General features: G+C 63.2%; 60 protein-coding genes (2 of these 60 running past the window's edge). 34 read left to right on the top strand and 26 right to left on the bottom strand.

Annotated features, from left to right (window positions below; genetic code table 11):
• Positions 1-29: the 5' end (the start) of an MFS transporter gene (locus HOP53_RS14915; protein ID WP_234270764.1), read on the bottom strand. 1,561 nt of this gene lie to the left of the window's left edge; only the first 29 of its 1,590 coding nucleotides appear in the window; its start codon is at positions 27-29; its stop codon lies off the left edge, out of view.
• Between the two features lie 108 nt (positions 30-137).
• On the opposite strand from HOP53_RS14915, the gene HOP53_RS14910 reads away from it, so the two are divergent.
• The gene (locus tag HOP53_RS14910) at positions 138-929 is read left to right on the top strand and encodes a helix-turn-helix transcriptional regulator (RefSeq protein ID WP_234270763.1); all 792 of its coding nucleotides are present in this window, start codon (positions 138-140) and stop codon (positions 927-929) included.
• Here the strand turns inward: HOP53_RS14910 and HOP53_RS14905 are convergent.
• Positions 911-1,936 (bottom strand): NAD(P)-dependent oxidoreductase, encoded by a 1,026-nt coding sequence (locus HOP53_RS14905; RefSeq protein WP_234270762.1) that lies wholly within the window; start codon positions 1,934-1,936, stop codon positions 911-913. The genes HOP53_RS14910 and HOP53_RS14905 overlap by 19 nt on opposite strands.
• Positions 1,933-2,961, bottom strand: coding sequence for an NAD(P)-dependent oxidoreductase (locus tag HOP53_RS14900; RefSeq protein WP_234270761.1), 1,029 nt, complete (start codon positions 2,959-2,961; stop codon positions 1,933-1,935). The genes HOP53_RS14905 and HOP53_RS14900 overlap by 4 nt, the downstream gene beginning before the upstream one ends.
• Positions 2,962-3,089: 128 nt before the next feature.
• On the opposite strand from HOP53_RS14900, the gene HOP53_RS14895 reads away from it, so the two are divergent.
• A complete protein-coding gene (locus HOP53_RS14895; RefSeq protein ID WP_234270760.1) occupies positions 3,090-3,671 on the top strand; it encodes a TetR/AcrR family transcriptional regulator in 582 nt (193 codons plus the stop codon).
• On the opposite strand, the gene HOP53_RS14890 is transcribed toward HOP53_RS14895, so the two are convergent.
• Entirely contained in the window at positions 3,666-4,574 is a 909-nt protein-coding gene (locus HOP53_RS14890; protein ID WP_010629806.1) for a LysR family transcriptional regulator, read from the bottom strand. The genes HOP53_RS14895 and HOP53_RS14890 overlap by 6 nt on opposite strands.
• Positions 4,575-4,718: 144 nt before the next feature.
• Between HOP53_RS14890 and HOP53_RS14885 the strand changes: the two genes are divergently transcribed.
• From HOP53_RS14885 to HOP53_RS14875, 3 genes are all read left to right on the top strand, one after another.
• Positions 4,719-5,852 carry a 4-oxalomesaconate tautomerase gene (locus tag HOP53_RS14885; protein WP_234270759.1) on the top strand — a complete coding sequence of 378 codons (1,134 nt, stop codon included), beginning with the start codon at positions 4,719-4,721 and terminating at the stop codon, positions 5,850-5,852.
• A 178-nt stretch (positions 5,853-6,030) separates the two neighbouring features.
• Entirely contained in the window at positions 6,031-7,026 is a 996-nt protein-coding gene (locus tag HOP53_RS14880) for a type 2 periplasmic-binding domain-containing protein (RefSeq protein WP_234270758.1), read from the top strand.
• Between the two features lie 85 nt (positions 7,027-7,111).
• Complete coding sequence (locus HOP53_RS14875; RefSeq protein WP_234270757.1) at positions 7,112-9,076, top strand: tripartite tricarboxylate transporter permease; 1,965 nt, start codon at positions 7,112-7,114, stop codon at positions 9,074-9,076.
• 78 nt (positions 9,077-9,154) lie between these two features.
• Here the strand turns inward: HOP53_RS14875 and HOP53_RS14870 are convergent, their stop codons facing one another.
• Complete coding sequence (locus tag HOP53_RS14870) at positions 9,155-9,550, bottom strand: VOC family protein (protein ID WP_234270756.1); 396 nt, start codon at positions 9,548-9,550, stop codon at positions 9,155-9,157.
• A 26-nt stretch (positions 9,551-9,576) separates the two neighbouring features.
• Positions 9,577-10,746, bottom strand: a complete 1,170-nt coding sequence (locus HOP53_RS14865; RefSeq protein WP_234270755.1) for an MFS transporter — start codon at positions 10,744-10,746, stop codon at positions 9,577-9,579.
• 67 nt (positions 10,747-10,813) lie between these two features.
• On the opposite strand from HOP53_RS14865, the gene HOP53_RS14860 reads away from it, so the two are divergent.
• Complete coding sequence (locus HOP53_RS14860; protein WP_234270754.1) at positions 10,814-11,356, top strand: Lrp/AsnC family transcriptional regulator; 543 nt, start codon at positions 10,814-10,816, stop codon at positions 11,354-11,356.
• 7 nt (positions 11,357-11,363) lie between these two features.
• Here the strand turns inward: HOP53_RS14860 and ada are convergent, their stop codons facing one another.
• Positions 11,364-12,473, bottom strand: coding sequence for a bifunctional DNA-binding transcriptional regulator/O6-methylguanine-DNA methyltransferase Ada (gene ada / locus HOP53_RS14855; RefSeq protein ID WP_234270753.1), 1,110 nt, complete (start codon positions 12,471-12,473; stop codon positions 11,364-11,366).
• A gap of 239 nt (positions 12,474-12,712) precedes the next feature.
• Between ada and HOP53_RS14850 the strand changes: the two genes are divergently transcribed.
• From HOP53_RS14850 to HOP53_RS14840, 3 genes are all read left to right on the top strand, one after another.
• Positions 12,713-13,483: an SDR family oxidoreductase gene (locus HOP53_RS14850; protein WP_234270752.1), complete on the top strand. Its 771-nt coding sequence runs from the start codon at positions 12,713-12,715 to the stop codon at positions 13,481-13,483.
• Positions 13,484-13,650: 167 nt separating this feature from the next.
• A complete protein-coding gene (locus HOP53_RS14845) occupies positions 13,651-14,067 on the top strand; it encodes a VOC family protein (RefSeq protein ID WP_103968634.1) in 417 nt (138 codons plus the stop codon).
• A 52-nt stretch (positions 14,068-14,119) separates the two neighbouring features.
• A complete protein-coding gene (locus HOP53_RS14840) occupies positions 14,120-14,482 on the top strand; it encodes an antibiotic biosynthesis monooxygenase family protein (protein WP_234270751.1) in 363 nt (120 codons plus the stop codon).
• Positions 14,483-14,565: 83 nt separating this feature from the next.
• Here the strand turns inward: HOP53_RS14840 and HOP53_RS14835 are convergent, their stop codons facing one another.
• Complete coding sequence (locus HOP53_RS14835; RefSeq protein ID WP_234270750.1) at positions 14,566-15,273, bottom strand: glutathione S-transferase family protein; 708 nt, start codon at positions 15,271-15,273, stop codon at positions 14,566-14,568.
• A 140-nt stretch (positions 15,274-15,413) separates the two neighbouring features.
• Between HOP53_RS14835 and HOP53_RS14830 the strand changes: the two genes are divergently transcribed.
• Both HOP53_RS14830 and HOP53_RS14825 read left to right on the top strand, forming a co-directional pair.
• Positions 15,414-16,388 carry a helix-turn-helix transcriptional regulator gene (locus HOP53_RS14830; RefSeq protein ID WP_234270749.1) on the top strand — a complete coding sequence of 325 codons (975 nt, stop codon included), beginning with the start codon at positions 15,414-15,416 and terminating at the stop codon, positions 16,386-16,388.
• 68 nt (positions 16,389-16,456) lie between these two features.
• Complete coding sequence (locus HOP53_RS14825; RefSeq protein WP_234270748.1) at positions 16,457-16,894, top strand: VOC family protein; 438 nt, start codon at positions 16,457-16,459, stop codon at positions 16,892-16,894.
• Here HOP53_RS14825 and HOP53_RS14820 read toward each other — a convergent pair.
• A complete protein-coding gene (locus HOP53_RS14820; RefSeq protein ID WP_234270747.1) occupies positions 16,891-17,796 on the bottom strand; it encodes a LysR family transcriptional regulator in 906 nt (301 codons plus the stop codon). The genes HOP53_RS14825 and HOP53_RS14820 overlap by 4 nt on opposite strands.
• Before the next feature lie 142 nt (positions 17,797-17,938).
• Here HOP53_RS14820 and HOP53_RS14815 point away from each other — a divergent pair, with 142 nt between their 5' ends.
• From HOP53_RS14815 to sigJ, 4 genes are all read left to right on the top strand, one after another.
• Positions 17,939-18,484 (top strand): carboxymuconolactone decarboxylase family protein, encoded by a 546-nt coding sequence (locus HOP53_RS14815; RefSeq protein WP_234270746.1) that lies wholly within the window; start codon positions 17,939-17,941, stop codon positions 18,482-18,484.
• 57 nt (positions 18,485-18,541) lie between these two features.
• Positions 18,542-19,105, top strand: coding sequence for a pyridoxamine 5'-phosphate oxidase family protein (locus tag HOP53_RS14810; protein WP_234270745.1), 564 nt, complete (start codon positions 18,542-18,544; stop codon positions 19,103-19,105).
• Positions 19,106-19,180: 75 nt separating this feature from the next.
• On the top strand, positions 19,181-19,513 hold the full coding sequence (locus HOP53_RS14805) for a putative quinol monooxygenase (protein WP_234270744.1): 333 nt from the start codon (positions 19,181-19,183) through the stop codon (positions 19,511-19,513).
• The gene (sigJ, locus tag HOP53_RS14800) at positions 19,513-20,385 is read left to right on the top strand and encodes an RNA polymerase sigma factor SigJ (RefSeq protein WP_234270743.1); all 873 of its coding nucleotides are present in this window, start codon (positions 19,513-19,515) and stop codon (positions 20,383-20,385) included. Before HOP53_RS14805 ends, sigJ begins: the two co-directional genes overlap by 1 nt.
• Here sigJ and gcvA read toward each other — a convergent pair.
• Positions 20,380-21,300 (bottom strand): transcriptional regulator GcvA, encoded by a 921-nt coding sequence (gene gcvA, locus HOP53_RS14795; RefSeq protein ID WP_234270742.1) that lies wholly within the window; start codon positions 21,298-21,300, stop codon positions 20,380-20,382. The two genes, sigJ and gcvA, sit on opposite strands and share 6 nt — an antisense overlap.
• Positions 21,301-21,440: 140 nt before the next feature.
• Here gcvA and HOP53_RS14790 point away from each other — a divergent pair, with 140 nt between their 5' ends.
• Together HOP53_RS14790 and HOP53_RS14785 are read left to right on the top strand one after the other, a co-directional pair.
• Positions 21,441-22,160: an FMN-dependent NADH-azoreductase gene (locus HOP53_RS14790; protein WP_234270741.1), complete on the top strand. Its 720-nt coding sequence runs from the start codon at positions 21,441-21,443 to the stop codon at positions 22,158-22,160.
• A gap of 127 nt (positions 22,161-22,287) precedes the next feature.
• A complete protein-coding gene (locus HOP53_RS14785; RefSeq protein WP_234270740.1) occupies positions 22,288-22,734 on the top strand; it encodes a GNAT family N-acetyltransferase in 447 nt (148 codons plus the stop codon).
• A 22-nt stretch (positions 22,735-22,756) separates the two neighbouring features.
• On the opposite strand, the gene HOP53_RS14780 is transcribed toward HOP53_RS14785, so the two are convergent.
• A complete protein-coding gene (locus HOP53_RS14780) occupies positions 22,757-23,731 on the bottom strand; it encodes an SDR family oxidoreductase (protein WP_234270739.1) in 975 nt (324 codons plus the stop codon).
• Between the two features lie 325 nt (positions 23,732-24,056).
• Here HOP53_RS14780 and blaOXA point away from each other — a divergent pair, with 325 nt between their 5' ends.
• Together blaOXA and HOP53_RS14770 are read left to right on the top strand one after the other, a co-directional pair.
• Positions 24,057-24,848 carry a class D beta-lactamase gene (blaOXA, locus tag HOP53_RS14775; protein WP_234270738.1) on the top strand — a complete coding sequence of 264 codons (792 nt, stop codon included), beginning with the start codon at positions 24,057-24,059 and terminating at the stop codon, positions 24,846-24,848.
• Positions 24,849-24,938: 90 nt separating this feature from the next.
• A complete protein-coding gene (locus HOP53_RS14770; RefSeq protein WP_234270737.1) occupies positions 24,939-25,412 on the top strand; it encodes a RidA family protein in 474 nt (157 codons plus the stop codon).
• A gap of 89 nt (positions 25,413-25,501) precedes the next feature.
• Here HOP53_RS14770 and HOP53_RS14765 read toward each other — a convergent pair whose 3' ends face one another.
• The 6 genes from HOP53_RS14765 to HOP53_RS14740 all read right to left on the bottom strand — a co-directional run bounded on the left by HOP53_RS14765 (position 25,502) and on the right by HOP53_RS14740 (position 30,324).
• Positions 25,502-26,272 (bottom strand): metallophosphoesterase, encoded by a 771-nt coding sequence (locus tag HOP53_RS14765; protein ID WP_234270736.1) that lies wholly within the window; start codon positions 26,270-26,272, stop codon positions 25,502-25,504.
• Between the two features lie 4 nt (positions 26,273-26,276).
• The gene (arsH, locus tag HOP53_RS14760) at positions 26,277-27,026 is read right to left on the bottom strand and encodes an arsenical resistance protein ArsH (RefSeq protein WP_234270735.1); all 750 of its coding nucleotides are present in this window, start codon (positions 27,024-27,026) and stop codon (positions 26,277-26,279) included.
• Entirely contained in the window at positions 27,023-28,186 is a 1,164-nt protein-coding gene (locus HOP53_RS14755) for an MFS transporter (protein ID WP_234270734.1), read from the bottom strand. Before HOP53_RS14755 ends, arsH begins: the two co-directional genes overlap by 4 nt.
• 49 nt (positions 28,187-28,235) lie before the next feature.
• On the bottom strand, positions 28,236-28,655 hold the full coding sequence (locus HOP53_RS14750) for a PadR family transcriptional regulator (RefSeq protein ID WP_234270733.1): 420 nt from the start codon (positions 28,653-28,655) through the stop codon (positions 28,236-28,238).
• Between the two features lie 52 nt (positions 28,656-28,707).
• Entirely contained in the window at positions 28,708-29,607 is a 900-nt protein-coding gene (locus HOP53_RS14745; RefSeq protein ID WP_234270732.1) for an alpha/beta fold hydrolase, read from the bottom strand.
• A gap of 66 nt (positions 29,608-29,673) precedes the next feature.
• The gene (locus HOP53_RS14740; protein WP_234270731.1) at positions 29,674-30,324 is read right to left on the bottom strand and encodes a TetR/AcrR family transcriptional regulator C-terminal domain-containing protein; all 651 of its coding nucleotides are present in this window, start codon (positions 30,322-30,324) and stop codon (positions 29,674-29,676) included.
• A 197-nt stretch (positions 30,325-30,521) separates the two neighbouring features.
• Here HOP53_RS14740 and HOP53_RS14735 point away from each other — a divergent pair, with 197 nt between their 5' ends.
• Entirely contained in the window at positions 30,522-31,562 is a 1,041-nt protein-coding gene (locus HOP53_RS14735; protein WP_234270730.1) for an efflux RND transporter periplasmic adaptor subunit, read from the top strand.
• A gap of 9 nt (positions 31,563-31,571) precedes the next feature.
• Positions 31,572-34,652 carry an efflux RND transporter permease subunit gene (locus HOP53_RS14730; protein ID WP_234270729.1) on the top strand — a complete coding sequence of 1,027 codons (3,081 nt, stop codon included), beginning with the start codon at positions 31,572-31,574 and terminating at the stop codon, positions 34,650-34,652.
• Here the strand turns inward: HOP53_RS14730 and HOP53_RS14725 are convergent.
• On the bottom strand, positions 34,649-35,785 hold the full coding sequence (locus HOP53_RS14725) for an acyl-CoA dehydrogenase family protein (RefSeq protein ID WP_234270728.1): 1,137 nt from the start codon (positions 35,783-35,785) through the stop codon (positions 34,649-34,651). The two genes, HOP53_RS14730 and HOP53_RS14725, sit on opposite strands and share 4 nt — an antisense overlap.
• A gap of 22 nt (positions 35,786-35,807) precedes the next feature.
• A complete protein-coding gene (locus HOP53_RS14720; protein ID WP_234238633.1) occupies positions 35,808-36,740 on the bottom strand; it encodes a bifunctional helix-turn-helix transcriptional regulator/GNAT family N-acetyltransferase in 933 nt (310 codons plus the stop codon).
• A 142-nt stretch (positions 36,741-36,882) separates the two neighbouring features.
• On the opposite strand from HOP53_RS14720, the gene HOP53_RS14715 reads away from it, so the two are divergent.
• Positions 36,883-37,614 carry a DUF899 domain-containing protein gene (locus HOP53_RS14715; RefSeq protein WP_086511508.1) on the top strand — a complete coding sequence of 244 codons (732 nt, stop codon included), beginning with the start codon at positions 36,883-36,885 and terminating at the stop codon, positions 37,612-37,614.
• A 125-nt stretch (positions 37,615-37,739) separates the two neighbouring features.
• On the opposite strand, the gene HOP53_RS14710 is transcribed toward HOP53_RS14715, so the two are convergent.
• Positions 37,740-38,252: an Lrp/AsnC family transcriptional regulator gene (locus HOP53_RS14710; protein WP_234270727.1), complete on the bottom strand. Its 513-nt coding sequence runs from the start codon at positions 38,250-38,252 to the stop codon at positions 37,740-37,742.
• A 102-nt stretch (positions 38,253-38,354) separates the two neighbouring features.
• Between HOP53_RS14710 and HOP53_RS14705 the strand changes: the two genes are divergently transcribed.
• Positions 38,355-39,233 (top strand): EamA family transporter, encoded by an 879-nt coding sequence (locus HOP53_RS14705; protein ID WP_103968615.1) that lies wholly within the window; start codon positions 38,355-38,357, stop codon positions 39,231-39,233.
• Between the two features lie 8 nt (positions 39,234-39,241).
• Here the strand turns inward: HOP53_RS14705 and HOP53_RS14700 are convergent, their stop codons facing one another.
• Positions 39,242-40,087 carry a helix-turn-helix transcriptional regulator gene (locus tag HOP53_RS14700; RefSeq protein ID WP_234270726.1) on the bottom strand — a complete coding sequence of 282 codons (846 nt, stop codon included), beginning with the start codon at positions 40,085-40,087 and terminating at the stop codon, positions 39,242-39,244.
• Between the two features lie 108 nt (positions 40,088-40,195).
• Here HOP53_RS14700 and HOP53_RS14695 point away from each other — a divergent pair, with 108 nt between their 5' ends.
• Positions 40,196-41,494, top strand: a complete 1,299-nt coding sequence (locus HOP53_RS14695; protein ID WP_234270725.1) for an NAD(P)/FAD-dependent oxidoreductase — start codon at positions 40,196-40,198, stop codon at positions 41,492-41,494.
• Between the two features lie 73 nt (positions 41,495-41,567).
• Complete coding sequence (locus HOP53_RS14690; RefSeq protein WP_234270724.1) at positions 41,568-42,026, top strand: carboxymuconolactone decarboxylase family protein; 459 nt, start codon at positions 41,568-41,570, stop codon at positions 42,024-42,026.
• 30 nt (positions 42,027-42,056) lie between these two features.
• Here HOP53_RS14690 and HOP53_RS14685 read toward each other — a convergent pair whose 3' ends face one another.
• Complete coding sequence (locus HOP53_RS14685; protein WP_234270723.1) at positions 42,057-43,073, bottom strand: GlxA family transcriptional regulator; 1,017 nt, start codon at positions 43,071-43,073, stop codon at positions 42,057-42,059.
• Positions 43,074-43,198: 125 nt separating this feature from the next.
• On the opposite strand from HOP53_RS14685, the gene HOP53_RS14680 reads away from it, so the two are divergent.
• Positions 43,199-44,296 carry a class I SAM-dependent methyltransferase gene (locus HOP53_RS14680; RefSeq protein ID WP_234270722.1) on the top strand — a complete coding sequence of 366 codons (1,098 nt, stop codon included), beginning with the start codon at positions 43,199-43,201 and terminating at the stop codon, positions 44,294-44,296.
• A 26-nt stretch (positions 44,297-44,322) separates the two neighbouring features.
• On the opposite strand, the gene HOP53_RS14675 is transcribed toward HOP53_RS14680, so the two are convergent.
• Positions 44,323-45,162, bottom strand: a complete 840-nt coding sequence (locus HOP53_RS14675; protein ID WP_234270721.1) for a PhzF family phenazine biosynthesis protein — start codon at positions 45,160-45,162, stop codon at positions 44,323-44,325.
• Positions 45,163-45,309: 147 nt separating this feature from the next.
• Here HOP53_RS14675 and HOP53_RS14670 point away from each other — a divergent pair, with 147 nt between their 5' ends.
• Positions 45,310-45,660, top strand: a complete 351-nt coding sequence (locus HOP53_RS14670; RefSeq protein WP_234270720.1) for a VOC family protein — start codon at positions 45,310-45,312, stop codon at positions 45,658-45,660.
• Positions 45,661-45,708: 48 nt separating this feature from the next.
• On the opposite strand, the gene HOP53_RS14665 is transcribed toward HOP53_RS14670, so the two are convergent.
• Positions 45,709-46,302, bottom strand: coding sequence for a TetR/AcrR family transcriptional regulator (locus HOP53_RS14665; RefSeq protein WP_234270719.1), 594 nt, complete (start codon positions 46,300-46,302; stop codon positions 45,709-45,711).
• 171 nt (positions 46,303-46,473) lie between these two features.
• Here HOP53_RS14665 and HOP53_RS14660 point away from each other — a divergent pair, with 171 nt between their 5' ends.
• Both HOP53_RS14660 and HOP53_RS14655 read left to right on the top strand, forming a co-directional pair.
• Positions 46,474-46,875 carry a RidA family protein gene (locus HOP53_RS14660; RefSeq protein ID WP_234270718.1) on the top strand — a complete coding sequence of 134 codons (402 nt, stop codon included), beginning with the start codon at positions 46,474-46,476 and terminating at the stop codon, positions 46,873-46,875.
• Between the two features lie 243 nt (positions 46,876-47,118).
• Positions 47,119-48,135 (top strand): DUF2235 domain-containing protein, encoded by a 1,017-nt coding sequence (locus HOP53_RS14655; RefSeq protein ID WP_234270717.1) that lies wholly within the window; start codon positions 47,119-47,121, stop codon positions 48,133-48,135.
• Between the two features lie 145 nt (positions 48,136-48,280).
• Here the strand turns inward: HOP53_RS14655 and HOP53_RS14650 are convergent, their stop codons facing one another.
• Positions 48,281-49,021 carry a dienelactone hydrolase family protein gene (locus HOP53_RS14650; RefSeq protein WP_234270716.1) on the bottom strand — a complete coding sequence of 247 codons (741 nt, stop codon included), beginning with the start codon at positions 49,019-49,021 and terminating at the stop codon, positions 48,281-48,283.
• A 180-nt stretch (positions 49,022-49,201) separates the two neighbouring features.
• On the opposite strand from HOP53_RS14650, the gene HOP53_RS14645 reads away from it, so the two are divergent.
• Positions 49,202-49,714 (top strand): OsmC family protein, encoded by a 513-nt coding sequence (locus tag HOP53_RS14645; RefSeq protein WP_234270715.1) that lies wholly within the window; start codon positions 49,202-49,204, stop codon positions 49,712-49,714.
• Between the two features lie 112 nt (positions 49,715-49,826).
• The gene (locus HOP53_RS14640; RefSeq protein ID WP_234270714.1) at positions 49,827-50,516 is read left to right on the top strand and encodes a dihydrofolate reductase family protein; all 690 of its coding nucleotides are present in this window, start codon (positions 49,827-49,829) and stop codon (positions 50,514-50,516) included.
• 1 nt (position 50,517) lies between these two features.
• Here HOP53_RS14640 and HOP53_RS14635 read toward each other — a convergent pair whose 3' ends face one another.
• On the bottom strand, positions 50,518-50,901 hold the full coding sequence (locus HOP53_RS14635; protein ID WP_234270713.1) for a gamma-glutamylcyclotransferase family protein: 384 nt from the start codon (positions 50,899-50,901) through the stop codon (positions 50,518-50,520).
• A gap of 177 nt (positions 50,902-51,078) precedes the next feature.
• Between HOP53_RS14635 and HOP53_RS14630 the strand changes: the two genes are divergently transcribed.
• The 3 genes from HOP53_RS14630 to HOP53_RS14620 all read left to right on the top strand — a co-directional run.
• Positions 51,079-52,038 (top strand): DMT family transporter, encoded by a 960-nt coding sequence (locus HOP53_RS14630; protein ID WP_234270712.1) that lies wholly within the window; start codon positions 51,079-51,081, stop codon positions 52,036-52,038.
• On the top strand, positions 52,035-52,778 hold the full coding sequence (locus HOP53_RS14625; RefSeq protein WP_234270711.1) for a carbon-nitrogen hydrolase family protein: 744 nt from the start codon (positions 52,035-52,037) through the stop codon (positions 52,776-52,778). The genes HOP53_RS14630 and HOP53_RS14625 overlap by 4 nt, the downstream gene beginning before the upstream one ends.
• A 63-nt stretch (positions 52,779-52,841) precedes the next feature.
• Positions 52,842-53,464, top strand: the 5' portion of a protein-coding gene (locus HOP53_RS14620; protein ID WP_234270710.1) for a calcium/sodium antiporter. 442 nt of this gene lie beyond the right edge of the window; 623 of the gene's 1,065 nt are visible here — the first part of the coding sequence; it begins with the start codon at positions 52,842-52,844; its stop codon lies beyond the right edge, outside the window.

Raw genomic sequence — 53,464 nt, 5'->3', positions numbered from 1 at the left:
GAGCCGGACACTTCATCGAGGGAAACCATGCCATGCCTCCTTTCCATAGGGTTGGCATGGTAGTCTTGGCCCATCCTGATAGGGTTACAATATAGCCAGTTATCCTATTACTACAGGTAACAGCCTGGAGCACTGCCATGGCCGGACGCAGCCTCGACAGAACCCGCAGCGAACTCACCGAGTTCCTGATCCATCATCGCAGCAAGCTGACGCCGGCCGACGTCGGTCTGCCTTCCACCGGGCGAAGGCGCACGCCCGGGCTGCGACGCGAGGAGGTGGCCACCCTCGCCGGGGTAGGACTGACCTGGTACACCTGGTTCGAGCAGGGGCGCGATATCAACGTCTCGGAGAGCTTCGTGCTGAAAGTCTCCAAGGCGCTCAGGCTCGACGACGCCGAATGCTGCCACCTGTTCCTGCTTGCCCACCGCCGCCCGCCGCCGGTGGAAGCCTACCAGTGGCAGGAAATTCCTCCCCTCGTACAGAGGCTGATGGACGACATGCCCAGGCCCGCCTACGTGATGAACCTGCGCTGGGACGTCATCGCCTGGAACGCCGCGGCCGATGCCCTGCTCGGCTTCAGCGACAGGGAGCCCGGCGAGCGCAACATGATGCGCCTGCTGTTCGCCGACCCGGCGCTGCGCAGACGCCTCCCCGACTGGCGCCAGGACGCCTCTCGTCTGCTGGCCCAGTTCCGCTGCGACCTGGCCGCCGCCCCAGAGGACCCGGCCATGCAGGAGCTGATCGAAGCGCTCGCCAAACTGTCGCCGGATTTTCGCCGCTGGTGGGAGCAACCCAACCACGAAGCCTATCGCTACGGCATCGGCACGCTCATCAATGCCGACTCGGTTACGCAGACGTATGAACACACCACGCTGCTGGTGGATGAGCACCGACATCTCAGGATGGTGGTTTACTTCACCGCCGACTGATCGGGCACCGGACAGGCGCGAATTGACACGCCAGCGGTCCTCAATCGTTCTATTGCTTCTTCCGGCCGCAAGAGAGTCTCGGGATGATAGAGCCCAGGGGCGACCGGCTTGCCGCCATCCAGACCCAGCAGGCGTTCGATGGCCAAAGCCAGGCCCATGCCGCTCATGCCCTGGTGAAAGTCGCTATCCTCGATTACCCAGCGGGTACGCTGCGACTCGCCATACTTCCCCACCCCTGCGACATCGATGATCAGACGATGCCCCGGCGGCGCAGCCTCATCCTCGGACATGGCCGCATCGATACGAACCGACATGGCGTCGGTTGCTGCTGCCAAGCTGACCACATCCAGCAGCGGATAGGCCTGCCCCTGGCGAGTCATACCGTCTATATCCATAAAGGTACGCTGGGCTTCCGCTCCTACTGCCCAGAGCCAGCGGCTGTCTACAAGCATCAACGGATGGGGCGCAATACCCGCGACACGCGCCATATCCGCCTGGGCCGTCGGCCCGCCCATGTCGGCCGGTGAGAAAATGGCGGCCATCTCAATGCTATCCACTCGTTGAAAATCGCGAACGGCATGCAAGGTCGCCAGCACGGCGATGCCACCAAGGAAATGGCCAAGCAGCAACACGGGAGCCGCCGTGGGTCGTGCAATCGCCAGTGCCACCTCCGGGCCGATATCGAAGGCATAGTCGGATATCGCCACGTACGGCACACCATGCGCTTGTGCGAATTGCAGCGCGTTCAGCGAGTCGTCTTTCAACAGTACGACCACGGCACTGAACGCGGCGCTCCCATCCAGCCCAAGGTCGGCCCGCTCCAGGTCGACGGCAACGGCCGAGGCATGCCCGACCTCCGAGGCCAGCTGGCGTGCCTTGCCGAGGTCACGCCCGGCGATGGCGATCGGCAGCTCAGGGTGCATGCTGCGCAGCGAACGGGCGGCTCGTGATCCGACACGGCCGGCGCCACCGATCAGCAGCACGGGGTCGAGGGTTGAAGCGTTCATGGTCCAACCTCCGGCTCGAGATCATGGAAGCGGGCTCCGAACTCCTGCATGCGCTGCACGAAATAAGCCGGATCGAGAAGGCTGTCGGGCAGGTAGAGCCCCGGCGCCACCGGCGTTGCACCGTCAAGACCGAGCAGGCGCTCCACGCCGAGCGCTACGCCCAGTGCCGTCAGCGGCGCCTGACCCGCGGGGTGCACGATGCCCTGCCGAACATGGCGGGGGCTGCCGTCCCGCCCCTGTCCACTGACCTCAAGCAGGATCTCGGTGGAAAATGGCTCACCCCGGCGACGGCTGGAGGTTTCACCGAGAGCAAAGTCGAAACGGATCGACTCTGCGTCGGTGGCTCCCATCATGCTGAGCAGGTCGAGATTGCCAAAGGCGGCTCCTGTCACGGGCGTTCCATCCAGCATGGTGAACGTACGTTGTGCCCTCTCCCCTTGCACCCATAGCCACTTACCCGACTCGCGCATCATCGCACTCGTGACGGCACCGGTCTGGCGTACGTAATCGGCATGAGCCGCCGGCCCGCCCATGTCCTGCTCATCGAGCACCGCGGCAATCCGAATGGACCGAACCGTGGCGAAGTCTCGTGCCAGATGCATCAGCGGAAACGTCGCACTCCCAGCCAGCCAGTTGCTCATCATGAGGATGGCCGAGCGCTTGGGAGCATTGATGTGAAGCGCAACCTCCGGAGCTATCTCAAACGCCGCGGTCGAAATTCCCAGATGTGGCACTCCCTGCTGCTGGGCATAACGCCAGGAGCTCAGGGTATCGTCCTTCAGGAACGTGACCACGGCACTGAAGCTCTGGCTTTCCGCCAACCCCAGCCCTGCCTTTCCAAGCTCGACTCTTGTCGCCTCGGCCTTCCCCAACGCCTGGGCTAGGGCAGCCGCCTTGGCCATGTCACGCCCACCAATGGCAAGCGGCAACTCTGGATACAAGCGCCGTAGTGTTCTGGCGGCTTTCTCTCCCACCACGCCGGAGCCACCAATGAGCAGAACCGGATCCTCAATTCGTCGAGACATGACAGTGCCCTCTAAAGCCTACGATTAGTAACTTACCTTTTGTAGGTTACGAAAGGTAGGTTATCCTCGTCAAGGACGGCGTGCGACGTCATGGAAGCGGGATACTCGAGAGAAGTGGGAAGTTAGACATGACCAGACAGGCAAGAAGACTGACGAAGGCCGAACGCCGCGAGCAACTGCTGGAGACAGCCTTCGACATCGTGCAGAAGGAAGGCACCGATGCTCTCACCCTGGGTTATCTGGCCGAATGTGCCGGCGTCAGCAAGCCCATTGCCTATGAGCACTTCGGCACACGAGCCGGCCTGCTCATCGTCATGTACCGACAGCTCGATCATGCCAAGGAGGCGGCTTTTCTCGCTGCGCTCGACAAGGCGCCACGCCACCTGGAGAGCATCGCCCAGGTCGTGGGACGAGCCTACATGGAGTGCTATACCGATGTCGGTCCGGAATGGCATGCCCTATCGGCTGCTCTACAGGGCGCCGAAGAAATGGAAGCGGTGCAGCAAGAACTGCTCGATCACTATGTAGATCTCTACCAGGAAGCACTACGCCCTTACTGCAACCTTGACGAAGGGACGCTGCGAATGCGCTGCATCGGCATCATCGGCGCAGGCGAAGCGATATCGAAGGAGATGATCCGCGGCCACACCGACATGGCGACAGCCGCCAGCTGCCTCGCCTCGCTCATTGTGTGCTGGTTGAAATCATGAGTCCGTGGAATTCCCCCAGTGCTCGAGAAGCATGTCGATGAACAACTGAGCCGTGCTGGAAATACTGTGGGAACTGCTTCTGACCAGACCGATGGTTCGCTGGATGCGGGGTTCGGGAAGTTCACGCGAACAGAGCGTGTCATGGTCCGGGCCGGGCATTGTCATCTTGGGCAGAATCGCCACGCCCAGCCCGGACTCGACCAGGCCAAGTGAGGTGGAGAGGTGCTGAACCTCGTAGAAGCTGTTCAGCCGAATGCCTTCGGCTGAAAGTGCATTGTCCAGCAGGGTACGATTTCCACTGTCGCGACTGACGGTAATCAATCTGACCTGCTCGAGATCCGCCCATTGAATACTCTTCTTGGCCGCCAGCGGATGGTCGGATCTCAGGGCCAGAACGAAGGGATCACGTAATAGCGGTGTGAAGGAAACCTCCGCGCTCTGTGCACTGAACATGTTGATGCCGAAGTCGGCCTCGCCGTTGATGACCCGCTGCAGCCCCTCGTTGGCACTGACGTCGAGAATGCGAATGCGAATACCCGGCCAAGCCTCGCTAAAGCCGCGAATTACGCTTGGCAGGAAGTAAAAAGCGGCGGTGGGTAGGCAGGCGATCGTGACCGTGCCCTTCTGGTGCGTCGCCAGTTCTCGCATGTTCAGAATCGACGACTCATATTCCTCGATCATACGCCTGGCGCGCGGCAGAAAATCCGCTCCAATCGGCGTCAGGTGTGTCCTGCGGGTGGTGCGTTCGAGCAGTTCGACTTCCAAAAGCTCCTCGAGCTTCTGAATGCGTCGCGATAACGCCGGCTGAGACAAATGCAGACGCTGCGCAGCCTCATGGAATGAACCCAGCTCTGCAACCAATATAAAGGCTTGAAGATCAAGGAATTCCAGGCGATGTGTCATCGATGCACTCTTGCATAGGATAATGTGTATTGATAAACATAACACATTAATGCATATATTGAATCAATATGAGAATTTATTTGCATTTGAAGCATTAGTTGCTCGCTGACATGCTCACATCACGATTCCCAAACGCGATGTGGCATGACGATGATGAATAGCATTCCCTGCATGATCATGCGCGGCGGCACCTCCCGAGGCCCTTTCCTGCGCATGAGCGACCTTCCCAGTGGCCAGGACGCCCAGGCCGAGATTCTGCTAAGCCTGATGGGCTCAGGCCACGCCCTGCAGATCGATGGCATCGGCGGCGGGGATCCGCTGACCAGCAAGATTGCCATTGTGGAACGCTCTTACCATGCTGACGCCGACGTCGATTATCTGTTTGCCCAAGTCGACGTACTCAATCGTCGAGTCGACTTCAGCCCGAACTGCGGAAACATGCTCTCGGCGGTCGGCCCCTACGCGATCGAGACGGGCCTGGTGGAACCCCAGGAGGGCAAGACCGTGGTGCGAGTGCGCAATCTCAACACCCAGCGCCTGATCGAATGCCACGTCCCCACGCCGGGCCGCCAGGTCTGCTATGAGGGCAACACATCCATCAGCGGCGTGCCCGGAAGTGCCGCCGGGATTCAACTCAGCTTCTTGGACATCATGGGTTCCAAGACCGGCGCGTTGCTGCCGACAGGAAAGGCCTGCGACTCGATCGAAGGTGTCGCCGTCACTTGTCTCGACGCGGCAACGCCGATCATCATGCTCGACGCTGCGGACCTCGGCCTAAGTGGCGCTGAATCCCCTGACGAACTGGATGCCAATAGCGCTTTTCTCGAGCGGCTCGAAAGCATTCGACGCAAGGCAGGACAGAACATGGGGCTGGGCGACGTCAGCAACGGTGTCTTGCCCAAGCCAGTACTTCTCTCCGCAGCGCGTGACCGCGTTAGCACACTGTGCGCGCGTTACTTCGTCCCCCACCGCTGTCACAAAGCCATCGCCGTTACCGGAGCCATTGCCGTCGCCTCGGCGGTCAGCGTTCCCGGCACCATCGCCAACCGCATCGCAGTAGAAAGTGGACGGATGACCGGGGGTGAGTGTCTGGCACAGGTGAGGCTGGAGCATCCGTCCGGCTTCATCGACCTCGACGTCGAGCACCGCCAAGGCAATGCCAACGTTATCGCGCGTGTATCGCTGATTCGTACCGCCAGAAAGATCATGAGCGGCACGATCTTCTACACCGCCTCAACGACACCCAGTGAGACAATGCCTGCACTGCAGTCCAATTGATCATCACCATCAACGGGTGACCTGACACCCACAAACGACAACAACCCAGGAGCATGCCATGAACACTCACAAGACCACGAACTCACTTGGCCGATTGAAAAAAGCCGCCGTCCTTGGCCTGGCAATTGCCGGGCTTGGTTTAACGCTCACCGCCCCAGTGCAAGCCCAGGACGCGAACGTGCCCAGCACCATCAAGTGGACCATTCCCTTCGGCGTCGGCGGTGGCACCGATGTCTGGGCCCGCTTCTTCTCCCCCTGGCTCAGCGAACACATTCCAGGTGAGCCCACCATTTCAATCGACAACGTGCCGGGCGGCGGCTCAATCAACGGTGCCAACCTCTTTGCCACGCGGGCCAGGAGCGACGGCAGCGACTGGCTAGGCACCTCCGCCTCGACCCAGTTTCCCGCCATGCTAGGGGACCGGCGGGTACGCTACGACTACTCCAACTGGACACCGATCCTGGCAACCCCGACCGGTGGCGTCGTCTACGCCCAGCCCAGCCTGGGTGAGGAAAGCGAGAGCGCAATTGCCACCCTGCTGGAAAAGCGAGTCAAGCTGGCGGTGCAAAGTCACACCGGACTCGAGCTGCCGGTGCTGATCGCTCTCGATATGCTGGGTGTCGACGTTCAGGCCGTCTCCGGCATGCAAGGTCGTGGCGAGGGTCGCCTGGCCTTCGAGCGTGGCGAAGCGGACATCGACTTCCAGACCACCTCAGCCTATCTGAGCAGTGTGGCCCCCCTGGTGGAGTCGGGCCGTGCCGTCCCGCTCTTCTCGCTCGGTGTACTTAACGACGAAGGGCAGATCGAGCGCGACCCGGCGTTCCCCGACCTGCCGACCTTTACCGAAGTCTATGGAAACCTCAACGGTGAGGCCCCGAGCGGCACCGCCAATGAAGCCTATGAGAAGTTCTTCGCCTCAGGCTTCACGCTGCAGAAGCTGATCATGGTGCCCAAAGGCACGCCTGATGAGCTCGTCGAGATTTACCGGGAAGCGGCCCTCGAGTTCGTCGAGACCGAACAGTTCAAGCAGGAGGCTGACGCCCACTTGGGCCCCTACACCCCGATCATTGGCGATGTCGTCGAGAGACATCTCGAACAAGCCATGGCGCTAAATGACGATCTTCGCGAGTGGCTGGCTGACTGGCTGAAAACTAAGCACGGCGCGAGTATCTGACGCGTGAGAACGGGCATCGGTCCCTTGGCGACGAGGGCCGATACCTTTGGGTTCAACTCACCGCACAACACGAGAGCCGCATTTCATGTTCGATATTCTTCTCTCCAGTCTGGGGCAGCTGTTCACTCTGGATCATCTGCTCTACATGGTCCTCGGCGTGTTGGTAGGCCTAGTGGTTGGGATCATTCCCGGTCTCGGCGGCATCGCAGGTATGGCGCTGCTGCTGCCCTTCCTCTACGGCATGGAGCCGAGTGTCGCCCTCGGCATGCTGATGGGCCTGGTCGCCGTGATTCCCACCGGCGATACCTTTGCCTCGGTGCTGCTGGGCATTCCCGGCTCCAGCGCCTCCCAGGCCACCGTCATCGACGGCTTTTCCCTGGCCAAGCGCGGCCAGGCGGCACGGGCTCTTTCCAGTGCCTTCCTTTCTTCGATGATCGGTGGCCTGATCGGCGCCGCCGTGTTGACGGGTTTCATTCTGATCGCCCGGCCGGTGGTGCTGTCGTTCTCCTCCTCCGAGCTCTTCATGCTGACCCTGCTCGGGCTATCGATGGTAGCGGTGCTCTCCGGACGCGACCTGCTCAAAGGGCTCGCCGCCTGCGGCCTGGGCCTGCTGATCGGTACCATCGGCATGGCGCCAGCCACCGGGGAGTTCCGTCTCAACTTCGAGATCAACTATCTCTTCGATGGCGTACCGCTGGTAGTGATCGGTCTTGGGATCTTTGCACTTCCCGAGATCATCGACCTGCTGGTCAAGCGTGGCGCCATCGCCGGGGAACGCACCCGACTCGGCAAGGGATGGAAACAAGGCCTCCAAGATGTCGGTAAGAACCGTGGCCTGGTAGCACGCTGTGCAGGCATCGGTAGCCTACTGGGCACGATTCCCGGCCTCGCCGGTTCGGTGGTGGATTGGATGACCTATGGCCATGCCGTACAGAGTGCCAAGGACAAATCCAAGTTTGGCCACGGCGACATCCGCGGGGTCATCGCACCGGAAGCCGCCAACAATGCCTGCGCCTCTGGCGCCATGGTGCCCACTCTGCTGTTCGGCGTGCCTGGCTCGGGCACCGCCGCCGTCTTCCTAGGTGGTCTACTGCTGCTAGGCTTGCAGCCAGGCGTCAGCATGATCGAGACCAATCTAGACCTGACCTATACCATCATCTGGTCGCTGGCCCTGGCCAACATCATCGGTGCAGCGTTCTGCCTGGGCCTGGCGCGTCCAGTTGCCAGCTTGACCCGCGTGCCCTTCGTCATCCTGGCCCCTCTGATCACAGTGCTGATCATGTTTGCGGCCTACCAGGCCACACGCTCCCCGGGAGACCTCTTGGCCCTCGGCGCGATCGGTGCCCTTGGCGTCCTGTTCAAGCAGGCCGGCTGGTCACGCCCCGCTTTCCTGATCGGCTTCGTCCTGGCACCTGGCGCTGAAGCCTACTTCTACCAAGCCGTTCAGTTCCAAGGCAGCGCTGCCTTCATGCGCCCAGGAGTGCTGATCATCGGCGCCATGATCCTCGCCGCCCTGTTCTTGCCCATGTTTCGTCAGCTTTGGCGTAAGCTCCGGTCGACCGATACCGAGCAAGCGCCTGCGGTTGGGGAAGCACCTGCGACCGGCAGCAAGCCGATAACCATCGGTGGCATTGATCTGGTGATCTTTACCGCTCTGCTGGGAATGGCCACCTATGGCTGGTTCCACCTTGCCGACCTCAGCCTGCTTGGTGGCCTCATGCCCCGACTGGCCCTGGCAATCATGGGCGTCGCCTGTCTGCTGGAAATCCTGCGCAGCCTTGTCCGTAAGCCAGCGTGGCAACACCAGCCTCTACTTCAGCAAGTCGTCTGGTTGGCAGGCTTCTTCGCCTTGGTCGGAGCGATCCTGACGTTCGGCCTCGTCACTACCGCAACGCTGTTTTGTCTGGCTTTCCTGATGTTCATCGCACGTCTCAAACCGTGGGTGGCTATCACCATGTCTGCTGGGGTGGCGATCTTCCTGGTAGGCATGGCGAAACTGCTAACCCTGACCTACCCGAGCGGACTGATCGATCCATTACTGTTCGGCTGAGGTGTCACTCAAGAACGAACCGCCGCTCAATTGCGCGGCGGTTCGTTTTCTCTCGGAAGCATCGCCAATGAGACTGAATTATTCCGCCTCTCTCGGATAGACGACGAAGGCCAACTTATTGCCATCGCGGTCACGCACATAAGCCGCATAAAAACCTTCGGCATACTGAGGACGATAGCCCGGGGCACCTTCATCGCTGCCTCCGTTGCGGATGGCAATTTCATACAGCCTGTCGACCTGCTCCGGGGCGGCGAACTGGAAGGCGGTCATGGTGCCATTCCCCACACCGGCTTCATGACCATCGAAGGGATAGCCGACAATGAACCTGGGGAAGTCGAGGTCGGTCTCTTTGCCGTAGGAGACGCAGGCCTCGTCTTTCCAGCAAACGTCCCAGCTCATTTCAGCGAAAAGTGGATCGTAGAATGTCAGCGCTTGCTCCAGGTCCCGGGTTCCGACCATGGTGTAGGCGATCATGCTGAGATACCTCCTTTATCGACTCGTCATGTCTCCGAATGGCAGCGTAGTCCAGCCTGCTTTTTGCGCCACTGGCCCAGCGCCCAGCCCAGGGCCGGCAGCACCAGCATCGCCGAGGCCCAGGCGCAGGCGGCAAAGCCGAAGTGGGTGAAGATTGGCCGATAGAGCAACGCGCCGACGAATACGCACAGATACGTGATGGCGCTATACAGCCCCATGATGGCCCCCCGCTGCACCGGGTCGATCTCGGCAAGCTGGCGCATGAGCAGGTTCAAGCCGAGATGATTGGCCACGCCCCAGGCTAGACAGAGCGCCAGCATCACCAGCGGAAGAGCGGCGGCCGCCATCAACCCCAGGTAGACCAGCATCAGGCCGGCAAAGGTGGTACAGGCGGCGACGGTCGCACCGTAGCGGTCGACCAACCGCCCCAACGGGGCGGCGGCGCCGAAGCCCAGGCCATAGACGGCAATGGCGAGCCCGGCGAAGGACGTGGGAAGCTGCAGCACCTCACCCAGGTGCGGGCCGAGGTAGGTGTACAAGCCGTAGAACGCCGTCATGTAGGCCGCGACGTTCAGCAGTAGCGAATGAATGCCGGGAATGCGCAACGCTTTGAGGGTCGAGCTCGGCGCCTCACCGACCGTTCTCATGCCCCAGTCGTGGCAACGCGAGATCCCCAGTGCCAACCCCACGGCGGCCAGCGCCAGGAGGGAGAAGACGGCACGCCAGTGCAGCAGATCGGCCAACAGCGCCGCCAGGCCGACCCCGACCACCAGGCTCAGCGTCCATCCCGTCAGCACGAAGCTCAGCGTCTGGCTCTCGCGCCCCTTCTCGGCCACCTGCGCGGTCAGGGTATAGATCGCCGGCAGCGCCACGCCCGCCGCCAGGCCGGCCAGCGCCTGGGCGACGATCAGCGTCCACAGCGCCGGAGAAAGCGCAGCGGCACCCAGGGAAGCCGACAGCACCAGCAGCGCCCGCGTCAAGGCACGCTCGGCGCCGATGCGATCGCTCAGCGAAGCCAGCAGCAGCGCACTGCTCGCCGTGGCCAGGCCATAGAGCGCCGCGGCCGTCACCACATCGGCGGCGCTGCGGCCCGGAAACGACGCCGCCACCGTGGCGGCGATAGGGCTCAGCGCCAGCGAATTGGCACCGATCACGGCAATGGCAGCGGTCAGCAGGAGAACGCGACGAGAGATCACGGTTCGCTCCATATGCGATTCGAGATTATCATTGAAGAAAAGAATCACGTTCGGAGCAATCACGAAAATGCCGAATTCTGAAAAAACAGAAAACGTTCAGGACAAGGCCCCGGAAGCCCGCCCTCTGGACACCTTCGACCGAAAAATATTAGGCGAGCTGGCGGTGGACGCCGGGCTCAGCTATGCCGAGCTCGGCAGCCGCGTCGGGCTGTCGGCGCCGGCCGTGCACGAACGGGTCAAGCGGCTGCGCGCCACCGGGCGCATTCGCGGTACGGTGGCGGTGCTGGACGGCCCCGCCACCGGCAAGCCTTTCCTGGCCTTTGTGCATGTCGACACCACCGGGGGCAGCAAGAGCCGCACCTTCAGGGCGCTATCCGAACTGCCCGAGCTGGAAGAGATCCACTCGGTAGCCGGCGATACCTGCACCCTGCTCAAGGTGCGCTGCGCCAGCAGCCGGGCGCTGGAGGGCCTGCTCGCGCGGCTCTACGCCATGCCGGGCATCAAGGCCACACGCAGCTACGTAGTGCTCTCCACCTATCTCGAACGCACGCCCCAGGCGGGCATCACCGAGGCGCTGGAAGAGCCGCCCATGGACGAAACTGCGCGCTGAATTGTCTTCATTCTCCAATGTTCTCCGGCACAGCGATATCCGCCAGTGCCGCCTCACGCTCGAGCAGCGTGCGCTTTCTCTCCACCCCCCAGCGGTATCCGGAAAGCGCGCCGTCGCTACGTACCACCCGGTGGCAGGGCACCGCCAACGCCAAGGTGTTGGTCGCACAGGCCCGTGCCACGGCGCGCACCGCCCTGGGCGAACCGATACGAGTCGCCAGCTCGGCATAGCTTAGCGTCGTCCCGATGGGAATCTCGGTCAGCGCATGCCAGACACGCCGCTGAAAGGCAGTGCCGCGAACGTCCAGCGGCAGAGCCAGCGACCCCTTGGGCGCCTCGACGAAGCCTGCCACCGTGGCCACCCATTCATCGAAGGCAGTATCGCCGGGGGTCAGGCTGGCCGTAGGAAAGCGGTCTTCCAGCTCGCGCAGCAGAGCTTCAGGGTCGTCTCCCAAGGAGATAGCGCAAATGCCCTTGTCGCTTGCCGCCACCAGCAGCGCTCCCAGGCTGCACTCGGCCAGCGCGAAGCGGATCTCGGCGCCTTGGCCGCCCGCGCGGTAACGCTTCGGTGTCATGCCGAGCATGCGGTCGGCGCCGGCATAGAAGCGCCCGCTGGAGTTGAACCCCGCCTCGTACATCGCCTCGGTGACCGTCTCACGCTGCGTCATGGTCTGGCGCACCCGATCCGCACGACAGGCGACGGCGTAGGCCTTGGGCGTGAGCCCGGTAACCGACTTGAACACCCGGTGGAAATGGAAGCGGCTCAGCCCCGCGGCTTGAGCCAGCTCATCGAGAGAAGGCAGGTCATCGGCAGCTTCGATGAGCCGGCAGCTACGGGCAATGCGCTCGGCGTTGCGCTGCGCCAGCGAGCCCTCTTGAGGATGACAGCGCCGGCACGGCCGATAGCCGGCCCGCTCGGCCGCCGCCGCGTCGGCATGGAACTCCGCGTTCTCGCGGCGTGGCCGGCGCGATGGGCAGGTCGGGCGGCAATAGATGCCCGTGGTGCGTACCGCGTAGACGAAGGCGTCATCGGCGTTCGCATCACGATTCGATACTGCCGCCCATTTCGCCTCATCGGAATCGAAGGCGGTAAGTGAGTCGCTGGTTGTGTCGATCATGGCGGGCCCCCGCTGTGGCTTCGGCGTTCTCCGAGAGTTCAGGATGAGCCCGATCCCCGCCTGGCACACTCCGTCTCTTGCTTTCAAAGTGAACTGCTCATGCGCTGACAAACGCAGCATAGCATCACCGGGCCGCTCATCTTTTGACGGCAAGAAGCGGAGTGAGGGCTTACCTCAGCATCGGCAAGGTGGGTATGGGGTCGCATCGATCTCATATCCACACCAAGGAGAATATTGCCATGAAACGACTTGCCGATAAGGTCGCCATCGTCACCGGAGCCAGCTCGGGCATTGGCCATGCCACTGCCCGCCTCTTTGCCAAGGAAGGCGCCAGCTTGATAGTGAGCGCTCGCCGCCAGAGCGAACTCGATGCCCTGGTCGAGACCATCGCACGCAACGGCGGTACAGCCATTGCCGTCGCCGGGGACGTATGCGACGAACAGTCAGCTCAGCGCCTGGTCGCCACCGCCCTGGAGCGCTTCGGCGGTCTCGACATTGCCTTCAACAACGCCGGCATCGTCGGGCCGATGGGGCCACTGCAGGAGATGGCGCCGAGTGACTGGAGCAACGTGCTGGATACCAATCTGACTGCCGCTTTTCTAGGGGCCAAATACCAGGTCCCGGCATTGCTGCAGCGTGGCGGCGGCAGCCTGTTGTTCACCTCGAGCTTCGTCGGTCATACCGTCGGCATGCCCGGCATGTCCGCTTACGCCGCCAGCAAGGCCGGCCTGCTGGGCATGATGAAATGTCTGGCGACGGAGCTGGGGTCCCATGGGATACGCGTCAACGCCCTGCTGCCCGGTGGCACCGACACGCCTGCCAGCATCACCAACGCCCCGGATGCCGGACCGGAAGTCCTGGCCTTCGTCGAGAACCTGCACGCACTCAAGCGCATGGCCATACCGGAAGAGATCGCCCGAGCGGCGCTCTATCTGGCTTCGGACGATTCAAGCTTCGTCACCGGCACCGCCATGCTGGTCGACGGTGGCGTCTCCATCAGCCGGACATGATTGACATGAAGCGGTGCCGCTCGGCGACACCGCTTCCTTTGCAACAACCGCTTCAGTGCCTGCTACCCTTCCCAGACGACACCACCCCCGGCAAGCACTTACTTACCGGGCAGGGCTTACCCTTTCGCACTTGGCCGGGTTGGCCTGACTCATTGGCAGGAGGCAGCATGGATTTTCTCATCAATCTGGACGTGGACGATCTGGAACGCGGCATCGACTTCTACGTCCACGCCTTCGGCCTCGAGGTCGGCCGCCGCTTCGGCGATGACGGCGTTGAGATGATCGGCGGCCCGGCGCCGATCTACCTGCTGGTCAAGGCCAGCGGCTCAGCGGCCTATGCTGCAGGAGAGCCCGTACCCGGCGCGCAGCGCCACTACACGCGCCACTGGACACCGGTGCATCTGGACGTGGTAGTGAATGACATCGACGCCGCAGTAGAGCGCGCCATCGCCGCCGGCGCTACCCAGGAGCAACCCATCGTCACCGATCGCTGGGGCAAGCTGGCGCTGATGGCCGACCCTTTTGGCCACGGCTTCTGCTTCGTGCAGTTCCTGAATCGCGGCTACGACGAGATCGCAACCTAAAGCCTGCACGAGTAGTATCGGGAACACATGACAACGACAACACGGAACAGCCATGATCGCCGTTATCTTCGAAGTCATTCCCAAATCCGGCCGCCGCGACCAATACCTCGACATCGCCGCCAGCCTGAGGCCGCTGCTCGACGAGATCGACGGATTCATCTCCATCGAACGCTTCGAGAGCCTCACCCAGCCGGGCAAGATCCTCTCACTCTCCTTCTGGCGCGATGAGCAGGCCGTTGCCCAGTGGCGCCAGCTCGAGCGCCACCGTGCGGCCCAGGCTCAAGGCCGCGAAGTGGTCTTCGACGACTATCGCCTGCGCGTGGCCACGGTGATGCGCGACTACGGCATGCACGAACGCGACCAGGCGCCCGCCGACAGCCGCGAGCGCCATGATTCTTCGTCTGCTTCCGGATAAAGACACCGTCCCGGTAAGCCCTTACTTACCGGGGCGGGTCCATATTTCTGGCGAGGCAGCTCGACCTCCTCGGCCAGGCCCAACTAGGCAGCCAGTCGCGACTCCAATTCACGCAGGCTCACATGGCCCTTGAAGTGCCCCTTTCCCGTCGGCTGCTCGCCGCGCTCGATGGCCTCGGCGAAGCGCACGGCCGGGCCGTCCCTGAGTTTCGCCAGGTGCCGCGCCAAGTTGGGGTATTCCTGCTTCAGGTCGAACAATCGATGGTACTCGGCCCAGCGGGCGATACCAACGAAGTAGGCATCCGCCATGCTGCGCTCGTCACCTAGCAACCATTCCCGCTCGGCAAGCAGTTTATCCAGATAAGCGCAGCTCTCTGCCACAGACTCGCGGCCCAGCCGGCGCAGCATTTCCTGCTCCACACCGCTCATTCCTTGCGTATCGTAGAGGGTCCAGAGTGGACCGAAGGCGGCGAAGAAGTCCGTGTTGAGGTAGGCCAGCATCTGGTTGAGCCGGTCGAATTCCCGGCTGCCCTGCACGAAGCCCAGCCGTGTTTCGAGGTCGCGTGCCGCCAAATGCTGCAGAATCGCCAGGCTCTCGGTAAGAGGTTCGCCATCCTCCAGCAGCAGTGCCGGAGTCTTGAACAGGGGATTTACCTTGGCATAAAGCGCATCCCAGGGCTGCTCCAGCATTTCGATGCGGCACAGGCGATAGGGCTTGCCCAGCCACTCGAGCGCCACGACAGAGCCGAACGAACAACCTTGCGGTACGCCATAGAAGAGAACGGGTTCCATTGTCTTGCTCCTTGTTGAGAGAGAAAAGCTGAGTGAAAAAAGTGAGTGAGAAAAGCCAGCGCCCTCTGCGCTTGGCCTTGTCAGCAAGGTAATGGCTAAATAGGGCGAATCATGTCCTATTGAAAACAGGAACCTTCAGCGTGGCCAATCCCACCGTTCGCGTGCTGACACTGCTCGAACTGCTACAGACCCACCGCCACATGAGCGGCCGGGAGCTGGCCGAACGGCTGGGCGTCGACCGCCGTACGCTGCGACGCTACATCCAGGCGCTGGAAGAGCTCGGTATTCCCGTCACCACCGAGCGGGGACGGCACGGCGGCTACCGCCTGATGCCGGGCTTCAAGCTGCCACCGCTGATGTTCAACAGCGAAGAGGCGTTGGCCGTTTCGCTGGGGCTGCTCGCCGCTCAAGGGTTAGGCATTGCCGAAACGGCCCCGGCGCTGGACACCGCGCGGGCCAAGCTGGAACGGGTCATGCCCGCCAGGCTGAAACAGCAAGCACAGGCGCTGAGCGAGAGCGCCCGGCTGGAGTTGCCCTCGGCCAGGGCACCGGGCGACGAGCGCCTGCTGCTCTTGTTCGCCACCGCCACCCAGGCCCGCCAGCGTGTGCGGCTCGACTACCGCGACGACCGGGAGCAGCACACCCAGCGTGTGCTCAACCCCTATGGCTTGGTCTTCCGCGGCGGGCGCTGGTACGTCAGTGGCTGGTGCCACTTGCGCCGCGACCTGCGCAGCTTTCGCCTCGACCGCATCGCCGAGGCCACCCCGCTCGAGGCCAGCTTCGACAGGCCGGCCGACTTCGACCCGGCCGCACATCTGGCCCGCAGCATCGCCAACCTGCCCCGCGCCACCGCCGTCAGCGTGCGCCTGCACACCGATCTCGCCCATGCCGTCGAAGAGCTGGGGCGCCATATCGGCGTATTCACTCCCGACGGCAGCGCCGTGCTGCTGCATGCCCGCACCGACAGCCTGGCCTGGTTCGCTCGTCAGCTCGCCCGCCAGCCCTACGACTTCGAGATCCTCGACCCACCGGCGCTTTGCGATGCCCTTGCCCAGCAGGCCGCCCGCCTCCAGCGTCTGGCCGTGCCAACTGACCGTTGGAAAATGCCTGAGTGAGTGTCGAAAGCGACTAGGGTGAATCGATGTAGGGAAGCGGTACCAACAACGACCCCTGGAGACCCACCATGCAGCTTTCCACCTACCTGATCTTCGGCGGCAACTGTCGCGAAGCCTTCGAGTTCTATCAGCGCTGCTTCGACGCCAAGCTCGAGGCTATGGCTACCTACGCCGAAATGCCCGCCAGTGAAGGCATGGAGATTCCCGAGGAAGCCCGCGACCTGATCATGCACGCCCGCCTGCGCATCGGCGATCAACTGCTGATGGCATCGGATTACTCCCCCGGTTGCCCCGCGCCCTACGAAGGCATCAAGGGCGCCAGCATCGCGGTGGGAGTCGACTCCGTTGAGCAGGCCGAAAAGCTCTTCAATGCGCTGGCCGACAACGGCAACGTGCAAATGCCCCTCGAAGAGACCTTCTGGGCGCATCGCTTCGGCATGCTGGTGGACAAGTTCGGCGTCGCCTGGATGATCAACTACGACAAAGAGGAACAGGCCGCCGCCTAGCGCAGCACGGCTTCCTCTCTCAGCCGCCCGGCTAGCAGATCGATGAAGGCCCGCACCTTGGCCGCCGGGCGGCGCCCCTCCCGATGCACGATATGCACGGGTAGCGGCGGTGCCTCGAACTCCTCGAGCACCGTGACCAGTTCGCCACGCTCGAGCTGCGGGGCGATCTGATACGACAGCAGACGCGTCACGCCCCAGCCGGCGGCCGCTGCCTGCACGGCGCCGTCGTTGACGTTGATCACCAGGCGCGGCTTGACCCGGTACGACACCCCCTTCTCTCCAGCCTTGGGGAAAAACGTCCACTCCGGCTGCAAGGAGATACCGCTGGCCATTATGATGCGATGCTGGCCGAGCTCATCCGGCTGCTGCGGCCATCCATGACGCTCGAAGTAACCGGGAGCACCGCACACCACACGCCGCACCTGACCGACGCGCACGGCGCGTAGCGACGAGTCGGGCAGCTCGCCGATCCGCACCGCCACGTCGAAACCCTCGTCGACCAGGTTGACCACTCGATCCAGAAACACCGCATTGGCGTTGACCTCGGGATACTCCTCCAGGTAATCGAGCAGGGTCGGCAGCACGAAGAGCCTGCCGAACAGCACCGGCGCGGTCACGTTGAGCTGCCCGCGCGGCATGGCGGCAAGCCCCGCCGCCGATTCGTCGGCCTCCTTGACGTCTTGCAGAATGCGGCGGCAGTCGTCGAGATAGCTCGTCCCCGCTTCGGTCACCCTCACTACTCGAGTCGTGCGCGTCAGCAGACGCATGCCCAGACGCTCCTCCAGCTCGGCAATGGCGCGCGTCACGGCGGGCGGCGAGAGCCCCAGACGGCGGGCTGCCCCGGCAAAGCTCTCCTCCTCCGCCACGGCGAGGAATACCGTCATCAGATGAAAGCGATCCATTTATTGTTCCAATAAAAGAAATAGTTAATTTCATTCTATGACGATTCTTCAAGTTTTCGAAATTCGGCAAGCTTGCCGTGTCTGCAGCTCACGCTGCGACGCCGCTCATAAAGCGGGCGTTCAAACCAAGAGGAGCTTTGCCATGAGCCGTATCAACGTCGTCAGTCTGGAAACCGCCGATGCCGAGCAGAAGGCACTGTTCGATGCGATTCAGTCACAACTGGGCGTGGTGCCGAACTTCCTGAGGGTGTTTGCCAACTCACCGAAGGCGCTGGAGGCCTTTCTCGGCCTGCACGGCATCGCCAAGTCGGGCCGTCTCGACCTGCGAACCCGGGAGCGTATCGCCCTGGCGCTGGCGCAGCAGAACGGCTGCGAATATTGCCTTTCCGCACACTCGACCCTTGGCCAGGGCGCCGGGCTGAGCAGCGACGAGATGGCCGCCAATCGCCGCGGTACCAGCCATGACGCCAAAGCCGCTGCCGCAGTCGCCTTCGCCCGCGCCCTGGTCGAGCACATGGGCGATGTCACCACGGCAGAGCTGCAGGCCGTGCGCGATGCTGGCTATGGCGACGGCGAGATCGTCGAGATCATCACCCATGTGGGTTTGAACCTGCTGACCAATATCCTCGGCAAGGCCAGCCGCGTGGAGATCGACTTCGACCGGGTCACCCTGGATTCGGTTGCCTGACCCGCAGCCGTTGCGGTGCCGCTCTCTCCCGAGCGGCACCTTTCGAGGAACTTCGCCATGACACGTGCCTTCAAGACGCTCACCTATACCCCTTCGGTTCGCGCCGCCCAGGCTCGCTACGGCAGCCGGGAAGCCACCAAGCCCGTCGACCCGGCCGAGGCCGGACGCGACGTTCTCGGCGCGCCCGTTCGCGAGTTCATTGCCGCCCAGGACCACTTCTTCATGGCCAGCGTCGGCGAGAATGGCTGGCCCTATGTGCAGCACCGTGGCGGGCCGCCCGGCTTCCTGCAGTGCCTCGATGATCACACCCTCGGCTTCGCCGATTTCGCCGGCAACCGGCAGTACATCAGTGCGGGCAACATTGCCCATGACGACAGGACGATGTTGTTCCTGATCGACTACGCCAACCGACGGCGGCTGAAGATCTGGGGTCGGGCACGCATCGTCCACGAAGAGGACGATGCGGCACTGCTGGCTCGGCTGGAGGTGCCCACTTACCGCGCCCGGGTAGAGAGAGGCTTGGTGATCGCCATCGAGGCGTTCGATTTCAACTGCCCGCAGCACATCACGCCGCGTTTCACGCGTGATGAGATGGCAATTTTGTCCGCCCATGTCACATAGCATCCTCCTGAATCGTCATGACAGTGACGGCCACTCGGCCTTCGCCTCTCTACCTCAGCGATTCAGGAGCCACACATGAGCCAGAACACTCTGTTCATCACCCACAAGGCACTGCCCGGCAAGCGCGACGAGGTACGCCGCGCCTGGGAGACTCACCTGGCGCCCAGCATCCAGGCGCGCCAGGTCCACGACGCCTATTTCTACTGTTACGATGACAGCGATCCCGACACCATTCGCGTCTTCCAGCGCTATGCCGTCGGCGCGGATCCACAGGCTTTCATGCAGGGACCGGCCTACGATGCCTATGTCGCCGCGGTAACGCCCCTGCTGGCCCATCCGCCTGTGATCCACGCCGCCACGGTGGCCTGGGCCAAGGACAGCTCAGCGCCGATAGCCGAGACAGCCTGATGCCTTCTGCCGATTTTCTGCGCTTCGAAGAGGCCCGCCCCATGCTGCTGGGGCTGGCCTATCGCATCCTCGGCTCGCGCGCCGACGCCGAGGATGCGGTGCAGGACACCTTTCTCAAATGGCAGGCAGCGGATCGTGAGGCTATCGATACGCCCCACGCCTGGCTGACGACCGCCTGCACGCGACGCTGCCTCGATCTGCTGGGCAATGCCCACCGGGCCAGGGTCGACTACGTCGGTGCCTGGCTGCCCGAGCCCATCCCGACCGCTGCCGTATCCGATGCGGAACGCAGCATGCAGCTGGCCGACTCGCTCTCCACCGCCTTCCTGCTGCTGCTGGAACGCCTCTCGCCCAAGGAGCGGGCCGCCTACCTGCTGCATGAGATCTTCGACACGTCCTACGCCGAGATCGCCGCCATGCTCGAGCTCAAGGAGCCGGCCTGCCGCAAGTTGGTTTCCCGAGCGCGAGCCAATCTGCAGGCCGCCGAGCAGCGCCATGCGCCACCGCGGGAACGCCAGCAGGCGCTGCTGGAAGCGTTCAGGCTCGCCATCACCGAGGGCGCCACGGCACGGCTCGCCAACCTGCTCTCGGCCGAGGTCCGCCTCAGCGCCGATGGCGGCGGCAAGGTGCCCACCCTGCTCAAGCCGCTGCACGGCAAGTCGGCCGTACTCGACTTCCTGGCCAGCCGTCTGAGCCAATACTGGGCCGGCTATCTGTGGCGCGTGGCCGACATCAACGGCGGTCCCGGCTTCATGATGTTCCGAGAGGGAAGTGTCGTCGCGACGGTGACCTTCGGCTACGACCGCTCAGGCCAGGCCACGGATATCTTCATCGTGCGCAATCCCGACAAGCTGACACGACTGACGTCATGACTGGCGCTCGACTATCGCACGGCAGCCGCTCTCTCTGGCTTGGGGATCCAGCAGCCCGACGATCCACTCGCGCACGGCGGCAATGGCCGGCTCCTCGAGCCGCTCGGGCGGGTAGACGAGCTGGAAGGGAGCGGCCTTCACCTCGGGGCCGAATGGCTGAACCAGGCGCCCTTGACGCAGCTCCTCCTCGATCAGATACCGGCTCATCAGGGCTATGCCCTGGCCGTCCAGGGCAGCGGCGATGCCATGGGTCTCGTCGGAGAACATCAGTCCGGCGCTGACGTCGAGCCCCGGTACCTGGACCTGGCGCTGCCAGGCCGCCCAGTCCAACGGCGCGGGCGAAGAGAAGTGCAGCAGCGTATGGCGCACCAGTTCGGCCGGTTCACGCAGCTTCAGCACGGGGCTGCAGACGGGCACGAAGACATTGTCGAACAGCTTCTCCGCGACCAGTCCGGGCCAGGGGCCCTCGCCGTAGCGAATCGCCATGTCGGCGACGACGCCATCCAGGGCGACCGTTTTGTGTGAGACCTGAATGCTCAGGTCGATCTGCGGGTGGGCATCGCGCAGCAGGCAGACCCAGGGCAGCAGCCAGCGTGCTGCCACGGCCGGCGTGGTCGAGAGCGTTACCGCCTGCCGCGTCGGCGGACGGCGCAGCTTGGTCACCGTCTCGGCGATGGCATCGAAGGAGTCGCTCAGCACGGTGAGCAGCGCCTGGCCCTGAGTCGTCAGCACCAGCTGCCGCGGCCGCCGCACGAATAGGGCCACGCCCAGGCTCTCCTCGAGCTGGCGGATCTGATGGCTGATCGCCGTCGGCGTGACCGAGAGCTCCTCGGCAGCACGCTTGGCGCTGAGGTGGCGCGCCGCCGCCTCAAAGGCGCGCAGGGCGGAGAGAGAAGGCAGTCGTCGCGGCATCATGGATGAGTTTTATTTTCCAAAATAGAAAAAGAATCGTCGTTTGTCGCCCCACTTGGCTTCAGGCTTATATGAAACAAGCCACAGGCAAGGCTGAGAACAATTCACTCAATAGATCCTACACCCAGTGACGGAGAAAACCCATGACGCGTTTACTTCACCTCGACGCCAGCCCACGCCCCGGCCGTGCCGGCAGCCACGATCACGGCTCGCACACCCGCCGGCTGACCCACCACTTCGTTTCCCGCTGGCGCACTCTGGAGCCGGATGCCGAGATCGTCTATCGGGATCTCGGCGCCAACCCGCCGCAACTGACCAGCGTCGAATGGATCGAAGCCGCTTTCACGCCCATCGAGCAGCAAACCGAACCGATGAGAGAATTGCTCACCGAGAGCGATGCCCTGGTGGACGAGGTCGTACGGGCCGACATCCTGGTGCTCGGCGTACCGATGTACAACTTCGGCCCCCCGGCCGCGTTCAAGGCCTGGATCGACAACATCGTCCGCATCGGTCGTACGGTCGATTTCGACATGCAGTACGGTGCCCACCCCTTCATGCCCCTGGAATCTTACGTGCCGCTGCTGGCCGGCCGAAAACGGCATGCGGTGCTGCTCTCCTCTCGCGGCGGTTACGACTTCGACCCAGGGCGCAGCATGGCGGCATTCAACCATCTCGAGCCGGGCGCACGCACCGCCCTGCAGTTCATCGGCATTGGCGGCTTTCACAGCATCGCCATCGAGCATCAGGAGGAAGGCGGCGAGGCGCTGGCGGCCTCGACTGAAAGCGCCCTGGCGCGTATAGATCAGCTCATCGAGAGCTTGCAGCGTGAGTTGGCAACATCACGCCTGGCGCAGCCAGCCTGATGCCGCATTCGGCGAGATGGCAACACCGGGGCGAATGACGCCCCGGTCTCGTCCCTGTAGCATCTATCAATCGACACTTCGTCGAACCGGCACCGACCGCCCTCAGACAAGCCGCAAGCACATCGACATGCTCATCAAACAAGCACCCAGCGCCGAGGCTCCTCTCCAACTCCTGTTGGAGGCCGATCCCTCGCTTGATGCCATCGCACGCTACCTCGAACACTCGATTTGCCATGTTGCGACTATCGCGGAGAAGACCGTCGGCGCTTATGTCATCCAGCCCATTGGAGGCGGTGTTCATGAGCTGATGAACATTGCCGTCGACCCGGCGTATCAGCGAAAGGGCATTGGCAAGCGGCTGCTGGATCATGCCATCGCAACGGTTAGAGATGCGGGTGCACGGCGCCTTGAGCTTTGCACCGGCACCTTCGGTTATCAGCTCTCCTTCTACCAACGTGCAGGGTTCAGGGTCGTTGCCGTGGAGCGTGACTACTTCCTGACCCACTACGATGAGCCGATCTACGAGAACGGCATTCAGCACAAGGACAGGCTGCGGCTGGCTCTTGATTATTGACCGTCAGGTACGCGCTAAACGCTCAGTCCTGATGCAGCCTGCGGCGGCGCGACAGACAAAAGCCCAGCAGTATCCCTGCAAGACTCGCTGCCACGACCGCCTTACGGCGCGTATCGGTAGCACGGAAGCCACCATCGATGCGCCGCTCTCCACTCGGCGGCGCGTACAAGTTGCCCGATGAGTTCGCCATGGGCCGGGCTTGCCTCATGGCAAAGTCGACCAGGCTGGCATTGAGCCACGGGTAGCCCGGCATACCATGGGCAAGGCGAGCCAGTATGGCGGGTAGCCCCACGTAGGCCGTCGGCCGCGGATACCGAGCCAGCTTGACGATGGTGCGAGCAGTACGCCGAGGATCATAGACGGGCGGCACGGGCTTGACGGCACGGCCGGTGTAATTGCCACCATCACGAAACCCCGGGGTATCCATTACGGCGGGATAGACATTGCAGACATGGATCTCCGGCCAATGGCGGAGCTCACCCTGCAGGCTTTCGGCGAAGGCCCGCAGGCCGAACTTCGCTGCACTGTAGGAAGCGGCATAGGGCTGCGGCGCCCAGCCGCCTAGGGAAATATTGTTGATCAGAATGCCGCGGCCTCGCTGCTTGAAATGGGGCAGCACAGCATAGGCGCCGTTGATCTGGCCAATAAGATCGGTCTGGATGACCCGCTCATGGTCTTGGAGAGGAAGCTCCTCGAAGGCGCCGAGCGCACCGACGCCTGCGTTGTTGACCCATACATCGATCCTGCCCGCCGCCTCTATTGCGCTCTGGGCCAGTCGCTGCATATCTTCAGGCTTGGTAACGTCGGCGACGATGAACCTGGCCTGCCCACCGAGCCGATGACACTCCTCGGCGACGTCATGCAACGCCGTCCTGTCCCGGGCCGCCAGGAACAGGGTCGCGCCCTGTCGAGCAAACTCATGTGCCGTGGCACGGCCGATGCCGCTGGAAGCGCCGGTCACAACAACAACGGTTTCGGGCATCGCAGGTGAGTACATGACAGCCTCCTTTCCAATGACTTCACGGCATCCTAGCCGATCCTTCACCTGAAGATAGTCAACATCCTGGCGATAAGCTCAGCGAAGCGGGTGGTTGCGGCATATAACCGTTGTTTCGTATTCAGCGGTTGCATTGGAAATGCTATGAAGAGAGTCCAGAAGAGGTTCGTTATATAACGTTAAAGAAGGGTCACTCATCACGAACAATCATCTGATTTTTTTGGCACTTTTCTCAAGATCATCTTTCAAAATCCCTGCCGAATACTCACATTCCGGCACTCTCCAATTCATCCAATAAAGCAAGATAACTTCAGGAAAATTAATAATGAAAAAAATAGTGGCTCCTAGCCTCTTGTTACTCAGCATCAATGCTTACGCCCACGAGTGGCAGGAAAGCCCCGAGATAACCCAGCTCTTCCAGGAAGCAGGCATCAGCGGCACGTTCATACTCTATGATCCCATTAACCAGCGGCTCATCGGCCATGATCATGAAAGGGCCACAACCCCTTTCGTACCGGCCTCGACCTTCAAGGTGCCGCATACTCTGATCGGACTCAGTGTCGGAGCTGTCGATAGTGTCGACGAGGTTCTGCCCTACGGTGGCGAGCCCCAGCCTTTCGACGTATGGGAACAGGACATGGGGTTGCGTGAGGCCATCGAGCTTTCCAACGTTCCTATCTATCAGGCCTTGGCTCGGCGTATCGGCAAGGAACCGATGCAGACAGCCCTACGGGAACTCGACTACGGCAATGCCGAGATAGGCGAGCATGTCGATGACTTCTGGCTAGTGGGTCCGCTCGAGATAAGCGCCATCGAGCAGGCGTACTTCCTGCTCGAGCTAGCCCAAGGGACATTACCTGTCTCCAACTCGGTACAACAGGCCACCCGCGACATCATCCTGTTGGAACATGACGAGAGCTGGGCCCTTTATGGCAAGACCGGCTGGGAGAACGCGCCCGATCCGGGCATAGGCTGGTGGGTAGGCTGGGTTCAGGAAGGGGAAACACTATATCCCTTCGCCTTGAACCTGGACATTGAGAAGGCCGGCGATGCCGCAAAGCGTGTCGAATTAGGCAAAGCTAGCCTGGAGGCATTGGGGATACCAAAGAATCGGTAAACGTTCGCACCCACCTGCAGCTCACCCGCTCGATGACTTCCTCAACGTTGCCATCGAGCGGATCAAAACAACTCAGCGATGACAAACACCATGCCTGAAACCATCGAAGCCAGAATGAAAGCCCTGGGCATCGACCTGCCGGAGCCGAGTAAGCCGGGAGCCAGCTATGTTCCTTACCACCTAACTGGAAACCTGCTATTCGTGACAGGCCAGCTATGCCAGTGGAACGGAGAACGGCGCTTTGCCGGCAAGCTCGGCGATGCCTACGGTCTCGAACAGGGCCAACAAGCCGCCCGCCTGTGCGGCCTGAACCTGATCGCCCAGCTCAATGACGCACTCAATGGCGAACTAGAGCGCTTGGTCAACACGGTTCGGCTGGCCGGCTATGTCAATTCCACGCCCGATTTTCACGGTCAATCCCAGGTCATGAATGGGGCTTCCGATCTCTTCCTAGAGGCGTTTGGCGAAAAAGGGCGTCACACGCGCCTGGCAGTGGGAGTCAGCGCATTACCCTATGACTTGGCCGTCGAGGTGGAAGGCATCTTCGAGGTTCGCCCTAAGTAAGCAGGCGGAGTAATGCCAATGGAGCCAGCCGGCCTCGTGTCTGATCCCGGGGTGTGAATCGCCCCGGTCTTGTAATGCTTGGCACGGCATCAGTGGTCAGTGGAAATATCCACGTAATTGACGATCACTTCGCCGTTATCGAACAGCAAGACGCCATAGCCGGGTTCCTCATCGCAACGTCTCAGGCGTTCCGCCTGCATGTCGAAAGCGAACTGCGTGTTGGTGCTCTTCAAGGTGGCGAAGGGATGGCCGCACCATCGGCCCGAGACGTTGCGGTGCACATGGCCGCAGAAGAACTGCGTCGGGGCACGGCGTGATTGCAGCAAATCACGCAGCCCTTCGCTCTCCAACAGTTTGAGTCTGTCGAGTGCGGGCACGCCGATTGCCATTGGTGGGTGGTGGAGAAATATCGCCGCCGGGCGGGTCGAGGCCGCCTCCAGCTCCGCTGCCAGCCAGTCGAGCCGGAAGGGACAGAGTTCACCATAGTGGCCTTGTGCTGCCTGGGTATCGAGATAGATCAGACGCGTCTCACCGATATCGTCGCTGCCCTGGAGAAAGCCTCTGACCATGGGGATGTGGGGAAATGCCTCATGCAACGCAGTGCGATCGTCATGGTTGCCCACCAGCAGCCGGTAAGGCATGTGCAACGTTTCCAGCGCTTCGCGCAGCAGCGCATAGGCCCCCGGGTTGTTCAACTGAACGAGATCGCCACTCAGCACGAGCAGCTCCGCATCCGCGTGATCGTGGCGTATGTCGTCCAGGCAGCGCCGGAAGCGCTGCCAGGCCTCGGCAGGCGCTTGGGACGCTGCGTTATCAGGCTCCACGAGGTGAGGATCCGTCAACCAGAGTACCTTGTGCATGACGCTACTCCGAGGTTTGCGCAACCGCCGCCTTGTCGGTCACCGGGTCGGCCTTGGCACCGGCCGCCTCACGGCGCTCCGAGTAGCGGTCCACCAGCGTTTCGGCGTGGGGCCGTAACAACACGGTGAAGCGCACCAGCTCCTCCATCACATCGGCGATGCGGTCGTAGAGCGGCGAGGGCCGCATGCGCCCGGCCTCATCGAACTCCTGATACGCCTTGGGCACGCTGGACTGGTTGGGGATGGTGAACATGCGCATCCAGCGCCCCAGCAGGCGCAGCGTGTTCACCGCATTGAACGACTGCGAGCCACCGCTGACCTGCATCACCGCCAGGGTGCGCCCCTGGGTGGGCCGCACCGCGCCCATGCTCAGTGGCAAATGGTCGATCTGGGTTTTCATCACGCCGGTGATCTGGCCGTGGCGCTCGGGGCTGCACCACACCTGCCCTTCGGACCACAGCGCCAGCTCGCGCAGCTCCCACACCGCCGGGTGATCGTCGCCCGGCACCTGGTCCGGCAACGGCAGATCGGAAGGGTCGAAGATCCGCGTCTCGGCGCCGAAATAGCGCAGCAGCCGCGCAGCCTCTTCCACCGCCAGGCGCGAATAGGAGCGTTCGCGCAGCGAGCCGTAGAGCAGCAGGATGCGTGGCGGATGGCCCAGCGGATCGGGCAAGCCCTGGCCGGGCTGCCGGAGAGCGAAGCGCTCGTCGAGGGCCGGTAGATAGTCAGGGTCGTTGAGCGTGCGAAGCCTCATGTCGCCTCCTTCAGGGCGTGGGTTTGCAGGACGAGCAGCGCCACCAGGGCGGCAAGCCCCAGGGCCGAGGAGAACAGCAGCGCCTGGGTGCCGAAGCGCTCGATCAACAGGGCGAAGGCCAGCGGCGCCAGCGCCTGGCCGAAGCGTGCCGGCACCATCAGCACGCCCTGGCGCAGGCCATAGCCATGGGGGCCGAAAATGGCCAGCGGCAGCGTGCCCTTGGCGATGGTGAGAATGCCGTTGCCGGCACCGTGCAGCAGCACGAACAGCGTGGCCAGCGGTGCCCCCAGCGTCATCACGCCGAGCGCGCCAATGGGATGCGCCACCACCGCCAACTTGGCCGAGAGCAAGGGATGAAAGCGCTGCAGCAGCGAGAACTCGAGCATTCGTGCCGCCACCTGGGCCGGCCCGACCAGCGCCGCGGCGGCAATGGCGGCGGTGGGCGAGAGGCCGGCGATCTGCAGCAGCCACGGCAGGTGCGCCGCCATGGCGGTACTGACAAACCAGGTCACGGCGAAGACGAAGGCCAGCAGCACCATGGGCAGCCAGGTCGAATTCGCCTCGGCAACTGCCGTCTCGGCGTGAAGCGCGGGCGGCTGGATACCGAATGGAATCAGCAACCGGTTGAGCGGCAAACCCAGCAGCAGATGTACCGCCGCCCAGGTAAAGCAGGCGCTCTGCCAGCCGAATTCGGCGTTGAGCCAGCCGGTGATCGGCCAGCACACCGTGCTGGCAAAGCCCGCCAACAGCGTGATGCCGGTAATGGCGCCGCGCGCCTCGCGGCCGTAGAGCCCGGCCAGGGTCGAGAAAGCCGATTCGTACAGTCCCATCCCCATGCCGACGCCGATCACCAGCCAACCTGCCCATAGCAGCACGGGGCCATCCGCCAACCCCAGCAGCACCAGACCCAGGGCGAATACCAGGCTCGAGGCCGCCAGCACGTCGCGTCCGCCAAATCTGTCGATGCGCCTCCCCACCGCCGGCCCCAGCACGGCCGACACCACCAATGCCGAGGAGAAGGCCGCGAATACCGTACCCGTGGCAAGGCCGAGATCTCGCGCCATGGGCACGGCGAGGATGGCCGGCAAATAGTAGGTCGAGCCCCAGGCCAGCGTCTGGGAGACGCCCAGGGCGACGACCACACCGGTGCGCGAGCTCATTGACTACCTCGATCATCGAGGTATCTGGACCTGAAAAAACGCGCCGCGCTCATCCTTCCCGCTCCTCCCGTTTCACTGCCCCCGCGGCCATGCGACGGCTCTCAACGATGCAGTCCGTGGCCTCCAGCCAGGCATCCACCGCCACCTGAAAGGCCTCCCGTCCCTTCTCCGTCAGCGCATACACCTTGCGCGAGCGCCCCTGCACCACCTCGTTCGTGGACGAGAGGTAGCCCCCCGCCTCGAACTCGTTGAGTACCGGATAGACCGTGCCCTCCGAGGGACTGCAGCAGCCATTGGTGCTCTTCTCCACCGCCTGCACCACCTCGTAGCCGTGCATCGGATGTCGGTGCAGTACGCTGAGCACGAAGAACTTCGACAGCGACATCTTGATCGTGCCGCGCCAGTACGAAGGATCGCTGTAGTCGGGGATCCGACGGCCGGCGGCCGCTTCGGATTTCGCTTTGGTCATGGGAGAAACCTATACCTCGATGATCGAGGCGTCAAGATGGTGAAGCGCCCTTCTATGGTTCATCCCGCCCAAGCCACTCCAACAGCAGCCTGGCGAACGCTTCCGGTTCTTCCAACTGGGGCGTGTGGCCACTTTGCTCGAACAGCCGATAGGTAACGGGTGGCAGGTCAGGCAGGCGGGACTCCCAGAGCGTAGGGGGCACGACGTAATCATGGCGCCCCATCACTACCAGCACCGGCGCGGAGAGATCCTCCAGACGCCAGTTGAACTCGTAGTCGACGAAGAAGTCGCGAAATGCCGTGAAAGCCTCGGTGTCGATCGGCACCCCTTGCCAGAGAGGGGCGGCATCGTAATGCGGGTCGTACCAGATGCGCGGGCCATCGGCCACATAGCGCGCAACGAACATTTCACCCGGTGGAAGTTCGGCCAATGCCGCCTCGTCAAGCCGTGCTTGGTTGCACGCCAGCACCGCCTTGCGTGCGCTCGAGGCATGAGTAAGCCAATAGCGATGTCCGGCTTCCAGTGTGCCCCGAACGTCACACGGTGGTGTGCCGATGAGCACCAGATGGGACACCCTGTGGGGATATCGCTTGGCATATGCCAGGGCGACGTTGCCGTGATGGGAGTGCCCCACCAGCACGAATCGTTCGAGACCCAGCCGGCTGCGCATGGCCTCGATATCCTCGCAGTACGTCTCCAGGGTAATGGCCACCCGCCCCGTGTCGAGCTTGCCGGCGAAATGGCGAAGATCCACGAAGATCAGACGACACGATCCGTGCAAGCTCGCCGGGAAGGTGCGCGGATAGTAGACGGCCGAACCCAGGATCAACAGTGGCAGGCCGCGACCCTTTTCGACATAGGAGAGCGCCGCTCCAGGCACCTCATGGGTACCGCCCCCGGAAGAGCGGAACCCAGGGCGCGGCCCGGAAGGCTGGCCAACCTCTTTCGTCATGAGCTCATCCCCTGGCTGCGTATCGACGCTGGACGTAGTGATGGTAGCCGCCCGGCGTCAGACCGGTCACGGCCTTGAAGTCGTGCACCTGTGGCGCGACGTGCCGGCAGCCTGCTCACGCACTCCTGCCAACACCAGGGATAGGCCGAATTCGAAGCGACCGTCGAAATCGAAGAAGCGTCGCGCCATCAGTTCCGTATCGAGATGGCGGAAGTCAGGACTTGCCAGCACCTCGCCGAGGGAAGCGGTAATGGTCGCCGTGGCCTCGCCGGGTTCGTCGGGCAGCCCCTGCTGCTCTAGCGTTTCGCCGAGAATGAAAGAGAGCAGCGTGGTCATCGCCCAGAGCGCCCGGTCGCGGTCGAGCCCGGCTTTCACCAGCAGCTCCATCAGCGTTTCGGCGCCGCGCAAGGTGCTGTGCTTGGCGGAGTAGCTGCCACCCACGATACGCGCACCGTCACGATACCTCAGCAAGGTACGCCGTAGGCGCCGGACGAACTCGGCCAGATTGACATAGGCATCCTCGTCATCGAGCCCGCCCAGCGGAACGGCAGCCACGATGGCATCGGCCATTTCATCGAGCAATTGCCGCTTGTCGGCCACGTGGCGGTAGATCACCGGCGCCTGCACGTCCATGGCATCGGCCAAGGCTCGCATCGTCAATCCATCCAGGCCATCCCGGTTCACCAGTAACAGCGCCGCCTCGGCGATCTGCCGCACGCTCAGCTTCTCCTTCTTCCGCCGCCTACGCTTCGGCGCACTGTCGTTTTCCGTCACGCGAATTCTCGCTTCGTGTCACTTGTCGCTTGACATATTAACATCGTTAACAATACATTCAAGCCAAACCTATTAACGGCGTTAACAAAATGCTCCCAATGGCGTTTCCATTCGCACGCCCACTGCCCAGATGGCCACGGATGCTGCTCTTCCTGTCGCTCGCGCTGGGCCTTACCGCCTGCACCGAGGGAGGCGCCAGCACCGATGGCGAGGAGGTGATACGCCCGGTGCGGGTGGAAAACGCCATGTCGCTCCCCGCGCCGAGCCACCGCTTCGTTGCCCGTGTTGAAGCCGCCAGCACTGTCGATCTGGCCTTCCAGGTCGGCGGCCAACTCCTCGAGCAGGGCCCACGCGAAGGTGCCTTCGTACCACGCGGCGAAACCTTGGCGATGCTTGATACCACCGACTTCGAACTGGCGCTGCGCCAGGTGGAGACGCGGCATGAGCAGGCCCGGCGGGAGTACGAGCGCCTGCGCCGACTGCATACCCAGAACGCCGCCTCGACGGCGAGCTTCGAGCAGGCAGAGGCCGAATTTCATACCCAAACCGTGGCGCTCGAGCAGGCTCGCCGGCAGCTCGACTATGCCCGTCTCGAAGCCCCCTTCGACGCTCTGGTGACCCGCAGGCTGGCCGAACCCTTCGCCACCGTAGCCGCAAACACGCCGATATTGCGGGTGCAGGACATGAGCGAGCTTCGCCTGCGCTTTCATGTGCCCGAGCGGCTCAGCGCCATCCTCGAGCATCCCGAGACGTACCGAATGGAGGCTATCTTCGAGGCCGCTCCCGAACGGCGCTTACCGGTCCGCTATCGGGAGCACCGCCCCCAAGCCGACCCGGTAGGACAAAGCTATCCGGTCAGCGTATCCCTGCCTCGTCCAGACGCGATCGAGCTGTTGCCCGGCATGACCGCGAACCTCGTCATCACTCGGCTCGACTCAGAGCCATCCGGTGTCACGGTGCCAATTTCAGCGCTGGACCCCGGCAACGACGGCGAGATGCGCATCTGGAGGTTCGATCCCGAGTCGCAAACGGTAACGTCGCGCCCCGTCACCCTCGGTGCTGCACTGTCTGACCGTGTGACGGTGCTCGACGGCCTGGCGGAAGGCGAGCCGATCGTCACTTCCGGCACCCACCTGCTGCGCGACGGCATGCGGGTCAAGCCCCAAACGCGCCTCGACTAGGACACGTTCATGGACATCGCCCGCACCGCCATCGACCGCCCCGTCCAGACCTGGCTGATCATTCTGGCCTGCCTGTTGGGCGGCCTGTGGGCAATGCTGACCCTGGGCCGGCTGGAAGATCCCTCGTTCACCCTCAAGACCGCCATCATCACCACACCCTACCCCGGAGCGAATGCCGAGCAGGTCGAACAGGAGGTGACCGAGAGGCTGGAATCGGCCATCCAGCAGCTGCCGGCCGTCGACTACGTTCGCTCGCGCTCACGCCCTGGCATCTCCGAGGTCGAGGTCGAGATCAAGCGCGCCTATCCCAGCCGCAACATGCCGCAGCTCTGGGACGAACTGCGCCGCAAGATCGGCGATGCCCAGGCCAGCCTGCCCCCGGGCGCCGGCCCTTCCCTGGTCAACGACGACTTCGGCGACGTCTACGGTATCTACTACGCAATCACGGCGCCGGAACTGAGCGATGCGGAAATTCGCGATCTGTCGAGGTTCCTGCGTCGGGAGCTGCTGACGGTGAACGGCGTGGCCAAGGTCACCACCGCCGGCGAGCGCAGCGAGGCCTTGTACGTGGATCTCGACAGCGAGCGCCTGGCCAGCCTCAGCGTACCGCTGGAGCAGATGATCGAAACCCTGCGTGCCGCCAGCGCCATCGCCGAGAGCGGTGCCATCACCCTGGATGAGCGCCGCCTGCGCATCGCCTTCTCCCAACAGTTAGCGAGCCCCGCTCACCTGGAGGAGCTGCGCATCGGTCGCCCCGGCACGACTGAGCAGATCAGCCTGGGCGATATCGCCACGATCCGGCGCAGCGCAACGGAGCTGCCCGATCATCTGATTCGCTTCAATGGGATGCCCGCCTTCACGCTTGCCGTGGCCGGGGTGGCCGACGTCAACATCGTCGAGGTGGGCCAGGCGGTGGATGCCCGGCTGCACGAGCTACAGGAACGAATACCGCTAGGCGTCGAGCTCCATCCGATCTACGAGCAGCACCGGGTGGTCGACGATGCCATCGGCAGCTTTCTCGTCAACCTGGCGCTGGCCGTGGCGATCGTCATCGGCGTGCTGTGCCTGTTCATGGGCTGGCGGGCCGGCCTGGTAGTGGGTGCCACTCTGCTGCTGACGGTACTCGGTACGTTGCTGTTCATGCGCGTGCTCGGCCTCGAGATGGAGCGCATCTCTCTGGGCGCGCTGATCATCGCCATGGGCATGCTGGTCGACAACGCCATCGTGGTGACCGAAGGCATGTTGATCGGCATGCAGCGAGGAGCCAATGCCCGCGACGCCGCCAGCACCGCCGCCAAACGCACGCAGGTACCACTGCTCGGCGCCACGGTCATCGGCATCATGGCGTTTGCCGGCATCGGCCTCTCGCCCGACACCACCGGCGACCTGCTCTTCTCCCTGTTCGCGGTGATCGCCGTGTCGCTGCTGCTGAGCTGGGTACTGGCCATCACCGTCACGCCCCTGCTGGGGCACTATCTGCTGAAAACGGTGCACGATGCCAAGATGCCTTACACGGGCAGGCTCTACAGAGGCTATCGCCGGCTGCTAGAGGGCGTGCTGCGCTGGCGCCTGCTTACGCTGCTGAGCCTGATTCTGTTCACCGCCGGCTGCATCTTCGCCTTCGGTTTCGTCAAGCAGGCCTTCTTCCCCGCCTCGAATACGCCCATCTTCTTCCTGCACTACCAACTGCCCCAAGGCACCGACATTCGCGCGACGGACCGTCACATGCAGGGTCTCGACGATTTTCTTCGCGCCCAGCCGGAAGTGCTATCGGTAACGCAGTTCGTGGGGCGCGGCGCCAGTCGCTTCGTGCTCACCTATACACCGGAACGGCCCAGCTCCAGCTACGGTCTGTTCATGATCCGCACGGCCGAGCGCGACCAGATAGATCCGCTGGCAGCACGGCTGCGGCAGCGGCTCGACGTGCATCACCCCGATGCTCAGGCCAGGATCGAGCGCCTCATGTTCGGGCCTAACGTCGTCAGTATCGAAGCACGCTTCTCAGGGCCCGATCCGGTCATGCTGCGCTACCTGGGCGACCAGGCCAAGGCAATCATGGAGCGCGATCCCTTGGTGACGGACATCGTCGACGACTGGCGCCAGCGCGAACTGGTGCTCGAGCCGGTATTCGACGAGGAGCGCGCTCGCATGGCGGGAGTTCAGCGCGACGCGGCCATGCGCGCGCTACAGTTCGCCACCACCGGTATTCAGGCAGCCCTCTATCGCGAAAACGATCGCCTGCTTCCCATCGTGCTGCGCCCACCCGAGCACGAGCGCCTGGACGTGACGCGCCTGCACGAGAGGCAGTTGGAAAGCGCCAATGGCAACGTACCTATCCCGCTGCGGCAGATCATCGAGCGTTTCGACACCATCAGTGAAGAGAGTGTCATCCGCCGCCGCGACCGCATGCGCACCCTGACAGTTCAGGCCAGTACGGTGAGTGGCGTTACCGCCAGCGAGGGCCTTTCACGCATTCGCGCGCCCATCGAAGCGATTCCCCTGCCCCTCGGTTACCGCCTGGAGTGGGGCGGCGAGTACGAGGCCTCCGGCCGCTCGCGGGCCTCGCTGCGTGCCCAGTTGCCGTTGGGTTTTCTCGCCATGCTGGTGATCAGCGTGCTGCTGTTCGGCAAGTGGCGCCAGCCGCTGATCCTGTGGCTGGTGGTACCCATGTCGATCTGCGGCGTGGTGATCGGGCTGCTGGCCAGCGGCATGCCGTTCACCTTCACGGCGCTGCTCGGGCTGCTCAGCCTCTCCGGCATGCTGATGAAGAACGGTATCGTGCTGCTCGACGAGATCGACGCCCAGATCCGCGAGGGCAAGCCCGGCTGCCCAGCCGTGGTGGAAGCCAGCGTCAGCCGTCTGCGGCCGGTGGTACTGGCTGCCGGCACCACCATCCTCGGCATGCTGCCCCTGCTCGGCGACGCCTTCTTCGCCAGCATGGCGGCGACGATCATGGGCGGGCTCGCCTTCGCCACGCTGCTCACCCTGGTCGCGGTACCGGTGCTCTACGCCCTGCTGTTCGGAATTCGGCCATCGCCGAAGCGCGTCCGTGCCGGGCCAAAGCATTCCCACGCCGGGCAGCCAAGCTAGATGCCCAGGGACCGGGCTATGAGCATTTTCTGAACCTCGATGGTACCGCCCGCATAGAGGCAAAACGGGGCTTCGCGATAAAGTCGCGATACGGACTCGAAGTCGAAATAGGCGCGCCCGCCCATGACCCGTGCCGCCATCGCGACGACCTTTTGCAGCTGATCGGAGCAGAAATACTTGGCCATGGAGATGGCCTGCGTTGCGTCATGGCCCTCTGCGTGCTGACGAATGGCATCCTCAAGAAAGAGACGCATACCAGTGGCGAGAGTGCTCATCTCGACGACGGTATGTTGAATGGCCTGAAAATCGCGCAACGGTTGGCCGAACTGATGGCGCTCCTGAACGAACTGCAGGGCACGATTCGTCGCCGCATCGGCAAACCCGCATGCCATGGCAGCGACGATCAAGCGCTCGAGAGTTCCCGTCTTGCGTAGCTGAGGCCATGCCGAGTTTACCCCCGCCTCCCCGCCGAGCACTCCGCTTTCCGACACGAGGACTTCCTCAAACATGACCCGACACGAGGGATAGGCATTACCCGAAAGCTTGCTCAACGGCTCTACGCTCAGACCATCCGCACCCCCAGGCACAAGCAGGATACCGTAGGATTTGGCGCCACCCTCGGTGGTTCGGGCAACCGTCAGTATCAGGTCGGCGGTCGCCGCCCCGGTGACATAGGTTTTCTCTCCACGCACCACATAGTGATCGTCCCATCGTGTGGCCTGAGTCGTGATGCCGGCCGCATCCGACCCTGCTCCCGGCTCGGTCAGAGCAAAAGCGAGCTGCAACTCGCCTGCGGCAACACGCGGCAGCAAAGCCTTTTTTTGCGCAACCGTTCCGGCATAGGAAAGACATAGCGGCCCGAGCAAGCCAGCCACCATATAGATGGTGGCCAGCGTCCCTGAGCGCTCGGCGAGCAGACGAATGACCGTACAGGCCTTTTCCATGTCACCTGGCTGCGGTCCGGTCTGCAGCGGATCCGAAAACCCGAAAGTCAGTAACTCATTGGCTGCCAGAGTTTCGAGTACCTCGGCTATGAAACCGGCTCCGGCCTTCTCGCCATCCACCCCGTATTTCTGCAAGATCGTCTCGGTAGTCGTAATGGCACGTTGGGAGAGTCCAAGGGTGTCGCTCATACTTACCTCACGTTCTGCGTTGTTATTGTGACTGGAGTTCACGACTCCAAACCTGGCCTACCAGATCCTTGCCGAAGCTGTGATGGGGCTCCTCCTCCACCAGTTCGAATCCTGCTTTTTCATAGAGCCGGCGCGCATCGGTCAGTACGCTGTTGGTCCACAGCATCATCTTCCGGTAGCCGACCTGGCGGGCGAACCTGAGGCACTCATCCACCAAGCGGCTGCCGATGCCATGCCCACGGGCAGAGGGGTCGACGTAGAGCAGCCGCAGCTTTGCGGTCGCGTCGTCTTCCCGGACGACGAACACCGACCCAACGACGACCCCATCCTTTTCGGCGATCCAGCACCGCTCCCAGCGCGGATCGAAATTGCGCAGGTACTTGGCAACGATCTCCGCGATCAACGCTTCGTACTCCTCGTTCCAGCCGTACTCCTGCGCGTAGAGGACCGCCTGCCGGTGTACGATCCAGCCCATGTCGCCAGGCTGTGGGTCGCGCAGCAGATAACTCGAGCCGGCTTCTCCGAGCAGCCGCCTGATCCGGTTCATCGCTTCGATCAACTGATGCTGCTCCGGCTCCGTGAGCTGCTTCAGCATGCCGACGACCTCGCGTTGCGAAGCCTCGTCCAGCGGCCGGAATGTCGCCAGTCCCTGATCCGTGAGCTGTAGCTGCGCCGCCCGTCTGTCGGAGGGCGAGGGGGTCTTGGTAATGAGCCCCTGCTTTTCGAAGCCCTTCAGCACCCGGCTCACATAGCCGGCGTTGAGACCAAGCTCGCGGCAGATATCGGCGCTGGTAAGCATCGGCCGGTGCGCCAGCTCGTACAGGATGCGGACTTCCGTCAGCGAGAACTGGCTCTCCAGAAGGTGCTCGTGCAAGACCCCAATCTGCCGCGTGTAGAAACGATTGAAGCTGCGTACGGTCCCGGCCCGCTCGTTTAGGTCTTGTTCTGCGCTCATGGGAGACTCTCTCTTTGCTTGCCTAAAGCAAATAGTTAGTTGCTTTTAGCAAGCATGTCAACAAGTGCAACACTGCCCACCTGTCGAATCCAGCCCCCGCAAGACGACTACCTCGTGCAACGTCAGCACAGGAGGAATCCTCATGTCAGTGCATGATGAAATGTCCCACCCCGTCGTATCCCGCGAAAAATGGCTAACCGCCCGCAAGGAACTGCTGGCAAGGGAAAAGGAGCTCACCCGCCTGCGCGACGACCTGAGCGCCAAACGTCGCGCCTTGCCGTGGGTGAAGATCGAGAAGGAATATGTCTTCGATACGCTCGGTGGCCACATGACGCTCGCCGATCTGTTCGACGGGCGCAGCCAGTTGATCGTCCATCACTTCATGTTCGGCCCCGGTTGGGAAGCGGGCTGCATCGGCTGTTCCTTCGCTGCCGATCATATCGAAGGCACGCTGGTGCATCTCAAGCATCACGATGTGAGCCTGGTACGGGTCTCTCGTGCCCCACTCGCCGAGATCGAGGCCTACCGCCAGCGCATGGGCTGGCGTGCAAAGTGGGTATCTTCATATGGCAGCGACTTCAATTACGACTTCCATGTCTCGTTCCGGCCTGAAGAGATCGCCAAGGGCGAGGTCACCTACAACTACGCCACGAGCAACGTCTCCATTGAGGATCTGAGCGGCCTCAGCGTGTTCTACCGCGACACCAGCGGCGATATCTTCCACACCTATTCGACCTACGGGCGCGGTGATGAACTCGTCGACAGTACCTACATGCTGCTCGACATGACGCCAAAGGGCCGTAACGAAACGGGGCCTCATCACAACCTGATGGACTGGGTGAAACGCCACGACGAGTATGAACCGGCAAGATAAGTCCATCGGCGCTGCGCCCTGTCCGGCCTAATTCCTTCGGGCTGGCCGTAGCGCCACTGTACGGCCGATGACTATGACCAATGACTCTGGCCGGAACACGCCCGGCTTATAGCCACGACACTCCGTCACTGACAGCGAGCGCGCCGCTTATCGAAAGCTTCCCTCGCCTCAGCGCCATTCAATGGAGGTAGGCGACGTGGAACCGGGGAGGATTGGATGATTGCCGTGTTAGTCGTTGCATAGGGAATGATCTCATCGATCAACCGTTCCAAATGCTCGACCGATTCGAGATGAGCACGGGCAATGAAGCAATCGTCGCCTGTAATACGGTCGCACTCCGTGATCTCCGGCAGTTCCTGCAGCAAATCAACGACCCGTTGCAACTGTCCCGGTAGCGGTCGAATACGCAACCATGCTGCAAGTGACAAGCCCAATGCACGCGGACTGATCCTGGCGGTATAGCCCTCGATCACCCCCGCCTCCTCCAAGCGTTTGATCCGCTCAGAAACACTGGGCGGCGACAGACCAACGAGGCGTGCCAGCTCTGCAATACTGGTGCGCGCATCGATAACGAGTGCTTCCAGCAACTGCCGATCCGTTGCATCCGGCACACCGTTTTCATATCGAAGGCGTTTCATGGATTTTACCTTCCAATTTCCATTGATCAGGTGAAAACGTCCTTATTTAACACATGCCATTACCGCTTCCTTTCTTCACATAATAAGAAAAAAGGAGCTGTCATGCCTCCGCCGAATGCCACTCTCAATCGGGTTGCCGAGGTAGTCCCACCCCATGTTTGGTTCGGGGTGAGCGCCGTATTCCATTATCTTGGCCCCGCCTTCGCCGTACTGCTCTTCCCTGCCGTCGGCGTACTCGGCGTGGCCTGGTTCCGGATCGCGACGGCCGCCCTGTTCTTCGCTCCCATCACCCGGCCGTGGCGAACGATCCGAAAGGCCGACCCCCGGACGAGGTGGCTGCTACTGGGGCTCGGCGCCTGCCTGGCGATAATGAACACTTCGTTTTATCTCGCTCTCGACCGTCTACCGATGAGCTTGGTGGCAGCCATGGAGTTCGTCGGCACCATCGCCGTCTCCCTCTATGGCCTGCGCACATGCCGCAACCTGCTGGCACTCAGCCTGGCAGTATTGGGCGTCTTGCTACTGGTCGACTTGAGATGGTCTTCCGATCCTTTGGGCCTGTTCTGGGCCACCCTGAATGGGGCTCTCTTCGTTGTCTATTTAGTGCTTGGACACAAGGCGGCCAGGGAAGGCGCCAGTGGCGGCGTCGAACGTCTGGGAGCAGCCATGGCGATTGCTTTCTTCATTCTCGTGCCAATCGGACTTGTCGAAGCAGCCAAAGCCTTCGGCGTAATTGAGCTGGTGTTGGCGGGTATCGCCGTGGGTATATGCTCCTCCGTCATCCCCTACGTCTCCGACCAACTCGCCATGTCTCGTTTGCCGCGAGCGACTTTTGCCCTCTATCTCGCCATCCTGCCAGCAACAGCCACCGTTATTGCGGCGATCATGCTCGCTCAGATCCCGACCCGACAGGATCTCGCCGGCATCGCGCTGGTCATGGCTGGCGTGGCCCTGCATATGCCTGCCAAAACATCAGGCTGACCGAAGCATTACCCATAACGCCGCCGCACATGGTCGCGATAGCCTCCCGGCGTCAGGCCGGTCACGGCCTTGAAGTCGTGGATGAAATGGGCCTGGTCGAAGTAGCCGGCGGCAAAGGCGGTATCGGTCAGCGAGGTCCTCGCCCCGCCCTGCTTGATCAGCTCGCGGCTGCGGGCGACGCGCAGCAGCCGGGCATAGCGCTTGGGTGAGAGCCCCACATGGCGCTGAAACAGCCGCTCCAGGTGGCGCTGGCCGAAGGGCAGCTCAGCCACCAGCGTGGCGACACTGGCCTGGCCTTGGTAGCGCTCGAGCCAGTCGAGGGATGCCGTCAGAGCCGGCACCTGTGGCGCGGCGTACCGCCGCAGCCGCTGGAGTAGATAGCCCTCCAGCAGCGCAATGCGCCCCGCTGGATCGGGCGTCTCGAGCAGCCGCTCGTGCAGCGCCTCGAGTTCGAGCCGGCGCAGGGCCTCGCCCGGCGTCAGCCCCCCACCGGCCAAGACCGCCAGGGATTCGCCCAGGAACGGCAATGCCATCCCCGGCAGGAAGCGTACGCCCAGCAGCTCGAGCTGGCTCCCCACCGTCAGGCGCGCCGTGCGCCGCTTGGGTCCATCGACCCAGCAGGCGCCGCGCAGCCGCTCGCCGTCGCGCTCCAGCGCGTCACCGAAGTTGAACAGCAGGCCCGCGGCGCCATCCGGGTGCATCAGTTCGATGCCGGCCGGCTCGCTGCCCCCTTGCTCCTGCCTTTTCGCCTGCCAATAGCACTGCACGTAGGCACGCAGCGCTGCACTGGGCGCAAAGCGCTGCAGCACGAGGCCGGTGCCACCTGGTGGGTGCAGTTGGAAAGCGTCGCTCATGTTGGGAGCCCTTCAGTGCAGAGAAAAAAGTACAACGATTCTCAAATTCCGGCGGTACAGTAGAAGCACCCATTTCTCAATTACACATTCATCTTAACGGAGCCTTACATGGAAGGAAGACGAATCCTCGTGGTCGGCGGCGGCGCCGGCGGGCTGGAGCTGGTCACCCGCCTCGGCCGCCGGCTGGGACGACGCGGCAAGGCGGAGATCACGCTGATCGACCGCAACCCCACCCATATCTGGAAGCCGCTGCTGCACGAGGTCGCCACCGGCGCGCTCGACTCCAGCATCGACGAAATCTCCTATCAGAGCCATGCCCAGCTAAACGGCTACCGCTTCCAGCGCGGCACCCTCGAAGGGCTCGACCGCGAAGCCCGCCAACTGCGCCTGGCCCCGGTGCTCGACGACCACGGCGAAGAAGTGTTGCCGGCCCGCAGTCTGGACTATGACTTGCTGGTGCTGGCGCTGGGCAGCGTAAGCAACGACTTCGGCACCCCGGGGGTCGCCGATCACTGCCACTTCCTCGACAGCCCGGCCCAGGCCGAGGCCTTCCGCCACGACATGCTCAATACCTTCCTGCGCTACAGCGACCCCGAGCGGCGAGAGCATCCGCACCTAACGGTGGGCATCGTCGGCGCCGGTGCCACCGGCGTAGAACTCTCGGCGGAGCTCTATGACGCCTCACGTATGCTGCACAGCTACGGCTTCACCGAAATGGACAGCCGCCAACTGGAGGTCCATCTGATCGAAGCGGCACCCGACGTGCTGCCGGCCCTGCCCGAGCGCATTCGCAGCGCTGTGCGTACCGAACTGGAACGCCTCGGCGTAAAGGTGCATACCGGCACCCGGGTGGTACGCGTGGAGGAGAACGCCATCGTCACCGCCGACGAAGAGCGCATCGAAACGGACCTCAACGTCTGGGCCGCCGGCATCAAGGCACCCAACGTACTGTGCGACCTGGGGCTGAGCCTGGATCGTAATCAGCGTATTCAGGTGGAGCCGACCCTGCAGAGCGTCGACGACCCCGACATTTTCGTGCTCGGCGACTGCGCCAGCTGCCCCCAGCCAGACGGCAGCATAGTTCCGCCCCGGGCCCAGGCCGCCCACCAGCAGGCTCAACGGCTGTACAAGAACCTGCTGGCCCGGCTCGAGAACGGCACCCTCAAGCCGTTCCGCTATCGCGACCGCGGCTCGCTCATCTCGCTGGCCCACTTCGAGGCCATCGGCAGCCTGATGCGCGGTGCCTCGGCGCGCAGCCTATTCATCGAGGGGCGCCTGGCCAAGTTCTTCTACGCCTCGCTCTATCGCATGCACCAGCGCGCCATCCACGGCACGGCCAAGACGGCGCTGATCCTGCTCTCGGACGGGCTCAACCGCTTCATCCGCCCGCGCATGAAGCTGCACTGAGGTCGAAAATCTACAATCGAGGCGATAACCGCCGCGCTAGGGTGGGGCTTCCAACTCTCTCGGAGCCCCACTCATGCGCATGAACCACTACTCCGCCAGCCCCGCCGGCCTCAAGGCCATGCTGGATCTGCAGCAACACGTGCACCAGGCGGCAGAAACGGGTGAACTTGGCGACGGCCTGCTTGCGCTGATCTACACGCGCGTCTCGCAGATCAACGGCTGCGCTTACTGCATCGACATGCATACCAAGGACGCACGCAAGGCCGGTGAAACCGAGCAGCGGCTATATGCCCTGAGCGCCTGGCGCGAGACGCCCTTCTATACCCCGCGCGAGCGCGCCGCCCTGGCCTGGGCCGAGGCCAATACCCTGATCGCCGGAAACGGCATCGACACGGCCCTGTACGAGGCCACCCGCGAGCACTTCTCCGAGAAGGGCATGGCCGACCTCACCCTGGCGGTCTGTACCATCAACGCCTGGAACCGGCTGGCGATCAGCTTTGCCGCCGATGTGGGGAGCTATCAGCCCAGCTGAGCGGCCCAGTTGAGCGACATACCGTTCCCATCACCCCGACAGCGCCTTGCGTAGCCCGCCAAAGCGGCGCCGGTACTGAGCCGGCGTCAGCCCCACCTTGCGCCGAAACAGCCGCCCGAAGAAGGCGCCATCCTCGTAGCCCACCGCCTCGGCAATGGCATCCACGGGAATGGTCTCGGTCTCCAGCATCTGCTTGGCTTCTTCCAGGCGCAGCGTATGCACGTACTCCATCGGCGTCAGGCCTGTGGCCTTCCTGAAACGGCGGTGGAAGCTGCGCTCACTCAGCCCGGAAACCTCGATCAACGAGGCTACCGGTGAGGGCTCGTCGTAGTGTTCGGCCACCCAGGTCTGACAGCGGGCGATGACGGCATCCTCGGCCTGGCGGGTGCGGGCGAGCATGGCAAAGGGAAGCTGGCCGGCGGCATGCCAGTCGATCAGGAACAGCTTGGCGAGGTGCATTGCCTCATCGACACTCGCCAGGCGGGCGACGAGATAGAGCGCCAGGTCGCTCCAGGAGGTGCCACCCCCGGCCATGACCAGGCGGCTGCCGATGCCGCCGATCACCAGGGCTCTATGTGGATGCACCCGCACGTCCGGATAGCGACCCAGCACGTCGCAGTAGGCCCAGTGGGTAGTGGCGTCCTCGCCCCGCAGCAGCCCCGACTCCGCCAACAGCAGGGCGCCCGAGCAGGCGGTCGCCAGAATGGACCCCTCGGCATGGCAGCGCTTGAGCCACGCGACTTCCTCGCCGTAACGCCCTTCGAGCACCGCTTCAGGCGGCAGCATGATCTCGGGGATACACACCACGTCAGGTACCCAGTCCAGGCCAGCGTCGGGAACGATGCGCACGCCATTGGCGATGGTCAATTCACGCTTGCCGGTGCGAGCAACCACCTGCGGCACGAACAGCGACTCACCGGCCTTGCCCTCGATCAGAGCGGGCCAGTCGCGTCCCGCCGAGGCAAAGACATCGAAAACCCCATAGAGGGTGGAAGCCGCCACTTCGGGAATCGCCAGCAGCGCGATGGTAGGTTTGTGCGTCGACATGGCGGAAACCGCCGGTTTTTGTCCGTAGGGACTTCAGTGTAACCCAACCGTGAGCGCCACAATGGAATCTCCGCAGCACCAACGACGCCCTAACGAATCACTAACAACAACTCAGGAGACACCCCATGACAGCCCAAGCACAAGCCCAAGCTCCCGCCGCTATCGACGCCTCCCGCGTCGCCGGCTTCGAGAGCCGCTTCGTCACCGCACTCAACGAAGCCGCCATGCTGCAGCTGATCTCCCTGGCCCATCGCAGCGGCCTGCTCGCCCATCTGGCCGACGGCGAGCCGGTGACCAGTCGCGAGCTTGCCGCCAAGACCAAGCTCAACGAGCGCTACGTGCGCGAGTGGCTGGGCGGCGCCACGGTCGCTGCCCTGGTCGAGCATGACCCGCAGACCCTGACCTATCGCCTGCCGCCCGAGCACGCCACGCTGCTGACCGACAGTGGCGAAGCCAATCTCGCCGTATTCGCCCAGTACCTGCCCTTAATGGGCCAGGTGGAGGACGACGTGCTGGAATGCTTCCATCACGGCGGCGGCGTGCCCTACACCCGCTACACCCGTTTCCACGAGGTCATGGCCGAGGACAGCGGCCAGACCGTACTACCCGTGCTGTTCGACGCCATTCTGCCCCTGGCGCCGGAACTCCCGGCTAGGCTGGAGCGGGGCGTCGACGTGCTCGATCTCGGCTGCGGTCGCGGCCTGGCGCTGATGAAACTCGCCGAACGCTTCCCCGCCAGCCGCTTTACCGGCTACGACCTCTCCCGCGAGGCCATCGGCTGGGCGACAGAGCGTGCCGCGCGGCGGGGGCTAAGCAACCTGCGCTTCGAGGAGCGCGACCTCAGCGACTTCGACCTCACGGCGCCGGCCCAGCGCTACGACCTGGTCACGACCTTCGATGCCATTCACGACCAGGCTCACCCGCTGAATCTGCTCAAGGGAGTTCGTCGCACCCTGCGTCAGGATGGTGTCTACCTGGCCCAGGACATTCACGCCTCGAGCCATCACCACGGCGACCGCGACCACCCGATGGGGACGCTGCTCTATACCCTGTCGATCATGCACTGCATGAGTGTCTCCCTCGCCCAGGGCGGCGAGGGGCTGGGTACCATGTGGGGCCAGGAGAAGGCGCGGGAATATTTCGGCAAGGCCGGCTTCGGCAGCATTGAGGTTCACCAGCTGCCCCACGACATCCAGAACGACTACTGGGTGCTCAGGCCATGAGCCGACCGTCGACGATCAGGCTCGGCTCAGGCTTCCAGACTCACCGCCTGCCCGGTCACTACGATGCCGCCTGACAGGGGGATGTCCACCTGCAGGCGGCTGGGGCGGCCCATCGTCTCGCCCTGAACGATGATCAGCTGAGCGGGCGCCTGGAGCAGACCGGCATCGCGCAGGTAACCGCCCAGTGCCGCGGCCGCCGCGCCGGTGGCAGGGTCTTCCACTACGCCTCCCACCGGGAACGGGTCGCGGGCGTGGAACCGCTCCTCGCTCTCACGCCACACCAGTTGCAGCGTGGTCAGGCCCTCACGCAGCATCAGCGCCTTGAGCCCTTCGAAGTCGTACTCGAGCCGCTCGAGGCGTGCGCGCTCCTTGCACGCCAGCACCAAATGCCAGGCCCCGGCGTATGCCCGCGCGGGGGTTATCTCGAGATCAAGCTCCTCGGCTTGCCAGCCAAGCAGCTCGCGCACCTCCTCGACCAGCTCGGGCTCGGCGGGGCGAAACTCCGGCGTCACCGACACCAACGAGGCCTGCCACTCCCCTTCCACCTGATTGACGGTGACCATCACCTCACCCACCGCCGTATCCAGCATGTAGGTGCCCGCTCCGCTCAGCCGGCCCATCTGCACGCCGCCGGCCACCGTGGCATGGCCGCAAAAGCTCACCTCCGCTTCGGGGCTGTAGTAGCGCACCGTGCGCCGCTCCCCCTCGGCCGGGGCAATGAAGGCAGTTTCGGAATAGCCCACCTCGGCGGCGATACGCTGCATCTCCGCCGGCTCGGGCAGCGCCTCGCCCAACCACACCCCGGCGGGGTTGCCGCCGCTCGGGTCATCGGTAAAGGCCGCAAGGCGATAGAGAGTGCCGCTCATGGAAAGCTCCTCGGATCGGGACAAGAACAGAACGGTGGGAGAAGAAAAGAATAGAACAGGAAGGACAATAGTGAAGTAGCTATGTTTAAGCATTCACAGGCGGCACAACCTTATGAAAACAACGACAAGCCAACTCCGAGGCACTACATGAAAGTCAAACGCATCATGGCCAACACAGCGGCCTCGGATCTCGCCAAGGCGGAAGCCTTCTACGGAGAGATCCTGGGTCTCGACCTGCTGATGGACCACGGCTGGTTTCGCACCTACGGCGCGGACGCCAAGATGACCATTCAGGTGAGCTTCGGTACCGAAGGCGGCTCCGGCACGCCCGTGCCCGATCTCTCCATCGAAGTCGACGATATCGAAGCAGCGCTGGCCCGCTTCGAGAAAGCGAGCGTGCCCATCGAGTACGGTCCCGTCAGCGAGCCCTGGGGCGTGCGACGGTTCTACGTTCGCGACCCCTTCGGCAAGCTCATCAATGTCTTGCAGCACGAGTAGGTGAACGGTTCCAGCCAGGCAACGACCTGTCCGACTCGCCCAGCGGACTCACCCCTCGGCTTTCAGCAAGCCCGTCGCGAGCTGGCGGAACGCCTCCACGGCTTTCGGCAGCACGGCGTGCGGCTCCTCGGCGGCGGCGATCCACAGGGCGGCATTGAGTGCCGCGCCATTGATCAGGCGCGCGGCGGCTTCCGCATCCACCGGCTTGACCGTGCCTTCATCGATCAGCGCCTGAATGGTCTGCGTGGTACGTAGCAGGCAGGCGTTCTGATTGGGCCACTGCGAGGGATCGCCAAGCACCGCCGGGCCATCCAGCAGCATGATGCGCTGGACTTCCGGCTCCAGCGCCATCTCGATATAGGCCACGCCCTCTTCGAGCAACCCCTCCCAGCGGCTTGCCGCGCGGGCCTGAGCGGCAAGCATGCGCTCTACCATTTCCTGGTCGATCTGATCGACCACCGCCTGCATCAGCCCCTGCTTGCCGCCGAAGTTGTGATAGAGCGCCCCCCGGGTCAGCCCGGCTTCGGCGGTCAGCTCATCCATCGAGGCCGCTGCATAGCCCTTGGTCGCGAAGGCCTCACGGGCGGCTCGAATGAGCTTGGCCCGGGTTTCCTCCATCTTCTGCGCACGTTTCGTCGCCACGCCCTCTCCTCACGCAATCTCAAAATTTCACATACGCAGCGTATGTGTATTGACATACGCTGCGTATGCGGCCAGCATAATTCACATACGGGCCGTATATCAATGCCGGCCGGGTAAAGGAAAACCCGGCTTGGCAACACCAATCACCGGATTCAGAACCGGAGTAGAACGATGGCCAAACGCGATGCAGTCTTCCCTGCCGGTAGGCAGGCACTCTACGAGATCAACCGCTACTCGGCGGCAATCCGTTCGGGCGACTTCCTGTTTGTCTCGGGCCAGGTCGGCAGCCGCGAGGATGGCTCCCCCGAGCCGGATTTCGAAAACCAGGTTCAGCTCGCCTTCGACAACCTCTCGGCCGTTCTCGATGCCGCCGGTTGCACCTTCGACGATATCGTCGACGTCACCACCTTCCACACCGATCCCGCCGCCCAGTGGGAAGCGATCGACAGGGTTCGCACCAAGGCAATCGGCGAACCGCCCTACCCCAACTGGACCGCCGTTGGCGTCAACTGGCTGGCGGGCTTCGACTTCGAAATCAAGGTGATCGCCCGACTCCCGCAGACGGCCGCATAACCACGGCACCACCCGACAGCCCACCGCCCCGGCAACGGCGGTGGGCTGCCAACGAGTGAGTCTTATGACGAGAAACTGCCGCCCTACAGCACTAAATCTCCACCCTTGGTTGTAAGCCTTCTGCCACACCTGCGTAAGCCATGACGTCAATTCCTAAGACACATGTCGGCTTTCGGTCAATTCGCGTAGCGAGGCTGAAACATCGGGTTTACGTTTGTAAGAGACACGCAGGGAGGGAGCGAGATGAAGCGCATCGTCGTCTGCGCCGATGGCACCTGGCAATGTCCCGAAAGCGATAACCCCACACACGTACTGCGTCTGGCACGCGGCGTCGCTCCTGATTGTCAGGCCGGCACCAAGCAGATCGTCTATTACGACCAGGGGGTGGGCACCGAAGGCGACCGCATTCGCGGTGGCGCCACCGGTGCCGGCATCGACAAGAACATCATGGATTGCTATCGCTTCGTCGTGCACAACTACGAGCCCGGCGATCAGCTCTTCCTGTTCGGCTTCAGCCGCGGCGCCTACACCGTTCGCTCCCTGGCGGGGTTGATCCGCAACTGCGGCCTGCTCCGGCGCGAGTGCGCCGAGAGAGTGAACGAGGCCTACGAGCTCTATCGTCAACGCCCCAAGAGCTCAGCCCCCGCCGAGCGCAAGGCCACGGACTTTCGCCGCAAGCATGCTGTAGCGGACAAGACCGAGATCGAATTCATCGGCGTGTGGGACACCGTTGGCTCGCTGGGCATACCCGCCCCGTTCCTCGGCACCTTGGGCACCTCCCGCTACCTGTTCCACGACACCGCCCCCAGCAGCATCATTCGCCACGCCCGCCACGCCGTTTCCATCGACGAAAACCGCCAGGACTTCGAGCCCACCCTGTGGACGCCCAAGCCAGGCATCGACCTGAAGCAGGTGTGGTTCGCCGGCGTGCACACCGATATCGGCGGCGGCTACGAGAAGCGCGAACTCGGCGACTTCGCCGGGCAGTGGATGGCCAGTGAAGCCGAAAGCTGCGGGCTCGCCCTCGAACCACATTTCCACAGCGCCCTCAACCCGCGCCATACCGGCATTCAGCACAACGAATACAAAGGGTTCTACCGCGTGATGCGCCGCTCACAACAACGCACGCTGGAGCCCTGCGTGCACCGAAGCGTACGCCAACGCTGGGACGACCCACACTTCACCTACAAGAGCCCGGCGTTGAAGCAACTGCTCGATTCGGTGGGTGGGGACTGGGGTAAGGTGGAGTTGGTGGGGTGAAGAGGATAGCCGCTTGGAGAAGGTGGCAGGGTTTGGCCAAACAAGACACAAGCTGAGAACACCAGTCACGCCCACTACACACAAAATAGTTCTACCCCACCGCGGCCCCAACCCTCGGGGCCGCCAATAAACCGAACCGCCCCCGCTACAACACCTCTCCCAACAACATCGCCAGCCGCTTGTGATGCAGCGCATCGGCGGTTGCGTCGTAGCTGGGGGCGTCCTTGGCGGTGAAGCCGTGGGCTGCGCCTCTGTAGAGTTCGGTGGTGAAGTGCACGCCGGCCTTGGCCAGGGCTTCGTCCAGGCGGGCGATCTGGTCGGGGGGTAGCAGTTCGTCCTTGTCGGCGTGGCCGAGATAGACGCGCCCCTCAATGGTGCCGACCACGTGCACGAGGCTATTCGGGTCGTCAGCCTTGGCCAAGTTGGCCGAGTGAAAGCCGGCTGCGACGGCGACGCGCTCGGGATATTCGGCTGCCATGCGTAGTGCGAAGGCGCCTGTCATACAGTAGCCGACTACGCCTATCTTGCCATTCGCGAACTCGGGCTCGTCATCGATGCATTTCAGCAGCGCGGCGAAGTCGCGGGACTGTGCTTCGGGTGTGAGCTGGCCGGCATAGCCGAACAGCGTCGGGCGCACGTCCGGGTCGCGGAAGGATTTGCCCTCCGGTACGACGGTGCCACGCGCACTGCGGTAGTAAACGTTGGGCATCAACACGGCGTAGCCGTTGTCCGCCACCTGCTGGGCCTTCTCGTGATAGCAGGAGCGCAGGCCACCGATGTCGGTGAACAGCACCACGGCCGGCAGTGGCCCTTCGGCGCTACTCGGGGTGAACACATGAGCATCGATGGTGCCGTCGGCGGCGGGGATTTCGATGGCGCGAGACATGAGCAAGCTCCGGTTGTCGATGGCGAATGGATGTCGTCAGGGCGAATGTGGCAAGGATCCGCTTTTGGCCAGCTGGAGTACCTTAGCCTATTTTGATTGAGGTGTTTGAGACAGCTGGCATCTACGGCTGCCGTGCCACCACAACAAGCATGAGGCCATGACAAGCATAAGGAGAGGGTCATGAAGGCTGAAGAGTTGCGGTCCGTCCAGACGCCTCTGAAAGAGCGTTATCGCGAGGCACCGGATGACGCTCTGATCACTCTGCGCGCGCAAGGGGGTCTCGGTGAAGGTGTCAGCTGCCGAATCGAGACCGGCAAAGCGCTCGTCGAGGCCGGGCTGCATCCCGCCACGGGCGGGAGCGGCCAGAGTGCGTGCTCCGGCGACATGCTGCTGGAAGCGTTGGTGGCCTGCGCCGGGGTGACGCTGAACGCCGTCGCCACCTCGCTCGGCATCGAGTTGCGGGATGCCTCGCTCCAGGCGGAAGGCGATCTCGATTTTCGCGGAACCCTCGGCGTGTCAAAGGAAGTTCCCGTCGGCTTCCAGGCTATTCGGCTGCAAATCACCCTCGACACCGATGCCACGGAAGAGCAGCTCGACACTCTCCTGCGTTTGACGGAGCGGTACTGCGTTGTCTACCAAACGCTGGCACATCCCCCTGCGCTGTCGGTGGCTCGCAAGCCCACAACGAGCTGAACTCTGTACCTGACACCCAGCCATCCGTCACCGTCGTTCATCTCCAGCCTGTCGATTCCCGAGCAGCTCGTTCGAATACTGGCTGAACAATCAAATCACGAGGAATCAGCACATGCGTAAAGTGATCGTTGGCGCGATGGTTTCCCTGGACGGTGTCATGCAGGCTCCCGGTGGGCCGCAGGAAGATCCGACCGGCGGTTTCCGCTACGGCGGCTGGGTGGCACCACTGGTGGATGAAGTATTCGGCGAGGAGATCGACAAGCTGTTCGGTCAGCCCTTCGATCTGCTGCTCGGGCGCAAGACCTACGACATCTTCGCCGCCCACTGGCCCTATGCTGAGGAAGGGCCGGACGACTCCCTTGCCAAGACCTTCAACTCGATCAAGAAATACGTGGCGACCCGAAAAGGCCTGGAGCTGACCTGGAAAGACTCGGTGGCGCTGCGCGATGCAGCCACCGATGTTGCCAGACTGAGGCAGGAGGACGGACCGGCGCTGATCACCCAGGGCAGCACCGAACTGGTACACACCCTGCTTGCCAACGATCTCGTCGATGAACTCAAGTTGTTCCTCTGCCCCGTGGTGCTCGGAAAAGGCAAGAAGCTGTTCGACGATGGCACAGCCCCAGCGGCATTCAAGCTCGCCGCCCAGCGGGTATCACCCAACGGCTTGGTGATTGCCCATTATGAGCGCGAAGGCGCAGTACAAACCGGTGACTTCGCCATGGATCCGCCCACGGATGCAGAAGTGGCACGGCGTGAGAAGATGCAGCGGGAAGGGCTAGGTGAGGTTAACTTACGTTAAGTTATGGCCACCCACCCTGCCGGATCGCTTTACAGCCGGCAATCTCGGGGTTGTAGAGATAGAGCCAGGCAGGGCCGAAGGTGGTGGCGTGGATGGCGCGATGATAGAGCCCGGCATGGGGCTGGCGCGGGCGGAAGTCCTCTAGCCTGTCCAGTTCGGTGAGCAACGCGGCATCGACCCGAAACACCTCCACTTCGACTCCACGAGAGGGCTCGGACTTGGCGCCGGGGAAAGGGCCGAGATCGTAGAGTGTCGCGCTGGTCAGTCGGTCGCTACCGAGGAAATCGGCGCTCTCCAGCCAGAAATGGTTGCGCTGCCCACGCTTCAGCGTGCCGTAAACGGCCACCAGCGGTGTACGGCCGATGGAAAGCGCAGGTGCGAGCATGAACGACCTCTTAGTCGGTTATCGGAAATTCTAACGCTTGGAACGTCAGATTCACTACGCCTGATAGGCAGCCCTGCTGCGCCAGCAACTCGACCACTTCACTTCCAGCGCAAGAAGCGGAGTTCCCTCGTCGCCTTGCTTCCCTAGGTTGGCTTCATTACCAACCGGAGTGCAGCGATGAAGACGATCGAACGAAGCATGGGGCTCACGCAGTGGGTGTTGTTGCTGGCCTTGTCGGTGCTGTGGGGCGGCTCCTTCTTTTTCGTCGGAGTGGCGGTCGTAGAGCTAGGGCCGCTCTCCATCGTGGCGCTGCGCGTGGGGCTGGCGGCGCTGGCGTTGCATGTACTAATTCTGCTGCTGGGCCAGCGCATGCCGCGCGACCCGGGGCTGTGGATGGCCTTCTTCGGCATGGGCCTACTCAACAACATGATTCCCTTCAGCCTAATTGCCTGGGGTCAGGGGCATATCGCCAGCGGCCTGGCGTCGATACTCAACGCCACCACACCCTTCTTCACCATCGTCGTGGCACACTTCCTGACCCGCGACGAGCCTCTCACCCCGGCGCGCCTTGCGGGCGTGGCAATCGGTTTTGCCGGCGTGGTGTATATGTTGGGTGCCGAGGTTCACGAAGGTGCCACCCGACACTCATGGGCGCAGCTTGCGGTGCTGGCCGGTGCGCTCTCCTATGCCTTTGCCGGGGTGTTCGGGCGGCGCTTTGGTGCACTGGGCTGCTCGCCCCTGGTGGCCGCCTGCGGGCAGGTCACGGCTTCAGCGCTGGTGCTCTTGCCTTTGGCGCTGCTGGTGGAGCGCTTCTGGCAGCAGCCCTGGCCGGGGCTGGATACCTGGGCAGCCGTGTTCGGCCTGGCGCTGTTCTCCACCACGCTGGCCTACCTGATCTATTTCCGCCTGCTGGCAAGCGCAGGGGCGACCAACCTGCTGCTGGTCACGTTCCTGATTCCGGCCAGCGCCATCGTGCTCGGTATCTTCGTATTGAACGAGCGGCTGGAGTGGCGCCATCTGGCCGGCATGGGGCTGATCGGGCTTGGGCTTGCGGTTATCGACGGCAGGCCGTTGTGGTGGTTTCGAAAAATGGCTTACGCTTACCGGAAAGCCAGGCGAGAGGGAGCGGGCCGATGAAGCTGTGTGCCGTGCAGTACGCCTCGATAACGGGCGATATCGAAGGGAACGTGGCACGCCACACCGAGTTCATCGAACTGGCGGCAGCGCACGATGCCGAGCTGATTTTCTTCCCCGAGCTCTCGCTGACCGGCTACGAGCCGACGTTGGCCAAGGGCCTGGCCACCCACCAGGAGGACCCGCGGCTGGACGTGTTCCAGCGCCTGAGCGACACCCATGGCATCGTGATCGGTGTAGGCCTGCCGCTGGTTACCTCACAAAAACCGCAGATCGGCATGGTGGTGTTTCAGCCCCATTCGGGGCGCCAGGCCTATGCCAAGCAGCGGCTCCACGACGACGAACTGCCCTACTTCTCCTCCGGCGAGAAGCCGATGCTCATCGAAACCCGCGAGCACCGTCTGGCCCTGGCAATCTGCTACGAGTCGCTGCAGTCCGACCATGTCGCCACGGCGGCCAGCCTGGGGGCGGACGTCTACCTTGCCAGCGTGGCCAAGCTCGCACCGGGCATGGACGAGGCGCATGCCTACTACGCCACCTTCACCCGTTCTCACGCCATGACGATTCTGATGGCCAACTGCGTGGGACCCTGCGACGGCGATGCCGGCGGGGGCCGCTCGGCGGCCTGGATCGACCGCGGCAAGCGTGTCGCCAGCCTGGACGGCGAGCAGGAAGCCATGCTGATGCTCGACACCACCACGCTCACCGCTCGCGTGCTGAGCCTGGCGGCGCCGGCGGCCTGAACGCTTCCGCCTCTCCCTGCGGCTCGTTCGTGTCTCACCCTTTTCAAGGCAAGGAACTCCCGAATGGTGACGCTGCTGCTGTTGGCCCTCGGCCTGGGGCTGTTGATCGTGGGGGCGGAGGGTCTGGTGCAAGGGGCATCGCGCCTGGCGGCGCGATTGGGTATTCCGCCGCTGGTGATCGGGCTCACGGTGGTGGCTTTCGGCACCAGCGCACCGGAGCTCGTGGTCAGCCTCAAGGCCGCTCTGGACGATCAGGCGGGCATCGCCATGGGCAACGTGGTGGGCAGCAATATCTTCAACGTGCTGTTCATCCTCGGCGTCTCGGCGCTGATCGTGCCGCTGGCGGTGGCCCAGCAGCTGATCCGCCTGGATATTCCGCTGATGATCGTGCTTTCCCTGGTGGTGCTGGTGATGACACTGGACGGCAGCGTCGGCCGGCTCGACGGTGGGCTGCTGGTCCTTGGCCTGGTGGTCTACACCGTCATCCTGCTTTGGCAGGGGAAACGCCAGGCGACCAGCGACGAGCCGGCAGCCGACCGCGAAGCCCTGGCCCGTCCCGGATGGCATGACGCACTCTACGTCCTCGGTGGGCTTGCCATGCTGGTGGCCGGCTCACGCCTGTTCGTCGACTCGGCCGTGACCATGGCCGGCTGGTTCGGGGTCAGCGATCAGGTGATCGGGCTGAC

Origin of the sequence: Billgrantia ethanolica, assembly GCF_021404305.1 — a bacterium.
Classification (GTDB): Bacteria; Pseudomonadota; Gammaproteobacteria; order Pseudomonadales; family Halomonadaceae; genus Halomonas; species Halomonas ethanolica.
This window is presented reverse-complemented; position numbering and strand designations above follow the sequence as displayed.

Excerpts from the sequence above, each read along its gene's own strand:
- HOP53_RS14910 (WP_234270763.1), top strand. The coding sequence starts at position 138 with ATGGCCGGACGCAGCCTCGACAGAACCCGCAGCGAACTCACCGAGTTC.
- HOP53_RS14905 (WP_234270762.1), bottom strand. The coding sequence starts at position 1,936 with ATGAACGCTTCAACCCTCGACCCCGTGCTGCTGATCGGTGGCGCCGGC.
- HOP53_RS14900 (WP_234270761.1), bottom strand. The coding sequence starts at position 2,961 with ATGTCTCGACGAATTGAGGATCCGGTTCTGCTCATTGGTGGCTCCGGC.
- HOP53_RS14895 (WP_234270760.1), top strand. The coding sequence starts at position 3,090 with ATGACCAGACAGGCAAGAAGACTGACGAAGGCCGAACGCCGCGAGCAA.
- HOP53_RS14890 (WP_010629806.1), bottom strand. The coding sequence starts at position 4,574 with ATGACACATCGCCTGGAATTCCTTGATCTTCAAGCCTTTATATTGGTT.
- HOP53_RS14885 (WP_234270759.1), top strand. The coding sequence starts at position 4,719 with ATGACGATGATGAATAGCATTCCCTGCATGATCATGCGCGGCGGCACC.
- HOP53_RS14875 (WP_234270757.1), top strand. The coding sequence starts at position 7,112 with ATGTTCGATATTCTTCTCTCCAGTCTGGGGCAGCTGTTCACTCTGGAT.
- HOP53_RS14870 (WP_234270756.1), bottom strand. The coding sequence starts at position 9,550 with ATGATCGCCTACACCATGGTCGGAACCCGGGACCTGGAGCAAGCGCTG.
- HOP53_RS14860 (WP_234270754.1), top strand. The coding sequence starts at position 10,814 with ATGCCGAATTCTGAAAAAACAGAAAACGTTCAGGACAAGGCCCCGGAA.
- ada (WP_234270753.1), bottom strand. The coding sequence starts at position 12,473 with ATGATCGACACAACCAGCGACTCACTTACCGCCTTCGATTCCGATGAG.
- HOP53_RS14850 (WP_234270752.1), top strand. The coding sequence starts at position 12,713 with ATGAAACGACTTGCCGATAAGGTCGCCATCGTCACCGGAGCCAGCTCG.
- HOP53_RS14845 (WP_103968634.1), top strand. The coding sequence starts at position 13,651 with ATGGATTTTCTCATCAATCTGGACGTGGACGATCTGGAACGCGGCATC.
- HOP53_RS14840 (WP_234270751.1), top strand. The coding sequence starts at position 14,120 with ATGATCGCCGTTATCTTCGAAGTCATTCCCAAATCCGGCCGCCGCGAC.
- HOP53_RS14835 (WP_234270750.1), bottom strand. The coding sequence starts at position 15,273 with ATGGAACCCGTTCTCTTCTATGGCGTACCGCAAGGTTGTTCGTTCGGC.
- HOP53_RS14825 (WP_234270748.1), top strand. The coding sequence starts at position 16,457 with ATGCAGCTTTCCACCTACCTGATCTTCGGCGGCAACTGTCGCGAAGCC.
- HOP53_RS14820 (WP_234270747.1), bottom strand. The coding sequence starts at position 17,796 with ATGGATCGCTTTCATCTGATGACGGTATTCCTCGCCGTGGCGGAGGAG.
- HOP53_RS14815 (WP_234270746.1), top strand. The coding sequence starts at position 17,939 with ATGAGCCGTATCAACGTCGTCAGTCTGGAAACCGCCGATGCCGAGCAG.
- HOP53_RS14810 (WP_234270745.1), top strand. The coding sequence starts at position 18,542 with ATGACACGTGCCTTCAAGACGCTCACCTATACCCCTTCGGTTCGCGCC.
- HOP53_RS14805 (WP_234270744.1), top strand. The coding sequence starts at position 19,181 with ATGAGCCAGAACACTCTGTTCATCACCCACAAGGCACTGCCCGGCAAG.
- sigJ (WP_234270743.1), top strand. The coding sequence starts at position 19,513 with ATGCCTTCTGCCGATTTTCTGCGCTTCGAAGAGGCCCGCCCCATGCTG.
- gcvA (WP_234270742.1), bottom strand. The coding sequence starts at position 21,300 with ATGATGCCGCGACGACTGCCTTCTCTCTCCGCCCTGCGCGCCTTTGAG.
- HOP53_RS14790 (WP_234270741.1), top strand. The coding sequence starts at position 21,441 with ATGACGCGTTTACTTCACCTCGACGCCAGCCCACGCCCCGGCCGTGCC.
- HOP53_RS14785 (WP_234270740.1), top strand. The coding sequence starts at position 22,288 with ATGCTCATCAAACAAGCACCCAGCGCCGAGGCTCCTCTCCAACTCCTG.
- HOP53_RS14780 (WP_234270739.1), bottom strand. The coding sequence starts at position 23,731 with ATGTACTCACCTGCGATGCCCGAAACCGTTGTTGTTGTGACCGGCGCT.
- blaOXA (WP_234270738.1), top strand. The coding sequence starts at position 24,057 with ATGAAAAAAATAGTGGCTCCTAGCCTCTTGTTACTCAGCATCAATGCT.
- HOP53_RS14770 (WP_234270737.1), top strand. The coding sequence starts at position 24,939 with ATGCCTGAAACCATCGAAGCCAGAATGAAAGCCCTGGGCATCGACCTG.
- HOP53_RS14765 (WP_234270736.1), bottom strand. The coding sequence starts at position 26,272 with ATGCACAAGGTACTCTGGTTGACGGATCCTCACCTCGTGGAGCCTGAT.
- arsH (WP_234270735.1), bottom strand. The coding sequence starts at position 27,026 with ATGAGGCTTCGCACGCTCAACGACCCTGACTATCTACCGGCCCTCGAC.
- HOP53_RS14755 (WP_234270734.1), bottom strand. The coding sequence starts at position 28,186 with ATGAGCTCGCGCACCGGTGTGGTCGTCGCCCTGGGCGTCTCCCAGACG.
- HOP53_RS14750 (WP_234270733.1), bottom strand. The coding sequence starts at position 28,655 with ATGACCAAAGCGAAATCCGAAGCGGCCGCCGGCCGTCGGATCCCCGAC.
- HOP53_RS14745 (WP_234270732.1), bottom strand. The coding sequence starts at position 29,607 with ATGACGAAAGAGGTTGGCCAGCCTTCCGGGCCGCGCCCTGGGTTCCGC.
- HOP53_RS14735 (WP_234270730.1), top strand. The coding sequence starts at position 30,522 with ATGCTGCTCTTCCTGTCGCTCGCGCTGGGCCTTACCGCCTGCACCGAG.
- HOP53_RS14730 (WP_234270729.1), top strand. The coding sequence starts at position 31,572 with ATGGACATCGCCCGCACCGCCATCGACCGCCCCGTCCAGACCTGGCTG.
- HOP53_RS14725 (WP_234270728.1), bottom strand. The coding sequence starts at position 35,785 with ATGAGCGACACCCTTGGACTCTCCCAACGTGCCATTACGACTACCGAG.
- HOP53_RS14720 (WP_234238633.1), bottom strand. The coding sequence starts at position 36,740 with ATGAGCGCAGAACAAGACCTAAACGAGCGGGCCGGGACCGTACGCAGC.
- HOP53_RS14715 (WP_086511508.1), top strand. The coding sequence starts at position 36,883 with ATGTCAGTGCATGATGAAATGTCCCACCCCGTCGTATCCCGCGAAAAA.
- HOP53_RS14710 (WP_234270727.1), bottom strand. The coding sequence starts at position 38,252 with ATGAAACGCCTTCGATATGAAAACGGTGTGCCGGATGCAACGGATCGG.
- HOP53_RS14705 (WP_103968615.1), top strand. The coding sequence starts at position 38,355 with ATGCCTCCGCCGAATGCCACTCTCAATCGGGTTGCCGAGGTAGTCCCA.
- HOP53_RS14700 (WP_234270726.1), bottom strand. The coding sequence starts at position 40,087 with ATGAGCGACGCTTTCCAACTGCACCCACCAGGTGGCACCGGCCTCGTG.
- HOP53_RS14695 (WP_234270725.1), top strand. The coding sequence starts at position 40,196 with ATGGAAGGAAGACGAATCCTCGTGGTCGGCGGCGGCGCCGGCGGGCTG.
- HOP53_RS14690 (WP_234270724.1), top strand. The coding sequence starts at position 41,568 with ATGCGCATGAACCACTACTCCGCCAGCCCCGCCGGCCTCAAGGCCATG.
- HOP53_RS14685 (WP_234270723.1), bottom strand. The coding sequence starts at position 43,073 with ATGTCGACGCACAAACCTACCATCGCGCTGCTGGCGATTCCCGAAGTG.
- HOP53_RS14680 (WP_234270722.1), top strand. The coding sequence starts at position 43,199 with ATGACAGCCCAAGCACAAGCCCAAGCTCCCGCCGCTATCGACGCCTCC.
- HOP53_RS14675 (WP_234270721.1), bottom strand. The coding sequence starts at position 45,162 with ATGAGCGGCACTCTCTATCGCCTTGCGGCCTTTACCGATGACCCGAGC.
- HOP53_RS14670 (WP_234270720.1), top strand. The coding sequence starts at position 45,310 with ATGAAAGTCAAACGCATCATGGCCAACACAGCGGCCTCGGATCTCGCC.
- HOP53_RS14660 (WP_234270718.1), top strand. The coding sequence starts at position 46,474 with ATGGCCAAACGCGATGCAGTCTTCCCTGCCGGTAGGCAGGCACTCTAC.
- HOP53_RS14655 (WP_234270717.1), top strand. The coding sequence starts at position 47,119 with ATGAAGCGCATCGTCGTCTGCGCCGATGGCACCTGGCAATGTCCCGAA.
- HOP53_RS14650 (WP_234270716.1), bottom strand. The coding sequence starts at position 49,021 with ATGTCTCGCGCCATCGAAATCCCCGCCGCCGACGGCACCATCGATGCT.
- HOP53_RS14645 (WP_234270715.1), top strand. The coding sequence starts at position 49,202 with ATGAAGGCTGAAGAGTTGCGGTCCGTCCAGACGCCTCTGAAAGAGCGT.
- HOP53_RS14640 (WP_234270714.1), top strand. The coding sequence starts at position 49,827 with ATGCGTAAAGTGATCGTTGGCGCGATGGTTTCCCTGGACGGTGTCATG.
- HOP53_RS14635 (WP_234270713.1), bottom strand. The coding sequence starts at position 50,901 with ATGCTCGCACCTGCGCTTTCCATCGGCCGTACACCGCTGGTGGCCGTT.
- HOP53_RS14630 (WP_234270712.1), top strand. The coding sequence starts at position 51,079 with ATGAAGACGATCGAACGAAGCATGGGGCTCACGCAGTGGGTGTTGTTG.
- HOP53_RS14625 (WP_234270711.1), top strand. The coding sequence starts at position 52,035 with ATGAAGCTGTGTGCCGTGCAGTACGCCTCGATAACGGGCGATATCGAA.